A 57,671-nucleotide genomic window follows, 5' to 3' on the forward strand; every position below is an offset into this window, starting at 1 on the left:
GGGGTTGCCGGTGAAGTCCGCGAACAGCCGCAGCACCTCGGGGACGCCGCCCCCGCCGAGTAGCACCTCCGTGCACCGCCGGTGGACGTCCTCGGCCCGCCGCAGCAGCGCGTAGTGCTCGTTGACGAGCTCGGTGTGGATCTCCTCGGTGACCGCCACGAACGGCACCTGCCGGTGCAGCTGCACCAGCGGCAGCCCGCAGGAGCGTGCCGTGTCGACCACGGCGGCCGGGAGGGCCGGCAGGCGCGAGCCGAGCTCGACGACGAGCGCGGCGATGTCCCGTTCGGCGAGGCGCCGTACGAAGGCCCGCTGTTCGGCGGGGCGGCCGCCGAGCCCCAGACCGGTGGTGAGCAGCAGTTCGCCGCCCTTGAGCAGGTCGGCGATGTTGGGGACCTCGCCCGCGTGCACCCAGCGCACCGGCCGGTGGAGCCGGTCGGCGGCGGCCATCACCTCGGGCAGGCCCCGGCGCAGGGCGGGCAGCTCCAGGGCACGGGCCACGGTGATGGTGTGCGGTTCCATGGCGGGAATTTATGCCACGACCGCACCGGGCACCCGCCCCTACCCTGTGCCGCATGACATCAGCCGCCGATTCCCGCTCCGAAACACCCGGCATACCCGGCAGCCCCCCGGGCACCCCGGACCTCGCCGCCGTCCAGCGCCACACCGTCCGCGTGCTGATGACGGCTCAGGTGGTCGCCGGGGTCGGCATGGGCTCGATGCTCTCCTCGGGCGGCCTGCTGGTGGAGAACCTCACAGGATCCCGCTCGGTAGCGGGCCTCGCCACGACGCTCACAACGCTGGGCGCCGCGCTCATGTCCGTGCCGCTGGCCGCCCTGTCCCGGGCCCGGGGCCGGCGGGCCGGGCTGGGCACGGGCTGGCTGGTGGCGGCGGCCGGGGCGGTGGTCGTACTGGCGGGGGCGGGGCTGCGCGCCCCGGTGCCGACGCTGCTGGGGATGCTGCTGATCGGCGCGGCGTCCGCCGCGAACCTCCAGTCCCGCTACGCGGCCACCGACCTCGCCGAGCCGGAGGCCCGGGCGGGGGCGCTCTCACTGGTCGTGTGGGCCACGACGGTGGGCAGCGTGCTGGGCCCCAACCTGAGCGGGCCGGGGGAGGCGGTGGCGCGCCCGCTGGGCCTGCCGGGTCCGGCGGGGACGTTCGTCTTCTCGGTGGGGGCGTTCGTCGCGGGCTGGGCGGTCATCCGCACGTGGCTGCCCACAGCGGCCGCGAAGGCCCCGCGGTCCGCGCAGACCGCTCCGCCCCGCTTCCGCACCCGGATGCGCGCCGCGGCCGGCCACGTCCTCGCCTCGCCCGCGGCCCTGACGGGTCTGGGGGCGCTGGTCGTCGGCCATGCCGTGATGGTGTCGGTGATGACGATGACGCCGGTCCACCTCGCCCATCACGGGGCCTCGCTGAGCGTGGTCGGCCTGACGATCAGCCTCCACATCCTGGGCATGTACGGGCTGTCCCCGCTGGTGGGCCGGGCGGCCGACCGGCTGGGCCGGATACCGGTGATCCTCGCCGGTCAGGCGGTCTTCGCGGCGGCCACGGTGCTGGCGGGGACGGCGGGCGGCAGGCAGTGGCCGGTGACGGCCGGGCTGTTCCTGCTGGGAGTGGGTTGGTCGTGCGCCACGGTCGCCGGGTCGGCGCTGCTGAGCGAGTCGGTGGCGGCGGAGCACCGCTCGGAGACGCAGGGGCTGTCCGACATGCTGATGAATCTGGTGGGGGCGGCGGGGGCGGCGCTGTCCGGGGTGGTGCTGGCGGGTTACGGCTACGGCGGGCTCAACGCGGCCGCGGCCGCCCTCGTGCTCCCCGTGAGCGCGTTGGCGCTCTACTTCGCCCTGCGACGGCGGCGCTGAGCACTCCGCCGGGAGTGCGGTCCGGCCGCTGCGGGCCGGTGGGGGCTGGTCGCGCAGTTCCCCGCGCCCCTTACGGGGCGCGGGAACGCGCCGCTAGCCGCCGAACGCGCTGGACGCCGTCAGCCGCAGTGCCGTGTCGATGAGCGGCACGTGGCTGAAGGCCTGCGGGAAGTTCCCCACCTGCCGCTGCAGCCGGGGGTCCCACTCCTCGGCCAGCAGCCCCAGATCGTTCCGGAGGCCCAGCAGCTTCTCGAAGAGCTGGCGGGCCTCGTCCACCCGTCCGATCATCGCGAGGTCGTCCGCGAGCCAGAACGAGCAGGCGAGGAACGCGCCCTCGTCACCCTCCAGGCCGTCCACCCCCGCCTCGTGCCCGGCCGTGGGATACCGCAGCACGAATCCGTCCGGGGTGGACAGCTCCCGCTGGATCGCCTCGATGGTGCCGATGACGCGCTTGTCGTCGGGCGGCAGGAAGCCCATCTGGGGGATGAGCAGCAGGGAGGCGTCCAGCTCCTGGGAGCCGTAGGACTGGGTGAAGGTGTTGCGCTCCTTGTCGTAGCCCTTCTCGCAGACGTCGCGGTGGATGTCGTCGCGCAGCTCGCGCCACCGCTCCAGGGGGCCGTCGACGTCGCCGGACTCGATGAGCTTGATGGTCCGGTCGACGGCGACCCACGCCATGACCTTGGAGTGGACGAAGTGGCGGCGGGGGCCGCGGACCTCCCAGATGCCCTCGTCGGGCTCGTTCCAGTGGTCCTCCAGATAGCCGATGAGGCGCAGCTGGAGCACCGAGGCGTAGTCGTTGCGGGCGAGCCCGGTCATATGGGCGAGGTGGAGGGCCTCGGTGACCTCGCCGTAGACGTCGAGCTGGAGCTGGCCGGCGGCGCCGTTGCCCACCCGCACCGGGGTCGAGTTCTCATAGCCCGGCAGCCAGGACAGCTCCGCCTCGCCGAGCTCGCGCTCGCCGGCGATGCCGTACATGATCTGGAGGTTCTCGGGGTCGCCGGCGACGGCGCGCAGCAGCCACTCGCGCCAGGCGCGGGCCTCCTCGCGGTAGCCGGTGCGCAGCAGCGACGACAGGGTGATCGCGGCGTCCCGCAGCCAGGTGTAGCGGTAGTCCCAGTTGCGGACGCCGCCGATCTCCTCGGGCAGGGAGGTCGTGGGGGCGGCGACGATGCCGCCGGTGGGGGCGTACGTCAGTGCCTTCAGGGTGATCAGCGAGCGGACCACGGCGTCCCGGTAGGGGCCGTGGTACGTACAGTGGCCGACCCACTCCCGCCAGAAATCCTCCGTGGCCGCGAGCGAGCCCTCCGGGTCGGGCAGGGCGGGCGGCTCGCCGTGCGAGGGCTGCCAGCTGATGGTGAAGGCGATGCGCTCGCCGGGGGAGACGGTGAAGTCGGAGTAGGTGGTCAGGTCCTTGCCGAAGGTGTCGGCGGTGGTGTCCAGCCAGACGGAGTCGGGGCCCGCGACGGCCACCGTGCGGTCGCCCCGCTTGTGCACCCAGGGCACCACGCGCCCGTAGGAGAAGCGCATTCGCAGGGCGGAGCGCATCGGCACCCGGCCGCTGACGCCCTCGACGATGCGGATCAGCTGCGGCGCGCCGTCGCGCGGCGGCATGAAGTCGATCACGCGGACGGTACCGCGCGGGGTGTCCCACTCGGACTCGAGCACGAGGGAGTCCCCCCGGTACCGGCGGCGGTCGGCGGACGGTGGCGCGGCCCCCGAGGGGTGGGCCGGGCCGATCCGCCAGAATCCGTGTTCCTCCGTGCCGAGCAGCCCGGCGAAGGCCGCGTGCGAATCGAAGCGGGGCAGGCACAGCCAGTCGGCCGTACCGTCCCGGCAGATCAGTGCGGCGGTCTGCATATCGCCGATGAGTGCGTAATCCTCGATACGCCCGGCCACGGTCATCTCCAGTCGAACGGCATCCAGGACCCCTGGGGGTCGAACGGCAACCAGGACCCCCTGGTGGGGTCCGTATGACGGTGAAGCGATCTTCGACGAGCTCTTGTTCCGGAGGTGAGAGCGCTGCCCAGCGGTAGCTGGGAGGGCGCCCGGGGTGGTGCCGCGCCGGCCGGCTCGCTGCGTGTGTCCGAGCAGGATACGACGCGGAGTTGGGACACGCGCGACGGTTCGCGGGGGAACATGTGCCGAATGGGTGGCCCGGTGCGCGCCGGGCGCGCGCCCCGTGACGGGCACCCGAGGCGTGCGGTGACACAGCGCCCACAGTGACGTCGCGCCCCGTCACGACGGGCGTCGTGCGATGTCGCCGGACGCGTCACCGGACGCGTCCGGGCCCGGGCGCTGATACCCTGGTACCCCGTGGACCGGCGGGCGAAAGACCCCCCACCCGCAGCGACGGCACCCCCGGAATCGACCGGGTGATCGCCGGTACGCACCTTCACCTCGCGACCACGGGAGCCCCCCTTTGGCAATTGCCGCTAAGCCCACGACGACCAAGCACCTCTTCGTCACCGGGGGTGTCGCCTCCTCGCTCGGCAAGGGCCTGACGGCCTCCAGCCTGGGCGCGCTGCTCAAGGCGCGGGGCCTGCGGGTGACGATGCAGAAGCTCGACCCGTACCTGAACGTCGACCCGGGCACGATGAACCCGTTCCAGCACGGCGAGGTGTTCGTCACCAACGACGGCGCCGAGACCGACCTGGACATCGGCCACTACGAGCGCTTCCTCGACGTCGACCTGGACGGCTCGGCCAATGTGACCACCGGCCAGGTGTACTCCACGGTGATCGCCAAGGAGCGCCGCGGCGAGTACCTGGGTGACACGGTCCAGGTGATCCCCCACATCACCAACGAGATCAAGCACCGCATCCGCCGCATGGCGACCGACGACGTCGACGTCGTCATCACCGAGGTCGGCGGCACGGTCGGCGACATCGAGTCGCTGCCGTTCCTGGAGACCGTCCGTCAGGTGCGCCACGAGGTCGGCCGGGACAACGTCTTCGTCGTCCATATCTCGCTGCTGCCCTACATCGGCCCCTCCGGCGAGCTGAAGACCAAGCCCACCCAGCACTCGGTGGCCGCGCTGCGCAACATCGGCATCCAGCCCGACGCGATCGTGCTGCGCGCCGACCGCGAGGTGCCCACCGCGATCAAGCGCAAGATCTCGCTGATGTGCGACGTGGACGAGGCCGCGGTGGTCGCCGCGATCGACGCCCCGTCGATCTACGACATCCCCAAGGTGCTCCACACCGAGGGCCTGGACGCGTATGTCGTGCGCAAGCTGGACCTGCCCTTCCGCGATGTGAACTGGACCCAGTGGGAGGACCTGCTGGACCGCGTCCACAACCCCTCCCACGAGGTGACCGTCGCGCTGGTCGGCAAGTACATCGACCTGCCCGACGCCTACCTGTCGGTGACCGAGGCCATCCGCGCGGGCGGTTTCGCCAACCGCGCCAAGGTCAAGATCAAGTGGGTCACCTCGGACGACTGCAAGACCACCGAGGGCGCCGCCCGCCAGCTCTCCGACGTGGACGCGATCTGCGTCCCCGGCGGCTTCGGCGACCGCGGTGTCAACGGCAAGGTCGGCGCGATCACCTACGCCCGCGAGAACAAGATCCCGCTGCTGGGCCTCTGCCTGGGTCTCCAGTGCGTGGTCATCGAGGCCGCCCGCAACCTGGCCGGCATCGAGAGCGCCAACTCCACCGAGTTCGACCCGGCCACCGCCCACCCGGTCATCTCCACGATGGCCGAGCAGATGGACATCGTCGCCGGTGAGGGCGACATGGGCGGCACGATGCGCCTGGGTATGTACCCGGCCAAGCTCGCCGAGGGCTCCATCGTCCGCGAGGTCTACGGCGACGCCGCCTACGTGGAGGAGCGCCACCGCCACCGCTACGAGGTGAACAACGCCTACCGTGCGGAGCTCGAGAAGAAGGCCGGCATCCTCTTCTCCGGCACCTCCCCGGACAACAAGCTCGTCGAGTACGTCGAGTACCCGCGCGAGGTCCACCCCTACCTGGTGGCCACCCAGGCCCACCCGGAGCTGCGCTCCCGCCCGACCCGCCCCCACCCGCTCTTCGCGGGCCTGGTGAAGGCGGCGGTCGAGCGCCAGCAGCAGGGCTGATCGGTCCGGTCTGTACGGTTGACCGGGGTGAGCGCCTCCACACGGAGGCGCTCACCCCGGTTCCCGTATTTCTGGAGGACGTAACCCATGGCGCACGAGGCCGTCGACGAGCCCATCAAGGACACCGCCGAGGAATGGCGGGTCACCGCCAGCGAGACGCCGTTCACCGGCAACAAGACCAGTGTCCGCACGGACACGGTCGTCATGCCCGACGGCTCCCCGGCCAAGCGCGACTACCAGGTGCACCCCGGCTCGGTCGCCGTCCTCGCCCTCGACGATCAGGACCGGGTGCTCGTCCTCAACCAGTACCGCCACCCCGTCCGGCAGCGGCTGTGGGAGATCCCGGCCGGCCTGCTGGACGTCCCCGGGGAGAACCCGCTGCACGCCGCGCAGCGCGAGCTCTACGAGGAGGCCCACGTCAAGGCCGAGGACTGGCGGGTGCTGACCGACGTCTACACCACGCCGGGCGGCTGCGACGAGGCCGTACGGATCTTCCTGGCGCGCGGGATCTCCGCCGTCGAGGGCGAGCGCTTCGCCGTCGAGCACGAGGAGCTCGACATGCAGATCGCGCGGATTCCGCTGGCCCTGCTGGCGCGCGGCATCCTCAAGGGCGAGCTCCACAACAACTGCCTGGTCGTCGGCGTCCTGTCGGTCATGGCCGCGCTCGCGGGCGACGGCCTGGAGGCGCTGCGCCCGGCCGACGCCCCCTGGCCGGCCCGCCCCTTCGAGGCCTGACGGTCTGACGGCCCGTCGGGCCGCGCGGTCCGACCATCAGGCAACCCGAATAGGTGATCTTCAACAACGCGGTACCGCGTTACCCGGAGTGCGGTGGGTGGTGAACTAGGCTCGACGCGTCCCCCACCGCGGCCGCGGCGGGGGTTGAGCGTGCAGCAGGTTCCCGTGCGCGCGGGTCGGGGATCCCCCACCGCGGGCAGGGGAAGGGAGTGGACCCGTGGCGGAGCGGACGGTGGAGACCGGCGGACCGGCGGTGGTCCCGCCCGAGCGGCGGCCGCCCGGCCCCGCACCCGTGGTGAGCCCCCGTCAGCGGGCCACCCGTACGACGTCCTTCACACCCCAGCGCACCGAGCTGTTCGTCGGCCGGCAGCGCGAGCTCAAGGAGCTGCGCGCCGACATCGTGCGCGCGGGCCTCGACACCCTCTCCGGCCGCAAGAAGCCGCGCGGCCGGGTGCTGCTCATCGCCGGACGGCCCGGTTCCGGCCGTACCGCGCTCGCCGAGGAGCTCGCCCGGCAGCTCGCCGTGGATTACCCGGACGGAGTACTGCGCGCCCGGCTGACGGGCGCCGACGGGGCCCCCGTACCCACCGAGCGGACCGCGCGCGCCCTGCTGGCCGAGCTCGGCGCGCCCGTACCGGCCGGTGCCCAGGAGGACGAGCTCACCCAGGCCCTGCGCGACGCCCTCCACGGGCGGCGGGTGCTGCTCGTCCTGGACGACGCGGCGGGCGCCGAACAGGTGGACCCGCTGCTGCCCGACGAGCCCGAGTGCCTGATCGTGGCCGTCTCCCGGGGCCCGCTCACCGGAGTGCCGGACGTCCGGCCCTGCGCGCTGGGCGGCCTGGACACCCCGGCGGCCGTCGAACTGCTGGAGTGGTTCGCCGGCCCCACCCGGATCACCTGCGACCCGGTGGCCGCGAAGACGGTCGTCGAGGAGTGCGGCGGCCAGCCCGCCGCGCTGGTGCTGGTCGGCGGCTGGCTCGCCGCCCAGCCCAAGACGACGGTCGTCGACGCGGCCAAGCGGCTGCGCGAGCTGCCGCCCGCCGACGGCCACGAGAAGGGCGGCCGGCTGCTGGCCCGAGCCTTCTGGCTGGCCTACGAGGCCCTGCCCGCGCCCGCCGCCCGGCTGCTGCACCTGCTCGCGCTGGCCCCCGCCGGGCTGGCCGACGCCCACACCGCCTCCGCGCTCGCGGGCACCTCCCTGGCCACCGCCCAGTCCGTGCTGGAGGACCTGACCGCCCGGGGCCTGCTGCGCCCCGAGACCCCCGGGGAGGGCCCGGACGGGCTGCCCCCGCAGTACCGGGTGCCGAGCTGCCTGGCGCCCCTGCTCGGCACGCTGCTGCACGCCCAGGAGCGCCCCGGCGAGGTCGAGCTGGCCCGGGCGCGGATGCTGGAGCGGACCGTCCGCCAGCTGCACTCCTGCCGCGCCACCACGGAGCGGAACGATCCGGCGGTCCGTCGCAGGATCGAGCAGCTGCCCCGGCCGCTGCGCTTCCCCTCCCGGCGCGCCGCCGAGGAGTGGCTGCTGGCCCGGCTGCCCGCGCTGCTCGCGGCGGCCCGGCTGGCGGTGGAGGACGGCCGGCTGGACACCCTCGCCCGGCGGCTGGTCTCCGCGCTCACCCGGGCCCTGACGGCCCATCTGGGGCCGGAGGCGGCGGCGCCCGAGCTCTACGGGCTCCACCAGCTCGTCCTCGACGTGGCCCGGCGCTGCGAGATGCCGCTGGAGAAGGCCGCGGCGCTGCTGAACCTCGGCGACCTGGACGCCCGGGCCGGCCGTACGCCGGAGGCGCTGGACCGCTACCGCCAGGCCCTCGCGGCGGCGCGCGAGGCCGGGGACCCGTACGCCACCAGCCGGGCGCTGGAGTCCATCGGGGCGGCGCACCAGGAGCTGGGCGACTTCCAGCGGGCCGCCGACTGGTACCGGCGCGGCCTGGAGCTGCGGCTGACGCGGGGGGAACTGGCCGACGAGGCGCGGCTGTACGGGCGGCTGGGCACGGTCCACGGCTACGCGGGGCTGTGGCCGGAGGCGCTGCGGGACTGGCGCGCGGCGGCCGCCGCCCACCGCAGGCTGCGCGATCACGCCGGGCACGCCCGGGCGCTGGGCGAGGCCGCGTGGGCGCAGGAGCACACGGGCCGGCCGCGCGATGCGGCGCGCACGGCGCTGGAGGCGGTGGAGTCCGCGCAGGCGGCCGGGGACGTCCGGCTGGAGGCGGGGCTGCGGCTGCGGCTGGCGGAGACCCTGGAGCGGCTGGGCGACGCGGCGGGGGCGCTGCGGCACCGGGGCTGCGCGGAGCGGCTGCTGGAGGGGCTGGGCGCGCCCGGTTCCCCGGGTGGTCCGGGGGTCTCGGGAGAGGTCTCGGCGGAAGAGGAGGAAGGACCGGGGGTCCAGTAGGGGGTACCGCAGGGTAACGGATCTTCTACCTAAGAAATCAGTGGCGCATCGCGCAAAGATTGATGCATTGCAAGGCTAGACAACGCGCAATCCTTCAATAGACTGGCTGGGCCGCGTTCGACGCGGTCTGCTCTGGTGTGCCCGGCATATCCGGATTAGCCTGTCATTCTCTGATTCAAGGACCGTGATCGACGTGAAGGTCGGCATCCCCCGCGAGGTCAAGAACAACGAATTCCGCGTGGCCATCACCCCCGCGGGCGTGCTCGAGCTGGTGCGCAACGGCCACCAGGTCTTCGTCGAGAAGGGGGCCGGTGTCGGCTCCTCGATCCCCGACGCCGAGTACGTCGAGGCCGGCGCGGCCATCCTGGACTCGGCCGACGAGGTCTGGGCCACGGCCGACCTGCTGCTGAAGGTCAAGGAGCCCATCGCCGAGGAGTACCACCGCCTCCGCAAGGGCCAGACCCTCTTCACCTACCTCCACCTGGCCGCCTCGCGCGAGTGCACGGACGCCCTGCTCCAGTCCGGCACCACCGCCATCGCCTACGAGACGGTCGAGCTCGCCAACCGCGCGCTGCCGCTGCTCGCCCCGATGTCCGAGGTCGCGGGCCGGCTGGCCCCGCAGGTCGGCGCCTACCACCTGATGCGCTCGGTCGGCGGCCGCGGTGTGCTGCCGGGCGGCGTCCCGGGCACCCACGCCGGCAAGGCCGTCGTCATCGGCGGCGGCGTCTCCGGCTGGAACGCCGCGCAGATCGCCGTCGGCATGGGCTTCCACGTCACCCTGCTCGACCGGGACATCAACAAGCTCCGCGAGGCCGACAAGGTCTTCGGCACCAAGGTGCAGACGGTCGTCTCCAACGCCTACGAGCTGGAGAAGGCCGTCGTCGAGGCCGACCTCGTCATCGGCGCGGTCCTCATCCCGGGCGCCAAGGCCCCCAAGCTGGTCACCAACGAGCTCGTCGCCAAGATGAAGCCCGGAAGTGTACTTGTCGACATTGCGATCGACCAGGGCGGCTGCTTCGAGGACTCCCGTCCCACCACCCACGCGGAGCCGACCTTCCAGGTCCACGACTCCGTCTTCTACTGCGTCGCCAACATGCCGGGCGCGGTGCCCAACACCTCGACCTACGCGCTCACCAACGCCACGATGCCCTACATCGTGGAGCTGGCGAACCGCGGCTGGCAGGAGGCGCTGCGCCGCGACGCCGCGCTCGCCAAGGGTCTCAACACCCATGAGGGTCAGGTCGTTTACGGCCCGGTCGCCGAGGCGCACGGACTGCCGCACGTCGAACTGAACACCCTGCTCGGCTGACCCGTCAGCAGCCGTTCGGAGACGAGCACATACCCGGCCGGGCCTTGCGCAGCAAGGCCCGGCCGGGGCGTTTCGCCATGGTTTGACCCGCCCGTGATTCTTCCGGGTTATCCGCCGAACACCCTTGACAGAAGGGTGTTCGATTGCCGACACATCGTGCCGTCTCCGGCGGATTGTGTTGCTGTGGACCGCCGACACGCCATAGAGTCGCCAACCGTCGGCATGGTGCCACGCTGACGTATCTAGATGTTTCCTGGTCACCAAGGAGGTAGGACGACTTGTGAATGAGTCGACATTTGCTCCCGGGGGTGGTCACCCAGGAATCCCTGCGCAGGGGCCGAGGCCCGTGGGACTCCACGCTGTCGGCTCCGTCGCTGTCCACACCTACTCAGCACTCGCAGCGCACCAGGACATCCAGAGCATGACGACAGCCCACCAGAGCATGGACGGTCACCACATGAACGCCATGGCCGGCGACGGGGCGGAGTCCACCCGTCTCGCCGACTACGAGAAGGTGCCCGAGGGGCACTTCTACGACCCCGACGCGGAGTACGAGCCCGACCCCGAGTACGCGGCCACTCTCGCCCCGGACGCGGCCCGTCAGCGCCGTGAGCGCATCGGCCCGACCGGGCGCCCCCTGCCGTACTTCCCCATCCCCGGACCGCTGGCGGACCACGGCCCGGCGAAGATCATCGCCATGTGCAACCAGAAGGGCGGGGTCGGCAAGACCACCTCGACCATCAACCTGGGTGCCGCGCTGGCGGAGTACGGCCGCCGGGTGCTCCTCGTCGACTTCGACCCGCAGGGCGCGCTCTCCGTCGGCCTCGGCGTCAACCCGATGGAGCTGGACCTGACGGTCTACAACCTGCTCATGGAGCGGGGCATGCAGGCCGACGAGGTCCTGCTGAAGACGGCGGTCCCCAATATGGACCTGCTGCCCAGCAATATCGATTTGTCAGCGGCCGAGGTCCAGCTGGTCAGCGAGGTGGCCCGCGAGTCCACCCTCCAGCGGGCCCTGAAGCCCCTGATGGCCGACTACGACTACATCGTGATCGACTGTCAGCCCTCGCTGGGCCTGCTCACCGTCAACGCCCTGACGGCGGCTCACAAGGTGATCGTCCCCCTGGAGTGCGAGTTCTTCGCGCTGCGCGGTGTCGCCCTGCTCACCGAGACCATCGAGAAGGTCCAGGAGCGGCTCAACCCGGATCTGGAGCTCGACGGCATCCTCGCCACGATGTACGACTCGCGCACCGTGCACAGCCGCGAGGTCCTCGCGCGGGTGGTCGAGGCGTTCGACGACCACGTCTACCACACGGTCATCGGCCGTACGGTCCGCTTCCCCGAGACCACGGTCGCGGGCGAGCCCATCACCACCTACGCGTCCAACTCCGTGGGCGCCGCCGCGTACCGCCAGCTGGCCAGGGAGGTGCTCGCCCGTTGTCACGCCGAGTGAGCCTGCCCGGCGCCGACGAACTGTTCCGCACCACCGGCGGGATGGGGCTCCAGTCCTCCAGCCCGCGCCGCAAGGCGAACGGCGAGGCGCCGCCGAGGGTGCCGGGTCCGGGTGACGCGCCCGACGGCGAGCGGCCGGGCAAGACGGCCGGCGCCGTCCCCGAGGGCCGTACCGCGGCCGTCCCCGCCGCCACGGGCCAGGAGCCGGAGGCCGAGCGGCGCACCGCCGCCCCCCAGGCCCCGGCGGCCCGCGTGGCCGAGCCCGTCGCCCCCGCCCAGCCCAAGCGCCGCGGCCGCGCGTCCGGACGCCGCCCCAGCGGCCGGGAGCGGCACGACGAGAAGATCACGGTCTATGTCTCCGCCGAGGAGCTCATGGACCTCGAACACGCCCGGCTGGTGCTGCGCGGCGAGCACGGGCTCGCCGTCGACCGGGGCAGGATCGTCCGGGAGGCCGTCGCGGTCGTCCTGGCCGACCTGGAGCAGCGCGGCGACGCGAGCATCCTCGTACGGCGTCTGCGCGGCCGCTGAGCGGTTTCGCTGCGCTAGCCTCGCTGATCCCCGGCCTTTACGGCCCGTTCCGCCCCACCCTGGAAAACCGATGCCCGCAGCCGCCGCCCCCTCCCCGGCCCGCCGCGCCCTGGGCCACGGCCCGGGCAACCGGCCCGAGCCTGCCGAGTACGCGACCTCCGGGGCCGGCCCCCTCGCGGCCGAGGCCGCCGCCGACGCGTCCCCGGGGCCGCAGGGCCCTGCGGCGGAGCCGGCCCCGGAACCGCCCGCCGGAGCGGATGCCGCCGCGTCGCCGACCCCCGCCGGAGGCGACCGGTTCACCGTTCGGCTGGCGAATTTCGAAGGCCCCTTCGATCTGCTGCTCCAGCTGATCGCCAAGCACAAGCTCGACGTCACCGAGGTGGCCCTCTCCAAGGTCACCGACGAGTTCATGGCGCACATCCGCGCCATGGGCCCCGACTTCGACCTGGACCAGACCACCGAGTTCCTGGTCGTCGCCGCGACGCTCCTCGACCTCAAGGCGGCCCGGCTGCTGCCCGCCGCCGAGGTCGAGGACGAGGCGGACCTCGCCCTCCTGGAGGCCCGCGACCTGCTCTTCGCCCGGCTGCTCCAGTACCGGGCGTACAAGCGGATCGCGGAGATCTTCAGCGGCCGGCTGGCCCACGAGGGCCGCCGCCACCCCCGTACGGTCGGCCTGGAGCCGCACCACGCGGAGCTGCTGCCCGAGGTCGTCCTCGGCATCGGCCCCGAGCGGCTGGCCGAGCTGGCCGCCAAGGCCATGGCGCCCAAGCCCCCGCCGCAGGTCTACGTCGACCACATCCACGCGCCCCTGGTCAGCGTCCGGGAGCAGGCCGAGGTCGTCGTGGGCCGGCTCAGGGCGACGGGCGAGGCGACCTTCGCACAGCTCACCGCCGACGCCGCGGACACCCTGACGGTCGTGGCGCGCTTCCTGGCCCTGCTGGAGCTCTACCGCGAGAAGGCCGTCGCCCTGGACCAGGGCGAGGCGCTGGGGGCCCTGACGGTCCGCTGGACGGGCGGCACGGACGACGCCGCCCCGCTGGTGACCGACGAGTTCGACCGTGAGCCGGAGACCGAGCCGGAGACCGATCCGGAGGAGAACGCACAGTGACCGAGACGACGCACCCCGGGCAGCCGGGCCGGGAGGAGATCGCCCGGCTCGCCCTGAAGCCCGCGCTGGAGGCCGTCCTGATGGTCGTCGACGAGCCGGCCACCGACGAGCACCTCGCGAAGGTCCTCGACCGGCCCCGCCGCGAGATCGCCGACGCGCTGCGCGAGCTGGCCGACGAGTACACGATCCAGGGGCGCGGCTTCGAGCTGCGCCAGGTGGCGGGCGGCTGGCGCTTCTTCACCCGCCCCGAGTACGCCGACGCCGTCGAGGCCTTCGTCCTCGACGGCCAGCAGGCCCGGCTCACCCAGGCCGCGCTGGAGACTCTGGCCGTGGTCGCGTACCGTCAGCCGGTCAGCCGTTCACGGGTCTCGGCCGTACGCGGAGTGAACTGCGACGGCGTCATGCGCACCCTCCTCCAGCGCGGTCTGGTGGAGGAGGCGGGGACGGAACCCGAAACAGGTGCGATCCTGTACAGGACGACGAATTACTTTCTGGAGCGCATGGGCCTGCGAGGCCTGGACGAGCTCCCGGAGCTCGCCCCCTTCCTCCCCGAGGCGGAAGCGATCGAGGGCGACACTCAGGAAGGTGTGCCGTCGTTCGATCCGGACGCACCGGACACCGACGACGACAAGACGGAATTTTGATGCGAAGCAGCGGCAGGAACAGCGGAAGCGGCAACCGGGACGACCGGGGCGGCCGGGCAGGGTCCCCCCGTCCGGGGTCCGGTGGCGGGCGCGCGGGCGGCGGTCGTTCCGGCGGCGGGCGCCCCGAGAGCGGCGGCCGCTCCGGCGGCGGTAGCTACGGCGGCGGTCGCTCCGGTGGTGGCGGCTACAGCGGCGGCGGCCGCTCCGAGGGTGGTCGCTCCGGTGGTGGCCGCTCCGAAGGCGGGCGTTACGACGGCGGTCGCGCCGGGGACCGGCGTGACGACCGCCGGGACGACCGGCAGCAGGAGCGCCCCCGCCGTCCGCGCCCCGAGGAGCGCCGCTACGACGTGGGCCCGGACGCCGAGCGCACCCGGGGCGGTGCCACCAGCGGCCGTCAGAGCGGTCCCACGAGCGGTCGTGGCGCGTCGGCCCGCGGCGGCGCCAAGGGCGGCCCCCGCAAGAGCTCCACGGCCGGTGCCGGCGGGCGCAGCAGCGGCCCCGCCCGTGGCCACGGCTATGCCCCGGCCCGCTCGCGCGAGCTCGACGCCAAGATCGAGGAGCGCAACCGGGAGCGGCACAACAAGCCGCAGGTGAAGACCCCCAAGACCTTCCCCGGCGCCGAGCAGGAGGGTGAGCGCCTCCAGAAGGTGCTGGCCCGTGCCGGCATGGGCTCGCGCCGCGCCTGCGAAGAGCTGATCGAGATGGCGCGCGTCGAGGTCAACGGCGAGATCGTCACCGAGCAGGGCATGCGCGTGGACCCGGAGAAGGACGAGATCAAGGTCGACGGCCTGACGGTCGCCACCCAGTCGTACCTCTTCTTCGCGCTGAACAAGCCGGCCGGTGTCGTCTCCACCATGGAGGACCCCGACGGCCGCCAGTGCCTCGGCGACTACGTCACCAACCGCGACACCCGGCTCTTCCACGTCGGCCGGCTCGACACGGAGACCGAGGGCATCATCCTGCTCACCAACCACGGTGAGCTCGCCCACCGTCTGACGCACCCCCGCTACGGCGTGCAGAAGACGTACCTGGCCGCCATCACGGGCCCGCTGCCGCGCGACATCGGCAAGCAGCTCAAGAGCGGCATCCAGCTGGAGGACGGCTGGGCCCGCGCGGACAACTTCCGCGTCATCCAGCAGACCGGCAAGAACTACCTCGTCGAGGTCACCCTCCACGAGGGCCGGAAGCACATCGTCCGCCGCATGCTCGCCGAGGCGGGCTTCCCGGTCGAGAAGCTCGTCCGCACCTCGTTCGGCCCGATCGCCCTGGGCGACCAGAAGTCGGGCTGGCTGCGCCGCCTGACCAACACGGAGGTCGGCATGCTGATGGGCGAGGTCGACCTGTAGCAGTCGGCAGTCGAACGCCGGATGGGCTGGACATATGTCCGGCCCATCCGGCGTTTCAGGAGGCCGTCGCGCGGCGGACGCGGACGAGGAAGTCCTCCACCCGCGCCGTATCCGGCTCCTCCGGAAGCGGCGTCCCCCGCAGCGCCTCCTCGCACTCCTCGAACAGCCGTGCCGCCCACGCCTCGATCCGGTCCCACGGCACCTCACCGCGCCGCACGGCCAGCAGCCCCTCCCGGCCCGCGCCGACGTCGAGCGACAGCGCCCCCGTACGCAGCAGATCGCGGCACGAGGTGAGCAGCCGCAGCATGTGCATGACGTGCTTCCAGCGCGGCGCCTCCTGGCGGAACCGCCGGTACTGGGCCCTGGCATAGCCGACGTGGCTCTGGTGGGCCCGGCGCGAGAGGAACGCCCCGCGCAGCTCCAGCAGCTCGCGCCCCGTCGCGTCCATGTGCTCGACCAGCGGGGAGTGGAGGATTTCGAGGGCGTTGGGATTGGCCCGCAGCGCCAGCTCGCAGAAGCGTTCCAGCTCCCAGGAGAAGCGCTCCTCCTCCGGGCCCTCCACATGCGTCGGGGGCTTGTCGAAGCCCCAGAAGAGCGTCGTCGGCGCCACGAACACGCCGCGCCGGTCGGTGTCGCTGGCCTCGGTGGCCAGGCCGAAGGCCCGGGAACCCATGACGCAGGAGTAGACGGTGTGCTCGGTCACCAGGGCGTGGTGGGCCGGGGGAGGCGTGGCGCGCATGGGGGTGATTGTCGTCGGCGGGCGACCGCGCGTCACCCGGGTTTCAGGAGGTCAGGACCATACCGCCAGCCCCGTCGCCCGCCCCTTCTCGTCACGCTGGATCTCCATCATCCCCTCGACCGCGTCGCGGGTGATCCGGCCGAAGACATGCGGGAAAAGGGTGCCGGGGGCCACGCCGGGCGGCGGGGCGGGCGCGGCGGCCTCCCAGCGGACCATCACGTCCAGCTTGTGCTCGTCGATCAGCAGCACCATCAGCGGCCCCGGCACATCGCTGTAGAAGGCCGTCGCCACGGCGAGGGTGGTCTCCTCGTCGGGGGAGCAGTGGACGAAGCCCTCCTCGGAGAGGGAGGCGGGGGAGTAGGGGCGGTCGGGCACGGCCAGCCAGTCGTCCAGGGGCACCACGTGATAGATCATGGACATCGTTCTACCCGACCCGGCCCCGGCCGTCCCGTACGGCGGGCTGACGGCATCGTCCGGATCAGAGCCGTCCGGATCACGACCGTCCCGATCATGCGGCCCGGCCGCCCCACTAGGCTGGGGGCGTGAGAACCGCCCTCGTCATCGGAACCGGACTGATCGGCACGTCCGCCGCCCTCGCCCTCGCGGGCCGCGGTGTCCGGGTGCACCTGATGGACCACGACCCCGCCCAGGCCCGTACGGCCGCGGCGCGCGGCGCCGGCACGGACCAGGCGCCCGACGGGCCCGTGGACCTGGCCATCGTGGCCGTACCCCCCGCGCATGTCGCGGCGACCCTCGCCGAGGCGATCCGGGGCGGTCTCGCCCGCGGCTATCTCGACGTCGCCAGCGTCAAGGGCGGTCCCCGCCGTGAGCTGGAGGCGCTCGGCTGCGACCTCAGCGGCTATCTGGGCACCCACCCGATGGCCGGCCGGGAGCGCTCCGGGCCCATGGCGGCCACCGCCGACCTCTTCGAGGGCCGGCCCTGGGTGCTCACCCCGACCCCCGGGACCGACACCGAGGTCCTCAACCTCGCCCTCGAACTGGTCGCCCTGTGCCGGGCGGTGCCCGTCGTGATGGACGCCGACGCCCACGACCGGGCCGTCGCGCTGGTCTCCCACACCCCGCAGCTGATCTCCAGCATGGTCGCCGCCCGGCTGCGGAACGCCGACGAGACGGCCGTGCGCCTGTGCGGCCAGGGCATCCTCGACGTCACCCGGATCGCCGCCTCCGACCCCCGGATGTGGCTGGACATCCTCTCCGCGAACCCCGGCCCGGTGGCCGAGGTCCTCGCGGGCGTCGCCGCCGACCTCGACGAGACCGTACGGGCGCTGCGCGCCCTGGAGTCCGCCGACGAGGACAAGCGCCAGGGCGGCGCGGCCGGCATCGAGGACGTACTGCGGCGCGGCAACGACGGCCGGGCCCGGGTGCCGGGCAAGCACGGCGCGGCCCCGGCCACCTACGAGACGGTGATCGTCCTCATCGGCGACCAGCCGGGCGAGCTGGCCCGGATCTTCGCGGACGCGGGCCGCGCGGGCGTCAACATCGAGGACGTCCGGATCGAGCACGCCACGGGCCAGCAGTCGGGTCTGATCCAGCTGATGGTCGAGCCCACCGCCGCGGCGGGCCTGGTCGCGACCCTGCGCGACCGGGGCTGGGCGGTCCGCCAGTAGGGCCCGTACGGCCCCGGGGCCGTACGGCGGCGCGGGCCGGTCCGGCGAGCCAGTAACCTTGAGTGAGCCATCAAGGCGATCCGCCAGGAAACGCCCCGTGTACGAGGAAGGTGCACTTCACCGTGGAAACCGCCGCCCGGACCGCTCCGGCAGCAGTCGTCGTCGGCATCGACGGCCCCTCCGGCACGGGCAAGTCCAGCACGTCCAAGGCCGTCGCGGCCAAGCTGGGCCTGCGCTATCTGGACACCGGCGCCCAGTACCGGGCGATCACCTGGTGGATGCTGAGCAACGGCATCGATGTGAACGACCCGGCCGCCGTGGCGGACGCCGCGGGCAAGCCGGAGATCGTCTCCGGCACCGACCCGTCCGCGCCCACGATCACGGTCGACGGCGCGGACGCCTCGGCGCCCATCCGCACCCGGGAGGTCACCTCGGCCGTCAGCGCGGTCAGCGCCGTGCCGGAGGTGCGCACCCGGATGACCGAGCTCCAGCGCGCCATCGCCGCCGAGGCGCCGTACGGCATCGTCGTCGAGGGCCGGGACATCGGCACCACCGTGCTCCCGGACGCCGACCTCAAGATCTTCCTCACCGCCTCCCCGGAGGCGCGTGCCGCCCGCCGCAGCGGTGAGCTCAAGGGCAAGGAGGCCGGCGACCTGGCCGCCACCCAGGCAGCTCTGATCAAGCGGGACGCGGCCGACTCCGGCCGGAAGACCTCCCCGCTGGCCAAGGCCTCCGACGCCGTCGAGGTGGACACCACCGAGCTGACGCTGGAGCAGGTCATCGAGTGCGTGGTCACCCTGGTGGAGGAGAAGCGGTCGGCGTGACCTCCTCCTCCGGTGCCGCCGTCGGGCGGCGGATCGGCATCGGCCTGATGTACGGGCTGTGGAAGCCCCGGGTGCTGGGCGCCTGGCGGATGCCCGCCGACGGGCCCTGCATACTGGCCGTCAACCACACCCACAACATCGACGGCCCGATGGTCATGGGCACCGCCCCCCGGCCCGTGCACTTCCTGATCAAGAAGGAAGCGTTCGTGGGCCCGCTCGGCCCCTTCCTCCACGGCATCGGCCAGCTGGAGGTCGACCGCTCGGGCACCGACCGCACGGCCATCACCGGCGCGCTGAAGGTCCTGGAGGACGGCGGCGTGCTGGGCATCTTCCCCGAGGGCTCCCGGGGCGAGGGCGACTTCGCCTCGCTCCGCGCGGGCCTGGCCTACTTCGCCGTACGGTCGGGGGCGCCGATCGTGCCAGTGGCCGTCCTGGGCAGCGGCGAGCGCAAGAGCCGGGCCGTCCGGGGAGTGCCGCCGCTGCGCAGCCGCGTCGACGTGGTCTTCGGAGACCCGTTCGAGGCCGGTGACGGCAGCGGCAGGCGCACGCGCAAGGCGCTGGACGAGGCGACCACGCGCATCCAGGAGCGCCTGGGCGCGCATCTGGCGGACGCCAAGCGGCTGACCGGCCGCTGACCGAGACTTGAAGTAGCGGGCCGTAAGGGTCCGCCGACGATAGAGAAGAACGAGGAACGGACTTCATGGACGACCAGATCCACACCGGCGACGAGCACGGTGAGCTTGGCGACGCCGAGTACGCGGAGTTCATGGAGCTCGCGACGCAGGAGGGCTTCGACGTCGACGAGGTCGAGGGCGCGCTCGGCGAGGCCGGCCACGGCCCGCTGCCCGTGCTCGCCGTCGTCGGCCGCCCCAACGTCGGCAAGTCGACGCTGGTGAACCGCATCATCGGCCGCCGCGAGGCCGTGGTCGAGGACCGCCCCGGCGTCACCCGTGACCGCGTCACCTACGAGGCCGAGTGGGCCGGCCGCCGCTTCAAGGTCGTCGACACCGGCGGCTGGGAGCAGGACGTGCTCGGCATCGACGCATCCGTCGCCGCCCAGGCGGAGTACGCGATCGAGGCCGCCGACGCCGTGGTCTTCGTCGTGGACGCCACCGTCGGCGCCACCGACACCGACGAGGCCGTCGTCAAGCTGCTGCGCCGCGCGGGCAAGCCCGTCGTGCTGTGCGCCAACAAGGTCGACGGCCCCTCCTCCGAGGCCGACGCCGCCATGCTGTGGTCGCTGGGCCTGGGCGAGCCGATGCCCGTCTCCGCGCTGCACGGCCGTGGCACCGGCGACATGCTGGACGAGGTCCTCAAGGCGCTGCCCGAGGCCCCGGCCCAGACCTTCGGCGCCGCGCTCGGCGGTCCGCGCCGTATCGCGCTGATCGGCCGTCCGAACGTCGGCAAGTCCTCCCTGCTGAACAAGGTCGCGGGTGAGGAGCGGGTCGTCGTCAACGAGCTGGCCGGCACCACCCGTGACCCGGTCGACGAGCTGATCGAGCTGGGCGGCACCACCTGGAAGTTCGTGGACACCGCGGGCATCCGCAAGCGCGTCCACCTCCAGGAGGGCGCCGACTACTACGCCTCCCTGCGCACCGCGGCCGCGGTGGAGAAGGCAGAGGTCGCGGTCATCCTCATCGACGCCAGCGAGACCATCAGCGTCCAGGACCAGCGCATCATCACCATGGCCGTCGAGGCCGGCCGTGCCATGGTCATCGCGTTCAACAAGTGGGACAACCTCGACGAGGAGCGCCGCTACTACCTGGAGCGGGAGATCGAGACCGAGCTCCAGCAGATCGCCTGGGCGCCCCGGGTCAATGTCTCGGCGCGTACCGGCCGGCACATGGAGAAGCTCGTCCCGGCGATCGAGACCGCGCTGGCGGGCTGGGAGACCCGGATCCCCACCGGCCGGCTGAACGCCTTCCTCGGTGAGCTCGTCGCGGCCCACCCGCACCCGATCCGGGGCGGCAAGCAGCCGCGCATCCTCTTCGGTACGCAGGCAGGCACCAAGCCGCCGCGTTTCGTGCTCTTCGCCTCCGGCTTCCTGGAGGCCGGTTACCGCCGCTTCGTCGAGCGCCGACTGCGTGAGGAGTTCGGTTTCGAGGGCACGCCGATCCACATGTCGGTGCGTGTCCGTGAGAAGCGCGGCAAGAAGAAGTAACGCGGGGCACGCCGGGGCGGCTCGGGGCCCGGGGGAGTCCTAGAAGCCCCGGCCGCGGCCGTCCCGCTGTCCCGGAGGCAGCGCGGGCAGCTGACCGCCGCGCTGTCGTCCGTAGTACGAATCCCAGACCGCGTTGTACCCCGAGGGACCGGGGTACGTGGCCGGGCTGGTGAGCTGACCCACGTAGCCATAGGTGCCGCGGTGGCCGAAGGCCTTGAAGGTCAGCTCCTCCTCACCGGAGCGGTCACCGGGCAGGGCCCGGAAGGCCCGCCGGTATTCGGAGCAGAGGGCGTCGAAGATCGGGGTGACCGAGGCGGGGTGACTCTCCGCAGAGGCGTCGCGGGGTGGCCGCATGCCGGGGATGTGGTTCGGGTACGAGGTCCGGGCGGGTTCGTATGAGTACACATCCCTGCCAACGACCTCAAGGCCCGTCGGATGCGGTTCACGCGGCGAATGGATGGCGGGGAGCATCCTGCCCGGGTGGACAACGGGATAAAAGTCCCGGTTCGCCGGGGGGTGCGACTCCGGCTCGTCCGCCTCGTACCCGTTCACGCGCCCCTCGTTCATGTGCCCGCGAGCGGCATGGCCGCCCCCACCAGCCGCCCGGTCGCGGCGGCCCGGTCCAGCGCCTCCCGCAGCAGGTCCTCCCGGGGCTGGGAGCCGATCGTCCCCACCGGGGCGCAGTAGACCAGCACCCGGCGCGTCTTGTTGACGGCGGCCCGCCAGCCGTCGGCGACCTGCATCGCCTGGTGCGCCTGCCACCACGCCTGGGGCGCGGCACCGCCGGCCGGCGGCTGGAGGACCGCGTGCAGCCGGCCCATGGCGAGCAGCACCGACCAGCCCGGGAGCACCGCCGGGGCCCGGCCGACATCGGTGACCGGGGCGAAGCCCTGCTCGGTGAGGAGTTCCAGGAACACATCCACCGGTCCGTCGGTGCCCGGGCGGGCGATCGGCCCCAGCGGCTCGACCACCAGCGCCGGCAGCACCTCGCCGCCGACCAGCACCAGCCCGCTCGTCACCCCCAGCTCCGCCTGGAGCGGCACCTCGCGCCGGATGCCCGTGGGCCCGGGCTCGCCGCCCTCGGCCCTGATCGAGGCGACCGCGCCTTGCAACTGCGCCTCGGAGACCGGGACGACCTGGGAAGGGATGCAGCTGGCGTGGGCGAAGGCCAGCACGGCCGTCTCCTCGCCGACGAACAGCACGGTGCTGGTGGGCACCTGGCCGGTGTGGCCGGGGGTGCGGCAGGAGGTGCAGTCGTACACATCCGGGGCGTTCTCGCCGCCGAGCAGTCGCTCCGCCTCTTCGTCGCCGATCTCGGCACGTACCTCGTCGCTGACAGCGAGCATGCGCGGCACGGGGGCTCCTCGAAACCTGGTAGGTCGGTTGTTCTCGTCGCAGGGCGCCGATGAACCGGGTGGTTCCCGGCTCGTAAGGAGACAACGGATGATCCATGGCATGGGTCACGCTCCGGAATAGTTCCCGGGCGCCGCTACCGATGGGGCAACGCTTGAAGCACGACTTGGCGATCAAGGCCAACCCCGTGCCCCTTCCCGCGGTCTAACCTCTCGGTAGAGGCGGGCCCGGGACGGATCCGCGGCATACGGCGGCATGGGGACGAATGCGCATCTCATTCCTGATCCACAACGCGTACGGGATCGGCGGCACGATCCGGACCACCCACACCCTCGCCGGCACCCTTGCCGAGCAGCACGATGTGGAGATCGTCTCCGTCTTCCGGCACCGGGAGGAGCCCGTCCTCGCCCCCGGCGGCAAGGTGCGGCTGCGGCACCTGGTGGACCTGCGCAGAGGAGGCCCCGGCTACGAGGGCGACGACCCGGACCACCGGCGCCCCGCCGTCGTCTTCCCCGCCGCCGAGGGACGCCACGGGCAGTACAGCCTCCTGACGGACCGCCGGATCGCCGAGCACCTGCGCCGTCTGGACTGCGACGTGGTCGTCGGCACCCGGCCCGGCCTCAATGTGCACATCGCCCGGCAGGCCCGGCGCGGCCCGGTGCGCGTCGGGCAGGAGCACCTGACGCTCGGCACCCACTCCGGGCAGCTCAAGCGGGTGCTGCGGGCGCACTATCCGCGCCTCGACGCCGTCACCACCGTCACCGAGGCGGACGCGCGCGCCTACCGGCGGCTGATGCGGCTGCCCGGCGTGCGCGTCGAGGCGTTGCCCAACGGGGTGCCCGCCCCGGGGGTCGCACCCGCCGACGGCAGCGGCAAATGGGTGGTCGCGGCCGGGCGGCTGGCCCCCGCCAAGCGCTACGACGTCCTCGTCCGCGCCTTCGCCCTGGTCGTGGCCGAGCGCCCCGACTGGCGGCTGCGGATCTACGGCGCCGGTGCCGAGCGGGCCACGCTGCGGACACTGATCGACAAGCTCGGTCTCTACAACCACGTCTACCTCATGGGCCCCGCCAGCCCCCTGGAGCCCGAGTGGGTCAAGGGGTCCATCGGCGCGGTCACCTCCAGCCTGGAGTCCTTCGGCATGACGATTGTCGAGGCGATGCGCTGCGGGCTGCCGGTGGTGGCCACCGACTGCCCGCACGGCCCCCGCGAGATCATCACCGATGGCACCGACGGCCTGCTGGTGCCCGTCGGGCGGACCGAGGCCATCGCCGCCGGGCTGCTGCGGCTGATCAACGACGACGAGCTGCGCCGGCGCATGGGCGCGGCGGCGCTGGCGAGCTCGGTGCGCTTCGACCCGGCGGCCGTCGCCGCCCGCTACGAGACCCTCTTCGCCGGCCTGCGCACGCGCGGCGGCCTCCGCGGCGGGCTGCACCGCACCCGGGGCGCCCTGCTCAGCACGGCCTTCCAGGCCAAGGACCGGGGCCGCTCCGCCCTGCGGAAGGTACGAGCCGCATGACGCCGACCCAGCCCACCGTGCCCGAGCGGGCCGGGGACCGCCCCTCCACGGCGGCCGCCCCGCAGGCCCCGACCACCACTCCCGAGGAGAGCGTCATCGTGTCTGCCCCTCCCCTGGCCGCAGGCGCGGGGAACCCCAGCGCCGACTGCATCGCGGACTCCGCGGGCGGGCTCACCTTCGACCTCGACACCCCCGGCCGGGCCGCCGACACCCACTGGTCTGCCGCGCTCGTGCTGCGCCTCCGGGGCCGCGAGGAGGACGGGGAGGAGGTCCGGCTGCCGCTCACCGCCAACGGCGACGGCCGGCTGCGGGCCGTGCTGCCCAGCACCGTCGCCCTGCCCGAGGGGCGCTGGGACGTCCATCTGGCCTGCGGCGAGGACACCCCGCGACGGCTGCTGCCCGGCCTCGCCGATCTGCGCTCCCTGGTCGACCGCCGGCCCGGCCCCAGCACCTCCCCGCTGGCCGTGCGCATCCCCTACGCCACCGAGCACGGCAACCTCTCGCTGCGCAGCTGGCAGCGCGCCCCGCACGCGGAGGCCGGGGACGTGCTCGTCGACCCCGAGGGCATAACCGTCCGGGGCACGCTCTACCGGGTGGAGGACCCCGGGGCCTGGCTGGCGGGCGCGGTCGTGGAGGCCCGCCGCCGGCGGGCGGACCTGACCGTCACGGCCCCGCTCACCGCCGCCGAGGGACAGGACTTCACCTTCACCCTCCCCTTCGCCGGGCTGTGCGCGCCGTGGCGCGGCGGCCCCGAGGTGTGGGACCTGTGGCTGCGCGGACCGGAGGGGACCCCGGTCCGCCTGGCCCGCATCCTGGACGACGTCGTCGACAAGAAGCACGTCTTCGTCTACCCGGCGCGGGACGTGACCGCCCCGTATGCCCCTGCCCAGGCGGGCCCGTACTACACCGCCGACAACGACCTTTCGGTGCGGATCGGCGAGTGCCCGCCGGGGGCCGGCCGGTAGCCGGCCGGGCTCAGCCGGCGGACTCGGCCGCGGCGTGCGGCCGTTCCCGCCCGATGCCCTCCGGGTGGTGGAGGTCGAAGGCCGGGGACTCGGAGCGGATGCGCGGGATGCGGGTGAAGTTGTGCCGGGGCGGCGGGCAGGAGGTCGCCCACTCCAGTGAGCGCCCGAACCCCCAGGGGTCGTCCACCTCGACCTTCTTCCCGTACCTGGCGGTCTTCCAGATGTTGTAGAAGAACGGCAGGTTGGACAGGCCCAGCAGGAACGCCCCGATCGAGGAGACGGTGTTGAGCGCGGTGAAGCCGTCGGCCGCCAGGTAGTCGGCGTAGCGGCGGGGCATCCCCTCGGCCCCCAGCCAGTGCTGGACGAGGAAGGTGAGGTGGAAGCCGGTGAAGAGGGTCCAGAAGTGGAGCTTCCCCAGCCGCTCCTCCAGCATCTTCCCGGTGAGTTTCGGCCACCAGAAGTAGAAGCCGGCGAACGTCGCGAAGACCACCGTCCCGAAGACCACGTAGTGGAAGTGCGCCACGACGAAGTAGGTGTCGGTGACGTGGAAGTCCAGCGGCGGCGAGGCGAGGATCACCCCGGTCAGACCGCCGAAGAGGAAGCTGACCAGGAAGCCCACCGCCCACAGCATGGGCGTCTCGAAGGACAGCGAGCCCTGCCACATCGTGCCGATCCAGTTGAAGAACTTCACCCCGGTCGGCACCGCGATCAGGAACGACATGAACGAGAAGAAGGGCAGCAGCACCGCGCCGGTGGCGAACATGTGGTGCGCCCAGACCACCAACGACAGGGCCGTGATGGTCATGGTGGCGCCGATCAGCATCGTGTAGCCGAAGATCGGCTTGCGGGAGAACACCGGGATGATCTCGGTGATGATGCCGAAGAACGGCAGCGCGATGATGTACACCTCGGGGTGGCCGAAGAACCAGAACAGGTGCTGCCACAGCAGCGCCCCGCCCCACTGGGGCTCGAAGACCAGGGCCCCGAACCGCCGGTCCGCCTCCAGGGAGAGCAGCGCCGCCGCCAGCACGGGGAAGGCGAGCAGGACGAGGATCGAGGTGAAGAGCACGTTCCAGGTGAAGACCGGCATCCGGAACATCGTCATCCCGGGGGCGCGCATCCCGATGATCGTGGTCAGGAAGTTCACCGCGCCGAGGATGGTGCCGAAGCCCGCCAGGGCCAGCCCCATGATCCACATATCGGCGCCCATGCCGGGTGAGCGGGCCTCGCTGTTGAGCGGGGCGTAGCCGGTCCAGCCGAAGGAGGCGCCGCCCTCGGGCATCAGCAGGCTGGAGACCACGATCAGTCCGCCGAAGAGGTAGAGCCAGTAGGCGAACATGTTCAGCCGGGGGAACGCCACGTCGGGCGAGCCGATCTGAAGCGGCATGATCGCGTTGGCGAAGCCCGCGAAGGCCGGGGTGGCGAACAGCAGCAGCATGATCGTGCCATGCGCGGTGAACACCTCGTTGAACTGCTCGTTGCTCATCAGCTGGAGCCCGGGGCGGGCCAGCTCGGCGCGCATCAGCATGGCGAGCAGCCCGCCGATGAGGAAGAAGCCGAACGATGTGATCAGGTAGAGGTTCCCGATCTTCTTGTGGTCGGTGGTCGTCAGCCAGTCCACGATGATCCGGCCGGGGCTGCGGTCCCCGGCCGGTCCGGCCGCGGCGGCCTGCGCGGTGTCGGTCCCCATCCGTGCCCCCTCGCCTGTGGTGCTCTCGGATACGCGAGTGTCCTCGCGGGCACCCGCCATGATGCTCCGGCAGCGCGTCGCGCGCGAGGGCGCCTCGCCGCCGGGACGTTCCGGAACATGGAATTCCGAAGGCTCCGGCGCCGATAGAGCCGGACCCCCGGTAATTCCGTTGGATCAATGCCGGGCAGGGGGCGTGGGGCGGGAATTCTCCGGGGCTCCGGGGGAGTTGCGCCAGGGGCGTCCGGGAAGGTGTGGTGAATTCCCCGGCGAGTTTTTGTGGAGGCATTGGGAGGGAAAAGGAACACCCCGTGGGGGTGAGGGAATTCGGCCCAAACCCTCTCGGTGGCACTGTGACAGAAGTGTGACCAGTGGCGGACCGGGGGGAGGTGGGAGGCTGGGCGGCGGCCCGCCCGGCCGCCTACGGTGGCTGCCATGGCAACCCTCCCCGGACTCCCCGCCGACCCCGACGACGACCCCGCCGCCTACGTCGGCCTCGCAGCCGACGCCGCCGCCGCCCGGGCCCGCGCCCGCGGCTGGACGGACGTACGGACGCTGCCGCCCGGCACGATCGTCACCATGGAGTACCGCGCCGGCCGGCTGAACCTGGAGGTCGAGCACGGCACCGTACGACGCTGCTGGAAGGGCTGACGGCCGGGCAACGACTCGACGCGCGAAGGCGGCCCCGGAGGATCTCCGGGGCCGCCTTCGCGGTGTTCCGTGACCGGCCTCTGCCTGCGGGCTCAGGCCCGGCCGCGCCCGGCCGACGGGCCGAAGGAGGTGCCGCGCGGCATCCGGTCGGCGTGCGGCGGCCGACGGCTGCCGGCCGGGGTGACCGGGCTCCGCTCGGAGCGGGCCGTGTGGGGCCGGGGCAGCAGATGCGTTCTGCCGTCGGCGACCCGGGCGGCCGTCCCGCCGCCCGAGCGGCTGCCGGCGCCCACGGGCTCGCGGACCGGCAGCTCGTCGTCGGCCGGGGCGCGGGGCGCGCCCAGCGGCATGGACGCCGCGACCGGTACGGAGACGGGCGCGGTGAGCAGCCGGCCGCTGCGCAGCCGCAGCCACACGCCCAGCAGCCAGGCCTCGGCACGGGCCATCAGCGGCTCGAACCAGGGCAGGGCCAGCAGCACCAGCAGACCGGCGGTCCAGCCCAGGGTGACGTCGCTCATCCAGTGCGTGCCCAGGTAGACCGTGGTCATCCCGACGCCGAGCGCCAGCATCGCGGCGACCACCGAGGAGATCCGCCGGGTGCGCGGCGTGGTGGCCAGATAGGCGAGGACGCCCCAGGTCACCACCGCGTTCGCGGTGTGCCCCGAGGGGAATATGTCGCCGCCCGCGAACATCTCGTTCGAGCCGACGACGGTGGCGTAGTGCGGACCGAGCCGGCCCATGCCGATCTTGGCGGCGCCCACGGTCGCGTTGAGCAGCAGCAGCGACGTGCCCAGCACCAGCAGCGGGCGCAGGGTCTTCTGCTTGTACGTACACCAGCCGAGCCACGCCGCGACGGCCACGGCGGTCGGGCCGCGCTGGCCCAGGACCACGAAGTAGTCGAGGAAGGTGTGGATCTCCGGCCACTGCTTGTAGGGCCGGAAGAGCATGACCTGCCAGTCGAAGCGCACCGGCCAGGACGTGGTGAGCACGCCGACCACGATGGCCACGTAGACCACGGAGGTCGCCACGAAGATGCCCAGGCGGGTCCGGGTCATCCGCGGCCGCACGGGTTGGGAGCGCTCCTCCGCAGGGACGAGCTCGTCGTTGGTACGCACTCAATCGACGTTACATTGCGTGACAGGAGGGTTCGGCCGATCGAGGCTCTTTGTGATGACGATGTGATGTGGAATGCGTCTCAATCGTGGCTCACCGCATGTTTGAAACGGCCGAATAAGAATCGGTTAAAGAAACGCGGGACGGCTTTGGTCAAAGCCTGGCGAGGTATTAATTCCTTTTCGTGGGACCGTGTTTATCGGTATGTGGCCGAGGGGTTCCACGCCGTTTCCCGGCGCCCCGCCGGGGCGTACGGGAATTACGATCATGGCGGGCCGGAGCCGTGCAGCCAGAACGCGCCATAGGCCGCCGACGCAAGCGCGACAGCCGTCATCACCGTCACCGCGCGTACCGTGCGTAGCCGGGCCAGGGCCACCGCCAGGGGCAGCAGCAGCGGAAAGGCCGGCAGCATCAGCCGTGGCTTGGACCCGAAGTACCCCTTGGCCGTGAGCGCCAGTAGCAGCACCGTCCCCGTATAGACGAGCAACGGCAGCGGCTGTCCCTGACGCACTCCGGCCAGATACAGCCGGATCACCAGGGCCACACCGAGCAGCAGCGCCACCCCAGCCGGCCAGGCGGGCCCCGTCAGCCGCTCCCGGATGAACGAGCCGAAGGCCAGCCCACCGTCGAAACCATTGCCCCAGCCGCCCTGGACATCGAGATAACCGGTGACGGAACCGGTGCGCGCCCCCACCCAGGCGACATACGCCAGCCAGCCCAGGGGCGCGAGCACCACTCCTGGCAGCACCCGGGCGAACGGCGGTGCCCCGCCCCGGCGGCGCGCCCGCACCAGGGCCGCCGCCGCGGTCAGCCAGACCGCCGCCACCACGGCCGCCCCCACCGGTCGGGTCAGCCCGGCCAGCGCCGCCAGCGCACCCGCCCACGCCCACCGGCCGGTCAGCACGCAGTACAGCCCCCACGCCGCCAGCGCCGTGAACAGCGACTCCGAGTACGCCATCGACTGCACGACACCCACCGGGAGCGCCGCCCACAGCACCACCAGCGCCACCCCGGCCCGCCGCCCGTAGGCGAGCGAGCCCACCGCGAAGATCCCCCACGCGGCGGCGAGCGAGGCGACCGCCGAGACCACCAGGCCCGCGTCCGGCGCCGACAGCGGCAGGACCGCCGACAGCGACCGCTCCAGCCAGGGCAGCAGCGGGAAGAACGCCAGATCGGAATGGACCTTCCCGCCCGGCAGCTGAAGCGTGTAGCCGTACCCCTGCTCGGCTATGCGGGCGTACCAGACGGAGTCCCAGCGCGCCGACAGCAGATGACGCGCCTCCTTGCCGTCCGCCAGCCCCCACAGCGCCAGCGCCACCACCCCCAGCACCCGCACCGCCGCGTACAGCAGCAGCGCGGGCGCCGCCCGGCGCAGCGCGGCACGGACCCGCGCGGGCCGCCCGCCGATGGCGGCGTCGGCGCGGGCACCGGCACCGACCTCGGCGGATATGCCGGAGGGGGCCGCGCCGGCGGAGGCCGGAGAGGTGGAGGAAGCGCGAACGGTCACCGATCGATTGTCCCAGCCCCGCGACGTGAGAGGGGCCACGTGGGTTCCGCCGGGACTCGCGTACGCTGTCGACTCACTCGCCCCCTGGTACCGCCGGGGCCCATCAGTCCCCAACCGGTTTCCCCGGCCCCATGGCCGCGAGCGCATGACACGGAGGTGTGTGGATGTCCGGGACGACCACCGCCGGCCCCCGACGGCCGGTCGGCGTTCCCCGGCAGCGGCTCCGGCCGCGCCGCGCGGAAGGGCCGGGTGCCGCCTCGTCGAGCCGGTGGACCGTGCTCGTCGTCCTCTGCGTCAGCCTGCTCCTGGTCGCCGTCGACGCCACCGTGCTGCACGTCGCGGTCCCGGCCGTCACGGAGGACCTCCACCCGGGCGCGATACAGCTGCTGTGGATCGTCGACGTCTACCCCCTCGTCTGCGCCTCGCTGCTCATCCTCTTCGGCACCCTCGGCGACCGGGTCGGCCGCCGCCGGGTACTGCTCCTCGGCTACACCCTCTTCGGCGTGGCCTCCGCGCTCGCCGCCATCGCGCCCACACCGGAGATCCTGATCGCCGCCCGGGCGCTGCTCGGCGCCGGCGGCGCGATGATCATGCCGGCGACGCTCTCGATCCTCCGCCAGGTCTTCCCCGACCGCCGGGAACGCGCCCTGGCCATCGGCGTCTGGAGCGCGGTGGCGGCGGTGGGCGCGGCCGTCGGGCCGCTGCTCGGCGGCTTCCTGCTGGAGCACTTCTGGTGGGGCTCCGTCTTCCTCATCAACATCCCGCTCATGGCCGTCAGTCTCCCCGTCGGCCGCTGGCTGCTGCCCGAGTCGACCGGCGACCACGACGGCCCGTGGGACGTCCTCGGCGCGCTGATGGCGGCGTTCGGCCTGTTCGGCGTCGTCTACGGGGTCAAGCGGGTGGGCGGCGCGGAGGCGCTCTCACTGGGCACGGTCGTCCCGGCGGCGCTGGGTGCCGCGCTCCTCGTCGTCTTCGTACGGCGGCAGCGGCGGCGGGAGCATCCGCTCGTCGACCTGACGATGTTCACCCGGCCCGCCTTCGGCACCTCCGTCGGCTGCATCGTCCTGGCCATGCTGGCCCTGGTCGGGCTGGAGCTGGTCGCCGCGCAGTACCTCCAGCTCGTCCTCGGCCTCACCCCCCTGGAGACGGGCCTGCGCCTGCTGCCCCTCACGCTCGCCGCGATGGCGGCGGGCCTCGCGGGCTCGCGGGTGCTCCAGCGGTTCGGGCCGCGCGCCATGGTCTCGGCCGGTTTCGTGCTCACGGCGATGGCGGTGCTCTCGCTGACCGTGATGGGCCGGGAAGACCGCCCGTACGCGCTGGTCGCCGGGTTCGTCCTGCTCGGCTTCGGCCTGGAGACCACGCTCTTCGGCGCATACGAGTCGATGCTGAGCGAGGCCCCCGCGGAGTCGGCGGGCGGCGCGGCCGCGATCGGCGAGACGTCGTACCAGCTGGGCGCGGGCATCGGCATCGCGCTGCTCGGCAGCGTCATGAACGCGGCGTACGCGCCGGGCGTGGACGGGGTCCCCGGCGTCCCGAGCGCGGCGGGCCGGGCCGCGAGCCACTCGCTGGGCGAGGCGTACGAGGTGGCCGACCGCCTCGACGGCCCGGCGGGCACGGCCCTGCGCGCGGCGGCGCGGGACGCGTTCGTGCACGGCCTGCATGTGACGCTGGCGGTGAGCGCGGGGCTCTTGGCACTGGGTGCGGTGGCGGCACTGAGGCTGCCGCGGGGGCTGGACGCGGCGGAGGGCTGACGGCGGTGCCGGAACCGCCTCGGCCGGGTCTGGACGGCGGGGGTTACCCACCCGTAGCGTTCTGGGCAAGCGATGATCACCCTGAACCGAGCCGGAGGCTGACCCGTGTTCGACCCCCATGATCCGCTCGGCATCGACGACCTGCTCACCGACGACGACCGTGCCGTCCGGGACACCATCCGCCGCTGGACGCGCGACCGAGTGCTGCCGCACATCGCGCAGTGGTACGAGAGCGGCGAGGTCCCCGTGCGCGAACTCGCCCGGGAGCTGGGCGCCATGGGTGCCCTGGGCATGCAGCTCACCGGCTACGGCTGCGCGGGCGCGAGCGCCGTCCAGTACGGGCTGGCCTGCCTGGAGGTGGAGGCGGCCGACTCCGGCATCCGTTCCCTCGTCTCCGTGCAGGGTTCCCTCGCGATGTACGCCATCCACCGCTTCGGCTCCGAGGAGCAGAAGCTGCGCTGGCTGCCCGGGATGGCGGCCGGCGAGATCATCGGCTGTTTCGGGCTGACCGAGCCCGACCACGGCTCGGACCCGGGCGGGATGCGGACGTACGCCAAGCGCGACGCCGGCGGCGACTGGGTGCTGACGGGCCGGAAGATGTGGATCACCAATGGCTCGGTGGCCGGGGTCGCGGTCGTCTGGGCCCGGACGGACGAGGGCATCAGGGGATTCGTCGTCCCCACCGACAGCCCCGGCTTCTCCGCCCCGGAGATCAAGCACAAGTGGTCGCTGCGCGCCTCCGTCACCAGTGAGCTGGTCCTGGACGAGGTGCGGCTGCCCGCCGACGCAGTGCTGCCGGGGGCGAAGGGGCTGGGCGGCCCGCTCGGCTGTCTGAACCACGCCCGGTACGGCATCGTGTGGGGCGCGATGGGCGCCGCGCGCACCTGTTTCGAGACGGCGCTGGACTACTCGCGCACGCGCGAGCAGTTCGGCAGGCCCATCGGCGGCTTCCAGCTCACCCAGGCCAAGCTGGCCGACATGGCGCTGGAGCTCCACAAGGGCGTACTGCTGGCCCATCATCTGGGACGGCGGATGGACGCGGGGCGGCTGCGGCCGGAGCAGGTGAGCTTCGGGAAGCTGAACAACGTGCGGGAGGCGATCGAGATCTGCCGCACCGCCCGCACGATCCTGGGCGCCAACGGGATCTCGCTCGAGTACCCCGTGATGCGCCACGCGACGAATCTGGAGTCGGTGCTGACTTACGAGGGCACCGTGGAGATGCACCAGCTGGTGCTGGGCAAGGCGCTCACCGGCCTCGACGCGTTCCGGTGAGCACCTGTCCCAGCGTCAGCTCTGGTTGCTGTGCTGTCCCGGGGGCAACCCCCGGACCCCCGGCCGCTGCCCCCACGTCCCGCATCAGCTCTGATTGAAGAAGCCACCCTGCCCGCGGCCGCCCTCCCCGCTGACGACCTTGTAGTCGGCGGGGGTGAGCAGGAACACCCTGTTGGCCACGCGCTCGATCGAGCCCCGGAGGCCGAAGGTCAACCCGGCCGCGAAGTCCACCACCCGCTTGGCGTCGCTGGGCTCCATGCCCGTGAGGTTGACGATGACCGGTACGCCCTCCCGGAACAGCTCGCCGATGCCCCGGGCGTCCCGGAAGCCGTCCGGGGTGACCGTGGCGATACGGGTGCCCTGCTCCTGTGCGACCTCGTCGGCCACGCGGACCTTGGGGTTGGTCACCCAGGAGTCGCCGGGCTCGGTCCCCTCGTCCGAGTCCTCTTCGTAGCCCCCGTAGTAGCGCTCGTCATCGCTGTCGTCGACGAGGCCAAGCCACGCACTCGCCTTGCGCACCGATCCCATGGACGCCTCCTCTCACACGCGGTGTGTTCCGCCCGCTCCTCTATGGTCGTCCATGATGCGGATGATGTGCCAAGTGGATGGCGGCCATGCGGGGATTTCGTGACGCATCTGGTGCAAAGTGGGTGGCGGTGCGTCAGAAACTCCTATGAGCCGACCTTAGGCGCCGGACCTGGGCATATGCGGCATGGACCGGAGTGGACGGCCTCCGGCCCAGCTCGATTGTCCCCGCTGACTAGGATGCCCGGGCACATCGACACCACACACGGGGACACGTTTTGTTCGGGATCATCAAGCCCTGCCGTCACAGACTCTCAGAACGCATGCGAGCGGAGTGGATGGCACATCTCTGCGGCCTTTGTCTGGCGTTGAGAGGCGATCACGGGCAATTCGCCCGAATAGCAACCAATTATGACGGTCTCGTCATATCGGTGCTGGTCGAGGCGCAGTCCACGGGGACCGGGGAGTCCGGCTCCTGGCGGCGCACGGCCGGGCCCTGTCCGTTGCGCGGGATGCGCTCCGCGTCCGTGGCCCAGGGGGAGGGCGCCCGGCTGGCCGCCACGGTCTCGCTCGTCCTGGCCTCGGCGAAGATGCGCGACCATGTCGCCGACGGTGACGGGCTGTTGGCGCGCCGTCCGGTCGCGGCGGCCGCACGGGGCATCGCCGCCCGGTGGGAAGGGGCGGGTGCCCGTACGGGGGCGGAACTCGGCTTCGACACGGCCGTTCTGGTCGACGCGGTCGAACGGCAGGCGGGCATCGAGGCGCTGGCCGGTCCGGGCACCCCGCTGCTGGAGGTCACCGAGCCCACCGAGACGGCCACCGCCATGGCCTTCGGGTATACGGCCGTGCTCGCGGGACGGCCCGGCAACAGCCCGGCCCTGGAGGAGGCGGGCCGGCTCTTCGGGCGGCTCGCCCATCTCCTCGACGCCGTCGAGGACCTGGAGGAGGACGCCCGCACCGGGTCCTGGAACCCCATCGCCGCCACCGGCACCGGCCTCGACGAGGCACGGCGGCTGTGCGACGACGCGGTACGCGGGGTGCGGCTGGCGCTGCGCGACGTGGAGTTCGGGAGCAAGTCCCAGGGCAAGCTGGCGCACCTCCTGCTGGCGCACGAGCTGGAACGGTCCGTGGACCGGGCGTTCGCGACCGGCGGCTGCGCGACCCACGGACACGAGCACTCCCATGGACACACCGCGCCCGAGGGCGCGTTCGGGGCGCCGCCCATGATGCCGCCGACCGCCCCGCCGGAGCCGCCGAGGGGCGGCCGCCGGCGGCGCGGGCTGATCGCCGGCTGCGCGGTCTGGACCGGCATGTTCTGCACCGGTCAGGTCTGCTGCAAGGACCCCTACCGGGACCCCTGGGACGGTCGGCCGCGTGAGGGCTGGTGCGCCAAGTGCTGTGACAACTGCGATTGCGGTGATTGTGGCGACTGCAGTAGCTGCTGCGATTGCTGTGACTGTTGCAGCAAGTGCAGCGATGGTTGCGACTGCTGTGACGGCTGCGACTGTGGCTGTGACTGCTGAGCCACACGGCGCAAGGGTCCGGTGCGTGGACGTGCGAGGGGAGGGTGCGGCTCAACTGCCGCGCTGGTGAAGGCAGCGGGCGCCGGGGCGCGCGGGCGCCACGGCGCGCGTCGTGTCTCGGCGGTACGACGGCGCGCGGTCAGCGCGGACAGGAGGCGGACCACACCCGGCCGAAGTCGATGTGGTCGCGGGTGACGAGCCGCTGCCGAGGACGCATGACATAAGTGGAACAGCCATCCGGTTGTCCCGTCAACCGAGTTGAGACGGGCTGTCCACACTGCGGACGCCATTCTGGACAAGGTTGACAGCGGACCGAGGCCCCGGCTTAGCCTCGACGTCCGGTCGTGCTGAGGGGCGCGGCCGGGTGAAGGCAGCACCATCCCGTGTTCGATCACCGCATCCACGGAGCCTTCGCATGCCCGCGCACCCGCGCCCGTCCTCCCTCCCCACCCATGACCGGGGCCCCGTCCCCTCCCTCGTCGTCGTCGGCGCGGGCCCGCGCGGCACCGGTCTCGTCGAGCGCATCGCCGCCAACGCCCCCGAACTCCTCGGGGGCGCCCGCCTCGACCTCCACCTCGTCGACCCGTACCCGCCGGGCGGCGGCCGGATCTGGCGGCACGACCAGTCCCCGCTGCTGTGGATGAACTCCATGGCCGAGGACGTCACGATGTACACCGACGACTCCGTCGAGTGCGTGGGCCCGGTGCGCCACGGCCCCTCGCTCGCCGAGTGGGCGGCCCGCGTCCGCGACGGTGCGGAAACGATCCACCTCGATCCCGGAACGGCCGCCGAGGCCCGGGCGCTGACGCCCCGGAGCTTCGCCGGCCGACGACTCCAGAGCGCCTATCTGTCCTGGGTGTACGACCGCGCCGTCGCCACCCTGCCGGCCGGGATCACCGTCCACGAGCACCGCCGCCGCGCCGTACGGCTCTCCGGGCCCCGCGACGGCCGGCAGCGGGTGTGGCTGGAGGGCCGGAACCGGCCGCTCCTCGCCGACGCCGTCGTCCTCGCCCTCGGCCACCTCGACGCCGGCCCCGGCCCGGAACAGCGGGCCCTCGCCTCCTTCGCCACGGACCACGGACTGACCTATCTGCCGCCCGAGTTCACCGCCGACAGCGACCTGGCCGCCCTGCGCCCCGGCGAGCCCGTCCTCGTACGCGGCCTCGGCCTCGCCTTCATCGACCTCATGGCCCTGCTGACCGAGGGCAGAGGAGGACGCTTCACCGCCGACGACAGGGGTGCGCTCACCTACCACCCCTCCGGGCGCGAGCCCGTGCTCCACGTCGGGTCCCGGCGCGGCGTCCCGTACCGCGCCAAGCTCGGCTACCGCCTGCACGGCGAACACCCACCGCTGCCCCGCTTCCTGGGCCCCGCCGAGATCGAGGAGCTGCGCGCCCGCCCCGGCCCGCTCGACTACCACCGCGACATCCTGCCGCTGGTGGAGAAGGAACTCGGCTTCGCCCACTACCACCGGCTGTTCGCCGCCCACCCGGCCCGGACGGCCGTCGACTGGCACGTCTTCGAGGAGAAGTACGCTGTCTGCGCCCCCGGCAGCGCCGAACTCGACGCGCTGGTCTCCTCGTCCGTGCCCGACCCGGCCGACCGGCTCGACCTGGCGATGCTCGACCGCCCGCTCGCCGGACTGCGCTTCCCCGACGGGGAGGCGCTCCAGGAGGGCCTGCGCGCCCACATCGAGGCCGACCTCGCCCGGCGCCACAACCCCTGCCACAGCCCGGACCTCGCCGTCTTCCTCGGACTGCTCTCCGTCTACGGGCAGCTCGCCGGGCTCGGCGACATCGGCACCGAGTGGCACGGCTTCTTCAGCTATCTCGCCTCCGGGCCGCCCGGCCCCCGGCTGCGGCAACTGCTCGCGCTCTCCCGCGCGGGCGTCGTCCGCTTCCTCGGGGCGGACACGGCCTTCGGGACGGACGCGGAGCGCGGGGTGTTCCGGGCGCGGAGCGTGAGCGCGCCCGGCCTCGCCGTCGAGGCGCGGGCGCTGGTGGAGGCCCGGCTGCCGGAGCCGTCCGTCGACCGGTCGCGCGACCCGCTGCTGCGGGAGCTGCGGGGAGAGGTGCGGAGCACCCCCGCCGGGCTGCTCGCGGTCAGTCCCGAGGACGGGCGGGTCCTCGGGACCGACGGGGCGCCGCACCGGCGGCGGTTCGCTCTCGGTCCGCATACGGACGCGCGGTTGTCCGGGGCGTTCGCGCGGCCCGGAACGAACGCGCCGGCGTTCCGGCAGAACGACGCTGCCGCGCGGGCCTTGTTACGGCTTCTGCGCTGAGGCCGGTTCGTGTCCTGCGGGCCGGTTGTGCCCACCCGTGCCGCCCCTGCGGCACGACTGCCCACAACCTCTTGGAGGGAATCCCCTATGCCTGAACCCACTCGTCCGCTTCATCTCGCCGTCGCGCTCGACCGGCCCGGTACCTACGCCGCCGAGCCGTACGCCGAGGCCGCCCGGCTCGCCGAGCGGGGGCGGTTCGACTTCGTCACGCTCGGCGACTCGTTCGGCCCGCCCGGGCGGGGGCGGGGGCGGCTCGACGCGCTCGCCGTGCTCGCCCGGGTCGCGCCCGCCACGGAGCGGATCGGGCTCGTGCCCACCGTCACCACCACGCACACCGAGCCGTTCCACGTCTCCTCCGCCCTGGCCACCCTCGACTGGGCGAGCCGGGGCCGCGCCGGCTGGACCGTCGGGGTGTCCACGGACGACCGCGAGGCGGCCGTCTTCGGGCGGCGTGACGCGCCGGACGCCTGGGCCGCCTGGCGGGAGGCCGAGGCGGTCGCCGACGTCGTCGCCCGGCTGTGGGACAGCTGGGAGGACGACGCCGAGATACGGGACGTCCCCACCGGGCGCTTCGTCGACCGCGACAAGCTCCACCACGTCGACTTCGAGGGCCCCGGCTTCAGCGTGCGCGGCCCCTCCATCGTGCCCCGGCCCCCACAGGGCCGGCCCGTGATCGCCGTCGACGCCACCGCACCGGCCGCCCAGGCCACCGCCGCCCGCCACGCGGACGTCGCCTACGTCCGCGTCGGGAACCTCGACGACCCCCGGGCCGGGCACACCGTCCGCGCCGCTCGCGGCGAGTTACGCCAGCGCGCCCGGGCCCACGACCGCGACCCCGGCGGCCGCGCCGGCCGGCTCGTCGTGCTCGCCTCGCTGCCGGTCGCGCTGCACGCGGCCGCCGACGCGGTCGCGCTCGCCGACCTCGTCGACCGCTGGTACACCGACGGCGTCGCCGACGGCTTCCACTTCCGGCCCCGGGACCCCGACCGGGACCTCGCGCTGCTCGTCGACGGCACCGTGCCCGTACTCCAGCACCGGGGCCTGCTGCGCGGCTTCTATCCCGGCTCCACCCTCCGCGAGCACCTGTGTCTGGCCCGCCCCGCCAACCGCTACGCCACCGTCAGGGAGACCGCATGACCGCGCGCAGCAAGCCGATGCACCTCGCCGCGCACTTCCCCGGCGTCAACAACACCACCGTCTGGGCGGATCCGAGGGCGGGCAGCCAGATCGACTTCGCCTCCTTCGAGCACCTCGCGCGCGTCGCCGAGCGCGGGCTCTTCGACTTCTTCTTCCTCGCCGAGGGGCTGCGGCTGCGCGAGCACAAGGGGCGGCTGCACGACCTGGACGTCGTCGGCCGGCCCGAGTCGATCACCGTGCTGAACGCGCTGGCCGCCGTCACCGAACGGCTGGGCCTCGCCGCCACCGTCAACGCCACCTTCAACGAGCCCTACGAGCTCGCCCGGCGCCTCGCCTCCCTCGACCACCTCAGCGGCGGGCGCGCGGCCTGGAACGTCGTCACCTCCTCCGACGCCTTCACCGGCGAGAACTTCCGGCGCGGCGGCTACCTCGACCGCGCCGACCGCTACACCCGGGCCGCCGAGTTCGTCGCCACGGCCAGGGAGCTCTGGGACTCCTGGACCCCTGACGGCACCCCGCGTCCCTTCGCCCACCACGGGCGGCACTTCTCCGTCGCCGGGACCTTCGACGTGCCCCGGAGCCCGCAGGGCCACCCCGTGGTGATCCAGGCGGGGGACTCCGAGGACGGCCGGGAGTTCGCCGCGTCCGCCGCCGACGTCGTCTTCACCCGGCACGGCACCCTGGAGGCGGGCCGCGCCTTCTACACGGACGTCAAACGGCGGCTGGCGGCGTACGGGCGGCGGCCCGAGGACCTGAAGATCATGCCCGGGGTGACCTTCGTGCTGGGCGACACCGCCGCCGAGGCGCAGGAGAGAGCGGACCTCATCCGCGAGCAGCAGGTCTCCCCGCAGACCGCGATCCTCACCCTGGAACAGATCTGGGGCCGGGACCTGTCCGGCTACGACCCCGACGGCCCGCTGCCCGGCGTCGACCCCGACCCGGAGGGACGGCTGACCCAGGGCCGGGTGCCGCTGGGCGATCCGTTCGCCGTCGCCGCGAAGTGGCGCGCCCTGGCGGAGGCCAAGGGCCTGTCCATCCGGCAGACCGTGATCGAGGCGACCGGGCGGCAGTCCTTCATCGGCACCCCGCGTCAAGTCGCGGCGCGGATGGACGAGTTCGTCACCGAGGAGGCCGCGGACGGCTTCATCCTCGTCCCCCATCTCACCCCCGGCGGGCTCGACGACTTCGTCGAGCGGGTCGTCCCCCTGCTCCAGGAACGTGGCGCGTTCCGTGAGGAGTACACGGGGTCGACACTCCGGGAACACCTCGGGCTTCCGCTGCCCGTATGGAAAGGTTGACGGCCATGAGCACGAGTGACGCGCGACAGCGGTGGAAAGAGTGGCGCGAGGAGCGTGCCGAGGTGGTCTCGACCCCTTACGGCCCGCTCGCCCTGACCGGGACGTACTGGCTCTCCGGGCTTTCGGAGGGGCGAATCCCGGACACTCCCGGGCACTGGACCGAGGCCCCGGGCGGCTCGGGCGTCCTGCTGACCGCGACCGCCGGCGACGGGCTCGCCCTGGACGGGCGGCCGTTCGAGGGCGGGACGGTGCTCACCGCCGACGCCGGACCGGGCGCGGCCCGGGTCGCCCACGGGGAGCGGAAGCTGGTGGTCATACGGCGCGAAGGGCTGTGGGCGGTCCGGGTGTTCGACCCGGCTTCCCCGGGCCGCCGGGCGTTCGCCGGGATCGACGCCTTCGAGTACGACGGGAGCTGGGTGCTGCCCGGGGTGTTCCGCCCGTACGACCGTGACCGGACGGTCGCGGTGGAGAACGCCGACGGGCGAACGCGCGGCCTGGGCGTCGCCGGTGAACTGGCCTTCGTCAAGGGCGGGGAGGAGCACGCGCTACGGGTCTCGGCGGAGGCCGACGGCTCGCTGTGGGCCGTCTTCGCCGACGGCACCAGCGACGTCTCCAGCTATCGCTTCCGTTTTCTCAAGCCCGGGGCCCCGGACGCCCAGGGGCGGCTGACCGTCGACTTCAACCGGGCGCTGCTGCCGCCGTGCGCCTTCGCCGACCACTTCATCTGCCCCTTCCCGCCGCCGGGCAACCGGCTGCCCTTCGACGTCCCGGCGGGGGAGCGGAACCTCCTCACGCGTTGATGCGTCACAGCGTCTGTTCAGGAGCCGTAGCCGGGTAGGACCGGGCAATGGCCCCGGCGGCCGGAGAGCCGCCGGGGCGCTTTGTGGCGCGCGGGGGCGCGTCCGAAAGGAGCCCTTGCGCCATGCCGTCCATGGCCCGAATACTCCCGAGCAGCGCTTGTCAGGGGCACGGCGAAAGCGGAATCCGGTGTGCCTTTTGGCTGCGCCTCACGGGTCCGCGCCCACCACGTGGATCCCCGACCCCCCCTCGGGAGGAAGAACGTGAGGATCAAGCGCACCACCCCCCGCAGCGGTACCGCCGGACACATCAGGGTCCTGGCCGTGACGACCGGACTCCTGGCCGCTTCCGCCCTCGTCACAGGCGTCGCCCGGGCCGAGCCCGGCGCCGTGGCCGCCCCCTCGACCGCCCGGCTGGCCTCGTTAAGCGCGGCCGTGGAGTCCGCCGACGTCCCCGGCACCGCGTGGGTCGTCGACCGGGCCGCCGGATCCGTCGTGGTCACCGCCGACTCCACGGTTTCCGACGAGGCCATAGCCGGCATCAGACGCTCGGCCGGGGACGACGCCGACGCGATACGCGTCGAACGCACCCCGGGCACCTTCCGGAAGCTGCTCGCCGGCGGCGACGCGATCTACGCGCCGACCTGGCGCTGCTCGGTCGGCTTCAACGTACGCAAGGGCAACACCTACTACTTCCTGACCGCCGGCCACTGCACCCAGGGCAAGCCGCAGTACTACACCAACTCCAGCCACACCACGAGCATCGGCCCCACCACCGGCACCAGCTTCCCGGGCAACGACTACGGCATCGTCCAGTACACCAACGGCACGATCCCGCACCCCAGCGCGGTCGACCTCTACAACGGCGGATCGCAGCGCATCACCACCGCCGGCAACGCCACCGTCGGACAGCGCGTCCAGCGCAGCGGCTCCACGACCGGGGTGCACGGCGGCACCGTCACCGGCCTGAACGCCACGGTCAACTACGGCAACGGCCAGGTCGTCCGCGGCCTGATCAAGACCGATGTCTGCGCGGAGCCGGGCGACAGCGGCGGCGCGCTCTTCGCCGGCTCCACCGCCCTCGGCCTCACCTCCGGCGGCAGCGGCAACTGCTCCTCCGGCGGTACGACCTTCTTCCAGCCGGTCACCAAGGCGCTCGGCGCCTACGGGGTGAGCGTCTTCTGACCCGCCGGGCGCCCGCGCGGGCGCCCCTCCATACGCCTGACCGCGAGCGCGCTCCGCCCTTCCCCACGCCTGCGGCCGGCAGCACAGGAGCCCCCGGCCCCCTGGGCCGGGGGCTCGACCACGCCCGGGCGCGGGCATACCGTGGATATGTATCTCCCGACGGTAACGGCAGGGGGTCGTGATGCTCGAAGACCTCGTGGCGGCGGCAGTGGCCGCCGGGTCGGCCGGGGCGGTGTACGCGGCCGCGGCGTCCCGGGTGGTCAAGCAGTACGAGCGCGGCATCGTGCTGCGACTGGGCCGGCTGCTCCCGGAAGTCCGGCAACCGGGATACACCATGATCATTCCGGGCGTCGACCGGCTGCGCAAGGTGAACATGCAGATCGTCACGATGCCCATCCCTGCACAGGAGGGCATCACCCGCGACAATGTCACCGTCCGGGTGGACGCGGTCGTCTATTTCAAGGTCGTCAACCCCGCGGAAGCCGTGATCGCGGTCGAGGACTACCGCTTCGCCGTCTCGCAGATGGCCCAGACCTCGCTGCGCTCGATCATCGGCAAGAGCGACCTGGACGATCTGCTCTCCAACAGGGAGAAGCTCAACCAGGGGCTGGAGCTGATGCTCGACAGCCCGGCCATCGGCTGGGGCGTGCAGATCGACCGGGTCGAGATCAAGGACGTCTCCCTGCCGGAGACGATGAAGCGCTCGATGTCGCGCCAGGCGGAGGCCGAGCGCGAGCGCCGGGCCCGGGTGATCAACGCGGACGCGGAACTGCTGGCGTCGAAGAAGCTCGCGGAGGCGGCGGGCACGATGGCCGCGCAGCCCGCGGCCCTGCAACTCCGGCTGCTCCAGACGATCGTGGCGGTGGCGGCGGAGAAGAACTCGACGCTGGTGCTGCCGTTCCCGGTGGAGCTGCTGCGGTTCCTGGAGCGGGCGGGGGCGCCCGCCGCTTCGGCTTCGGAGGACCTGGAGGGTCCGCTTGCCCAGCCGGCTGCGCCGGAGGTTTCGGGTGTGCCGGATGTGCCGGAGATGCCGCCTGGTGCTCCGGAATCCGGTGAGGGGGAGGCGGGTATCGGACAGGTGTAGCCCCGGACCCCTTCTTGTCCTCAGGCGCCGGACGGGCTGAACAGCCCGTCCGGCGCCTGAGGACAAGAAGGGGCGCGCGCATGGAAATTCGCGCTTCTGAAATTCGCCCTTGTGCACTCCCTCGCCCGGTGGGGACACTCGACGGACCAACTTGGCATGGACGCGACCTCCTCCGGGGGGTGCGGCTGTGTCGTTCGTCCTCCGAGCCCGGTCCGCATCCCGACCCTGGGCTCAACCCCCCACTGGAGGTGCCGAGTTGAAGAACCGTCGGGTGTCCGTCCGCGCCGTCCTGGCCGGGGTGGCGGCCGCCGCCCTCGCCGTGGTGACGCTCGTACCGCAGCAGGCCCAGGCCTCGCCGGGTCCGGTCGTCCCCACCGCCCTCGCGGGGCTCACCGCGCTGACGGCCGCGGGGTCGTACTACGACGAGGGATCCGGGCGGCTCGTGGTCAACGTCCTCGGACGGGACGCCGAGGAGATCGTCCGGGCGGCGGGCGCGCTGCCCCGGCAGGCCCGGTTCTCCCAGGCGCGGCTGGACGCGACCCGGCAGATGCTGAACGACCGGGCGGCGATCCCCGGCACCGCGTGGGTGACGGATCCCAGAGTCAACCGGGTCGTGGTGACGGCCGACAACACGGTCACGGGGGACAGGCTCACCCGGCTGAACGCGGTCACCTCGAAACTCGGCGACACCGTGACCGTACGGAGAATCAGCACCAGGCTCACCCGGATGATCGCCGGCGGTGACGCGATCTGGGGTGGGTCCGCCCGCTGTTCGCTGGGCTTCAACGTCGTCAAGGGCGGGCAGCCCTATCTGCTGACCGCCGGGCACTGCGGCAATGTCGTGGCGAACTGGGCGGCGCAGCGGGGCGGGCCGGTGATCGCCACCACCGAGACGTCCGTCTTCCCCGGCCATGACTACTCCCTCGCGAAATACGTGCCCGGTGTCGAGCACTCCAGCGCGGTCACCCTCGGCGGCGGTCTGACGCAGTCCATCACCCGTGCCGCGCCCGCGTACAACGGCGAGTCCGTGCGGCGCAGCGGCTCCACCACCGGGGTGCGCGGCGGGCGGGTCACGGGCCTCGACGCGACCGTCAACTATCAGGAGGGCCAGGTCACCGGGCTGATCGAGACCACGGTGTGCGCCGAGCCCGGTGACAGCGGCGGGCCCCTCTACGACGGTGACGCGGCGGTCGGCCTGACCTCGGGCGGCAGCGGGGACTGCAAGCTCCCGGGTGCGAAGACGTACTACCAGCCGGTGCCGGAAGCACTGGCTGCCACCGGGGCGGCCATCGGCTGACCCCGCCACGGACCGCGGCCCCCGGACACACCTCCACGGTGTCCGGGGGCCGCTTCGCGCGAGGACGCGTTCCGGTCGGGTCCGGCTCAGAACTCGAAGACCGAGCCCTTGCCCGACTTCAGTTCGCACGGGTTGGCGAACGTGTGCTCGAAGCTGACCCTACGGCCGTCCCAGACGCCTTCCGCGGTGACGGTGGAGGGGTTCCACTCCCGCGTACACGCGACGCCTTCCTTGATCTTCACGATCTTGTCGAAGTCACCGTCGTTGAGGCGCAGTTGGGCACAGGCACCGCGGGTGTCCGGGTGGGTGCCGCCGGCCTTCGGCGTACAGGTGAGCGTCACCGCGCGCTGAACGCCCGAGGTCGCCGCCGAGTCGCCCTGGCCGATGGTGAGTACGAGCGCTGAGGGCGCGTACAGACTCTGCGTCTGCGCCGCGGGTATGGGCGAGGGCGAGGCGGTCGCCGTTGTGCCCGCTCCCGCCAGGCCGCCCAGCGCGAGCGCCGCTCCCAGCGCGATTCCCCCAGTGATGTACCGCATTCCGAACACTCCCTTGTTCGTCGGTGCAGATAACGGACGGCAGTCTGGCCCAACTCGCGCATGAACGCACCTCGAACGAGCACTTTCAGTCGTCGAGCGAAAACCCTGTGTAGCGGTTCCGGGTGGCCGGATCCTGCGCGAGGTGGGTCTCCCTGGTGGCGCCACGGGAGTGCTGGATGGAGAAGCGAGTCCGGATTGGCGGGATATGGAGGGATTTAATGTTTCAGGAATGTTGACCAGCGAGGATGCCTTGTTTTCATTGACATAATGCCGGGAGAGCCTTTGAAGGCTCGAATTTCTACCCCTCGAACCATTGGATCCAATGTCTTTCGGGTCGCTCCGGGAGGCCCTCGCGGCCCGGCCGAAAAGAGGCTCGCCCGGTGACCGCGCGGCGGCCGCGCCGACTCTGGAGCGTCGCAGCAATGGCCGAAGACCACTCAGACCGACCGTTCGGTCTGTCGGTTCTCACGGCCCTCGCGCTCCTCGCGGAGCGGGCCGTCAGTCGGTCGGGACCTCGCGCCCGCGCCGGAGCGTGGCGGAGAGCAGGGTGACCGCCGTGCCCGCCACGGCCCACGCGGAGAGCACCAGCAGCGGGCCGGTCAGCGCGTTGCCCCGGAAGTAGGCCAGGGAGCGGGCCGACCAGGTGCCCGCGCCCGGTGGGAGGGCCGGGCCGATGGCCCGCCAGAAGGGCGGCAGCAGGGGGTAGGGGTAGGCCCCGCCCGCGCTGGGGTTGCCCAGGACCACGACGATGCCGATCGCCAGCCCGATGCCGACGATGCCCACCAGCCCTTGGAGGGCCAGCGTCAGGGACCCGACGGCGAAGACGACCAGCGCGCCCAGCCCCCACAGGCCGAGGATCCCGCCCGGCAGCGCGCCCAGGACCGGGCCCGCGATCACCGTGCCGAGCAGGCCCGCGGCCAGCGCGTAGAGCGCGAGCGCGGCCAGCCGGATGACGGCCCGGTGGAGGTTCGCGGGGCGGGCGCCCGCGCTGATGGCGAGGATCGCGGCGCACAGATAGCCGCCCACGCACCAGCCCACGACCAGGTAGAACGCGCTGAGGCCGCGGGCGTCGCCGGCGGCGGCCGGGGCGGTGTCGACGACCCGCAGGGCACGGCCCTCGGCCCGTTCGGCGCGGGTGAGGACCGCTTCGGCGGCCTGGGCGAGCGAGGCGCCCGCGCCCCCGGCGACGAGCAGGGTGTCGGTGGTGCCGCGCGGCTGGACGAGCAGGGCCGCGTCCAGGTCCCGTGCGCCGATCTCCGCACGGGCCCGCGCCTCGTCGGGGACCGTGCGCGGGTCCAGGGGGTGGCCGGGGAGCGCGTCGAGCTTCTTCACCAGCTGGTCGCCGAGCGGCCCGGGCGCGACCACGCCGACCGCGATGTCCTTGGGCTTCGGGCTGTGGAAGGCGCCGACATAGGAGGCGACGAACGCGAGCTGGAGCACCAGCGCGCCGATCACCAGGACCGCCGCCCGGCCCGTCACGGCATCCCGGACCTCCTGGACGAAGCGGGCGCCGCCGCCGGGGGTGCTGGCCATGCCCCGAGCCTGCGGGCTCCGGGCGGTGGGCGCAGGCGGTGAGGGCCGGCCGGGTGACACCCCCCAGCGCGTTCGTACGAATGTTCGAGAGTTGGTTTATGGTGGAGAGCGGGAGGGGCGAAAAGAATCGGCCAAGGGGGAGGGTGATCGCGAGCGGCAGGGAGGTGCGATGGCGGCGTTCCGGGCGACCTCCGGGTTCACACACCTGCGCGTCGCGTCCGGCTTCTCGGCGCGCTACGGGGCGGCGCACCCCGAGCGGCTGGCCGAACGGGCCGCCGAGCGCGGCATGGACGCCCTCGCCCTCACCGACCGCGACAGCCTCGCCGGCGCCGTCCGGTTCGCCAAGGCCGCGGCCGGAGCCGGGGTGCGCCCGCTGTTCGGCGTGGACCTGGCCGTCTCCGCGCCGCCGCCCGCCGACGGTCCCACCGTGCGCCACCGCGCCCCCGACCGCGGCGGCGCCTTCGTCGACGAGTCCGCGCCCCGCGCGGTCTTCCTCGCCCGCGACGGCGCGCCCGCCTGGGCCGCGCTCTGCGGGCTGGTCTCCGCCGCCCACGCCGGAGGCACCGGGCCCGGCACCGGCCGCCCCGGGCTGTCGTGGCCGGACCTGGCCGCTGCCGCCGCCGGCCTCGGCGGCGCCCTGACCGCCCCGCTGACCGTCCTGCTCGGACCGGACTCCGAGATCGGCCGCGCGCTCGCCGCCGGACGCCCCGACCGCGCCGCACGACTGCTGCGGCCCTGGCGCGAAATGTTCGGTGACGGGCTGCGGCTGGAGGCCGTCTGGCACAGCCGCACCGGCACCGGCCCCGGCTCGCTGCGGCTCGCCGCCCGTACCGTCGGCTTCGCCGCCGACCAGGGCGTACGCGCCGTCCTCAGCAACGCCGTCCGCTACGCCGACCCCGGCCAGGGGCCCGTCGCCGACGTCCTGGACTCCGCCCGCCGGCTGGTGCCCGTCGACCGCCGCCGGCCCGAGACCCTCGACAGCGGCGAACGCTGGCTCAAGGACCCGGCCGCCATGACGGCCGCCGCCACGCGGATCGCGGAGGCCGCCGGCCTCCGCCGGGACGCCGCGCGCCGGCTGCTCGCCACGACCGAGGACACCGCGGCCGAGTGCCTCGTCGACCCCGAGGACCACCTGGGCCTGGGCTCCGTCCACTTCCCCGAGCCCCACCTCGTCGGCGTCGGCCCCCGCACCGCCGCCCGGGTGCTGCGCTCCCGCTGCGCCGCCGCCATGGTGCTGCGTGGACACGACCGCGACCGCCGCTACTGGGACCGGCTGGAGGACGAGCTGCGCGTCGTCGACCGGCGCGGCCTCGCCTCGTACTTCCTCACCGTCGCCCAGGTCGTCGACGACACCCGCGCCCTCGGCATCCGGGTCACGGCCCGGGGCTCCGGCGCAGGCTCCCTCGTCAACCACCTGCTCGGCATCGCCCACGCCGACCCCGTCGCCCACGGCCTGCTGATGGAGCGCTTCCTGTCCACGCGGCGGACCGCGCTTCCCGACATCGACATCGACGTCGAGTCCGCCCGCCGCCTGGAGGTCTACCGCGCGATCTTCGACCGCTTCGGCGCGGAGCGCGTCGCCACCGTCGCCATGCCCGAGACCTACCGCGTCCGGCACGCCGTACGGGACGTGGGCACCGCCCTCGGCATGGCACCGGCCGTCGTCGACCGGCTCGCCAAGTCCTTCCCGCACATCCGCGCCCGGGACGCCCGCGCCGCGCTCGCCGAACTGCCCGAGCTGCGCGAGGTCGCCGCCGGGCCCCACGGGCCCGGGAACACCCGGCTGTGGGAGCTGGTCGAGGCGCTGGACGCGCTGCCGCGCGGCGTCGCCATGCACCCGTGCGGAGTGCTGCTCTCGGACGCCTCGCTGCGCGCCCGCACCCCCGTCGTGCCCACCAGCGGCGAGGGGTTCGCGATGTCGCAGTTCGACAAGGACGACGTGGAGGACCTGGGCCTGCTCAAACTCGACGTACTGGGCGTGCGGATGCAGTCCGCCATGGCCCACGCCGTCGGGGAGCTCGAACGGGCCACCGGGCGCCGCCTCGACCTCGACGACCCCGCCCAGGTGCCGCCCGGCGACCGGAAGACATACGAGCTGATCCGCTCCACCGAGACCCTCGGCTGCTTCCAGATCGAGTCCCCCGGCCAGCGGGACCTCGTCGGCAGGCTCCAGCCGGAGAACTTCCACGACCTCGTCGTCGACATCTCGCTCTTCCGCCCCGGCCCGGTCGCCGCCGACATGGTCCGGCCCTTCATCGAGGCCCGCCACGGCCGCGCCCCCGCGCGCTACCCCCACCCGGACCTGAAGGAGGCGCTGGCCGAGACCCATGGCGTGGTCGTCTTCCACGAACAGGTCATCGAGATCCTGCGGATCATGACCGGCTGCGGCCGTGACGAGGCCGACGAGACGCGCCGCGCGCTGTCCGACCCGGCGCTGCTCGGCCGGATACGGGCCTGGTTCGCGGAGCGGGCGGCCGCGCGCGGCTACGCGCCGGACGCCGTCCGCCGCACCTGGGAGATCGTCGAGGCGTTCGGCAGCTACGGCTTCTGCAAGGCGCACGCCGTCGCCTTCGCCGTGCCGACCTACCAGTCGGCCTGGCTCAAGGCCCACCACCCGGCGGCCTTCTACGCCGGGCTGCTCACCCACGACCCCGGGATGTACCCCAAGCGGCTGCTGCTCGCCGACGCGCGGCGGCGCGGGGTGCCGATCCTGCCGCTGGACGTCAACCGGTCGGGAACGGCCTATTCGATCGAACTGGTGTCCGATGGGGTCTTCGGGGTGCGGCTCTCGCTCTCCGACGTGCAGGGCATCGGCGAGGCCGAGGCCCGCCGGATCGCCGACGGGCGCCCGTACACCTCGCTCCAGGACCTGTGGCAGCGCGCCCGCCCGAGGCGGCCCGTGGCCGAACGGCTGGCGCGGGTCGGGGCGCTGGACGCCTTCGGCGCCAACCGCCGGGACCTGCTGCTGCACATCGCCGAGCTCCACCGCGGGCGGCGACGGGTGCCCGCCGCCCAGCCCACGCTGATCGACAGCGCCCGGACCGAGCCCGCCGGCCTGCCCGACCTGGACGCGGCCGAACGGCTCGGCGCCGAGCTGTCCGTGCTCGGCATGGACGCCTCCCGACATCTGATGACCGATCACCGGGCCTTCCTGGCCGAGCTGAGCGCCATCCCGGCCCGCCGGCTGCGCGACGCCCGCCACGGCGAGACCGTCCTGGTCGCGGGCGCCAAGGCCGCCACGCAGACACCTCCGGTGCGGTCGGGGCGGCGGGTCGTCTTCACGACCCTCGACGACGGCACGGGCCTGGTCGACTGCGCCTTCTTCGACGACAGCCACGCGGCGTGCGCGCACGTCGTCTTCCACTCCTGGCTGCTGCTCGTCCGGGGCGTCGTCCAGCGGCGCGGGCCGCGCAGCCTGAGCGTGGTGGGGGCGGCGGCGTGGGACCTGGCGGAGCTGGCGGGGTTGCGGGCGGAGGGCGGGCTGGGGGCGGTCGCGGCCGTTCTCGCGGCAGCGGTTCCGGGTGCGGATGCGCCGGTTTCCCGGCGGATCCGGCTGTCGACGGGGTACGGGTTGCACCCGTGGGCGGATTTGCAGCCTGCGGGTGAAGGGGCTGCCACGGGGCGGAAGTTGTGGCATGCGAGTCCGGGGAGCGCGGGGCGATGACCGAGCGTTGGCTTTCCCCGGTCCCGCCCCTTCCCGGAACCGGGGGCTCCGCCCCCGGACCCCCGCCAGGTTGTGGGCAATCGTTCCGCAGGGCGGAACGGGTGGGCACAACCGGACCACCGGGCCGCACCGACCCGACAACCGTCCTGTACGTGCACTTCCACTCGCGCGAAGGCGCCCTCACGGAGGAGACCTACGACGGCCTCCTCGCCCTCCTCGCCGAGGTGACCCCCGTTGTGGAGGCACTGCCTCCCGACGCCGCGCTCATGGACATCCGCGGAGCATGCCGCTACTTCGGGCGAGATCCGGCCGAGCTGGCCACGCTGCTGCGGGTGCGCGCGCTGGCGCGGTACGGAGCCGACTGCACCGTCGGCATCGCGGGCAACCCCACGCTCGCGCGGATGGTCGCGCGGGACGGGCCGCCCGGCGCGGTCCGCGCTCTCTCCGGCGGACCGGACGCCGTCGCCGCCTTCATGGCCCGCAAGCCGGTCGCCGCGCTGCCCGGTGTGGGGCCCGCCACCGCCCGTGCCCTCTGCGCGTACGGGCTCGACAGCGTCGGCCGGGTCGCCGAGGCGCCGCTCACCACCCTGGAGCGGATCCTCGGCGCGGCCGCCGGGCGGCGGGTCCACGAGCGGGCGTGCGGTATCGACCCGACACCCGTGACCCCGGACGCCCGGGCGCGGTCGATGGGGGCGGAGCACCGCTTCGCCACCGACGAGCTGGACCCCGGCCACCGGCGCCGCGCGCTGCTCGCGCTCGCCGACGGGCTGGGCGCCCGGCTGCGGGGGAGCGGCCAGGTCGCCCAGGGGCTGAAGCTCACCGTCCGCTACGCGGACGGCTCGTCGAGCACCCGCGCCAAGTCCTTCGCCGAACCGACCGCGCACTCACCCGACCTGATCGCCGCGGCGTACGCGCTGCACACCGCGCTCGCCCTCCAGCGGGCCAGGGTGCGGTCCGTGGCGCTGCGCGCGGAGCGACTGCGCGACGGCCGTGCCGCCGCGCACCAGTTGTCGTTCGACCCCGCCGACGAGAAGGCGCGGCGCGTCGAGGCCGTGGTCGACCGGGCGCGGGCGCTGTTCGGCCCGGGGGTGGTGGGCCCCGCCGCGGCCCTGGACGTGGCGTAACCCGGAGTCCGCCGTGATTTGACCAAGTCATCGCGATCTTTGTGATTTTGCTTGACGCAAGCAAAGATCGCCCGCAATCTACCCGCAAGTAAGTTAACGACTTTTTCACGCGCCCGTAACAGCTGTTGCCGGCGCTGTTCGGCGTACCCACCCCCCATTTCGCGAGGAGTTCGGATGAAGCAGCGTCGCAGCATCTGGAGATCCGTCAGATCCCTGCTGCCCGCCCTCGGACTGGCCGTGGCCGCGGTCGCGACACCCACCGTCGCGTCCGCCGCCACGGCCTCCGCGTCCCCGGCGGCCGCCTCCACCGTCAGCAGCGGCTGGAACGACGACTCGTGCAGGCCCTCCGCCGCCCACCCGCGCCCCGTCGTCCTCGTCCACGGCACCCTGGAGAACGGCACCAACAACTGGTGGTCCTTCGCGCCCTATCTGACCGCGCGCGGATACTGCGTCTTCTCCTTCGACTACGGCAAGATCCCCGGCATCCCCGGTATGTACGGCCTGGGCCCGGCCGAGAAGTCCGCCGGGGAGCTGGCGCGGTACGTCGACAAGGTGCTGGCGACGACCGGCGCGTCCAAGGTCGACATCGTCGGCCACTCGCAGGGCGGGATGCTGCCCCGCTACTACCTGAAGTTCCTGGGCGGCGCCCCCAAGGTCAACGCCCTCGTCGGCATCGCGCCCAACAACCACGGCACCACCCTGTCCGGGATCGCCAAGCTCCTGGACGTCGTCCCGGGCGCCCGGAAGATCATCACCGGTACCGCCCCCGGCCTGACCGACCAGGTCGTCGGCTCGGACTTCATGAAGAAGCTCAACGAGGGCGGCGACACCGTCCCCGGTGTCCGCTACACCGTCATCGCGACCCGCTACGACGAGGTCGTCACCCCCTACCGGTCCGGGTTCCTCGACGGTCCCGGCGTCCGCAACGTGCTGGTGCAGGACCTCTGCCCGGTCGACATCTCCATGCACCTGACGCTCGGCACCATCGACCGCGTCGCCTTCCACGAGGCCACCAACGCCCTCGACCCGGAGCACGCAACCCCGGCGACCTGCGCGTCGATGATCGGCTGACGGGAAATATTCGCTCGCTTCACACCTCGTCGCGGGAGAGGCTGCGGCCGACCGATCAGGCGAGGCGTGAAGCGGGTGGATGCTGTGAACGAGACGTACAGCGAGACGCACAACGAGACGTACACCGTGGGCGACGAGGTGACCGTCGCCCTGGTGAAGGCGGGCCGGACCAAGGTGCGTTACCCCGCCACCGTCGTATACGAGGACGGCGTGCGCGTCGTCGTCCGGGCGGCCTGGGCGGGGGCGTCGGACCGGGACTTCGGCTTCGTCCGCTTCGAGGCGGGCGACGTGTTCACCGAGCACTACTGGCGCGACCGCTGGTACTCCGTCAAGGAGGTGCGGAGCGCGGCCGGCTCGCTCAAGGGCTGGTACTGCGACATCGCCCGTCCCGCCGTCACCGGGGCCGGGGGTCCGGTCGTCGAGGACCTGGACCTCGACCTGTGGGTCGCGGCGGACGGCTCGGCCGTTCTCCGGCTGGACGAGGACGAGTTCGCCGCGAGCGGCCTGGAGGCGCGAGACCCGGCCGCCGCCGACGCCGCGCGGCGGGCGCTCGACGCCCTGGAGGAACTGGCCCGCGCGGGATCGCTCACAGACCTGCTGGGGGGTGTCGTGGCAGGGTGAGGCCATGACCGAGCACAGCAGACCCGCCCCCGTCCCCGCCCTCGACCTCATCCTGGCCGTCGTCGACCCCGGCAGCTGGCGCAGTTGGGACCGGCCCGTCCCGCTGTCCACGCCGGACGCCGACTACCGCGCCGACCTCCTGGCCGCGCGGGAGCGGACCGGGCTCGACGAGTCCGTCGTCACCGGCGAGGGGCTGGTGCGCGGTCGCCGAGTGGCGCTGGTGGCCTGTGAGTTCCGCTTCCTCGGCGGGTCGATCGGCGTCGACGCGGGGGAGCGGCTGGTCCGGGCCGTGGAGCGGGCGACGGCGGAGGGGCTGCCGCTGCTGGCGGCGCCGGCCTCGGGCGGCACCCGGATGCAGGAGGGCACGATCGCCTTCCTCCAGATGGTGAAGGTCGCCGCCGCGATCACCGACCACAAGGCCGCCGGGCTGCCCTATCTCGTCTATCTGCGGCACCCCACGACCGGTGGGGTGCTGGCCTCCTGGGGCTCGCTCGGCCATCTCACCGCCGCCGAACCGGGCGCCCTCATCGGCTTCCTGGGCCCGCGCGTCCACGAGGCGCTGTACGGCGAGGAGTTCCCACCGGGCGTCCAGGTCGCCGAGAACCTGCTGGCGAACGGGCTGGTGGACGCGGTGCTCCCGGCCGGGAGCCTGTCGGAGGTCGCGGCGCGGGCGTTGTCGGTGCTGTGCGACGGGACCGCCGGCACCACACCGGAGGGTGCTGTTCCGGAGCCGACCGCCCCGGCCGTCGTGCCTTCCGCCGAGGAGTCCATCCGCGCTTCCCGCCGCCCCGGGCGGCCCGGTGTACGGGAGTTCCTGCGGGCGGCCGCCACCGACGTCACCCTGCTCAGCGGCACGGGCGCGGGGGAGCGGGACCCGGGGCTGCTGCTGGCGCTGGCCCGCGTCGACGGGACCCCGTGCGTGGTCCTCGGCCACGACCGGGGCAGCCACCCCGAGCGGAACACGGGGCAGGCGCTCGGGCCGGCCGGGCTGCGGGCCGCCCGGCGGGGCATGCGGATCGCGGCGGAGCTGGACCTTCCACTGCTGACGGTGGTGGACACCGCGGGGGCCGCGCTCTCCCGCGAGGCGGAGGAGGGCGGGCTCGCCGGGGAGATCGCCCGCTGCCTCGCCGACCTGGTGAACCTGCCCGCGCCGACGCTGTGCCTGCTGCTGGGCCAGGGGGCCGGCGGCGCGGCCCTCGCCCTGCTGCCGGCGGACCGGGTGGTGGCGGCCCGGCACGCCTGGCTCTCCCCGCTGCCGCCCGAGGGCGCCTCGGCGATCCTCTACCGGACCACGGACCGGGCGTACGAGATCGCCGGGCGGCAGGGCGTGCGCTCCGCCGACCTCTTGGCGAACGGGATCGTGGACCGCATCGTAGAGGAGGAAACAGAGGGGGAGGCCTCCGGGGACGGGGACTTCCTCGTGACTCTCGGCCGGGTGATCGGAGCGGAGATGGCTGCTCTCACGGCGCGTGATCAGCAGGAACGGCGTACGGCACGTCGTTCGCGCTACCGGCGCCTCGGTGCGCCGGGCGGCGTCGCCCCGTAAGGAGGCCGGTCGTCGAGGGCGTACACCCAGGGGGAATTGACAAGCTTAGGTTTGCCTAACCTAATGTCCTCTCCGTGAAGGAGATCGGCACCGGCCGTCCGCCGGCGGCACGCGAGGCCCTCCGCTTCCCGGAGGGCCCCCGTCCTCCCGCCCGCCCCGCCCCGACGAAAGGTGCCACCGTGCGGCTGCACCTGCTCGCGCTCAACCCGACCGACTCCGTCACCGAGGGATTCCTGCCCGCCGCCGCCCGGCTGGGCCTGACCGTCACCCTCCTGACCGACCGGCCCGACGCCCACCGGCACGCCTACGCGCGTCACACGGCCCGGGGCGGCGAGGCGCTGCCCCCGCTCGACGTCGTCCCCTGCGACGTACGCGACTTCCGCGAGGTCATAGGCGCCGCCTGTGGCCTCGGTAGGCCCGACGCCGTCTTCACCAACAGCGACCACCTCCAGACCCAGGCCGCCCTGGCCGCCGACTACCTCGGCCTGCCCGGCAAGGACTGGCGCGCCGCGTTCACCGCCAAGAACAAGGCCCAGCTGCGCCGGGCGCTGGCCGCGAGCGGCCTGGACACCGTCCGCTCCGCCGAACTCCCCCCGGACGCCGACCCGGTCGCCCTGGCCGGGGCGGCGGAAGTGCCCTACCCCTGTGTGCTCAAACCCCGCGAGGGCGTGGCCAGCGAGGACGTCGTCCTCGCCCGCGACGCCCGCGAACTCGCCGACCGCTGCCGGGAGATCCGGGCGCACCGCCCCGGCGAGGCGCTCGTCGTCGAGGAGTACCTGCCCGGGCCGCTGCACACCCTGGAGACCCTCGGCGACGGCACCGCCCTCCACGCCTACGCCGCCTTCCGCACCACGCTCTCCCCCCTGCCCCACTTCGTCGAGGAACGCCTCGACCTCCTCCCCGCCCCGCCCCGCCCCCACAGCGACCAGGTCCTCGCCCAGCTGACGGCCCTCGGCATCGGATTCGGCGTCTGCCACACCGAATACGTCGCCCAGAGCGACCGCGCCCGCATCATCGAGGTCAACTACCGCGCCATCGGCGACCGGTGCGACCTCGCCCTCGCCCAGGCCCTGGACTTCCCCCTCTTCGAACACGTCCTGCGCACCCACCTCGGCGAGCCGCTCCCCGCCGAACTCGGTGCGCGCGCCGACGGCCGGGTACGTATCGAGTATGTGTGCGCCGAACGCGGAGGCACCCTCACGGCCGCGCCCGGGGCGAGCGACACCGAGCGGAACGGCGTACGGCTGGTCTACCGGCCGCTGCGCGAGCCCGGCGAGAAACACCCGCATTACCGAACGAACCGCGACTACCTGGGTGTATTGCGGGCGACCGGTACCGACCAGGACCGGATCGACCGCACCGTCGCGGAATTCCTGGCCGCCCGGCGATGGGAGATCGGCTGATGAGCGCGCCTTTGACCGCCGGTGCGTCCGCGCCCGCGGCCCCGCCCGTCCCCGCGCCCGACGCGCTGGAGGACGAGCTCCTGACCCGGGTGCTCAGCGCCCTGCTGCGCGAGGACGCCTACCGGCTGCGCTCCGGCGCCGTCCCCGAGACCCGCCCCGACGGGGACTGGCTCCGCCTGCCTGTCGCGGGGGAGCCGCTGCTGCTTCCGGTCGGCCCCGACGGCTTCCAGTGCGAGGTCCGGGCCCGTGAGCCCCTCCTGCTCACCCCCGGCGGCCCGGTGCGGGGCCTGCGCCCCGCCCTCGCCCGGCTGCGCGGGGCCGCCGCCCCCGAGGACCGGGCGGGCTTCGACGCGTTCCTCGCCGAGTGCGACGAGGCGCTGGCCGCGATGCGGCTGCACGGCCGGGTCCGTCAGGACGTCCTCGCCCGGCTGACCGCCGCCCACGGGCCCGCCCCCGCCGGCTGGACCGGACCGCGCGGCTCCCTCGCCTTCGACACCCTGGCCGCCTTCCGCGAGCACCCCGTCTACCCCACCGGGCACGCCCGCGCCGGCCTCACCGAGACCGAATTACGCGCGTACGCCCCCGAGTTCCACCCTTCCTTCGCGCTGCGCTGGCTCGCCCTGCCGCGCGGGGCCGTCACCGGCGACCGGTCCGCGCTGCCCCCCTGGTGGCCCACCCCCGCCGCGCTCGGCCTGCCCCGACTGGACGCCACCCACCTGGCGCTGCCCGTCCACCCCCTCACCGCCGGCGCCCCGCTCGCCGCCGCCCTCGCCGCCACCGGTCTGACGGGCACCGCCCGGCTCGCCGAGCGGCCCTGGCTGGAGGCGACCCCGACGCTGTCCACCCGGACCGTCGCCGTCACCGGCGACCCCGCGACCCACCTCAAACTCCCGCTCGTCACCGCCACCCTGGGCCGGCGCAACCGGCGCACCATCACACCCGGCAGCCTCGTCGACGGCGCGGCCGGCCAGCGGCTGCTGGAGGCGATCATCGCCGCCGAGCCGCGCTTCGCAGGCGCCGTGCTGCTCGCCGACGAACGCACCCACCTCGCGGCCGGCCATGAACTCCTGACCGCCATGGTCCGCCGCCACCCGGCCGGGCTCCACCGCTCCCACGTGGTCACCGTCGCCGGGCTGCTCGCCCCCGCCCCCGACGGGCGGCCGGTCGCCGACATCCTGGCCGAGCGCTACTACGGCGGCTCGCTCCCCGCCCTGATCGACGCCTATCTGACGCTCCTCCTGGACTGGCACACCACCCTCTTCTCCTACGGCACGGCCCTGGAGTCCCACCAGCAGAACACCTCCCTGGTCCTCGACGAGACCGGCGGACGCACCCGGATGCGGCTGCTGCTGAAGGACAACGACAGCCCCCGCGTCCACCCCGCACGGCTCGCCGCCCGCCTCGGCGGCCGCGCCGCCGGCCTGCTCGGCTTCGACGACCGGCGCATCCTCGTGGGCGGTGACGGACCCGTCGCCGACGTCTTCGCCACCATCACCGTCCACCTGTGCGCGGGCGCCCTCGCCTTCGAGCTCGCCCGCCTGGGCCGGGGGACACCACGGGAGTGGCTGCGGCTGCTGCGCGACCGGCTCACCGGGGCACTGGACCGGCTCGCACCCGGACCCGCCGCCGTGCTGCGCTCCCGGATCCTCGACGCCGACCGGCTGCCCGTCAAAGCCATGATCACCGCCGGGACCCTGCTCACCAAGGAGCGCTCCGGAGCCGCCGACATCAACAAACACTACGTCGACGGCCCCAACTACCTGCGCGGAGCCGCCGGATGACCGCGCCGCCAAACATGCCTCCCTCCTCCGCTGGAGTCGCTGACATGTCCTCAGCCCCCTCTGCCTCCCCCCTCTCCTCCCGTCCTTCAGCGCGGAACGGAGTGCCCACCCCCGACGACGTCGTCGCCCACACCCTCCTGAACTGCCTGCTCCGCGAGGTCTCCGGCCCCGAGCACCGGACCGCCGTCACCGACGGGCACCTGCTGCTGCGACTGCCCCGCACCGGCATCCTGCTCCGGGTCCGGCTCCGCCGCGTCTCCCTGATCGGCGCCCACCGCTTCACCGGACCGGTCGCGGAGCAGCGCGCGGACGGCTGGGCCGAACTGCCCTGGCGGACCCTCGCCGAGCGCGTCCACCGCGAGCTCTCCCTGCGCACCGGCGTCCGCAACGACGAGTTCCTCGACCAGGTCGCCGCCGGTCACGCCGGCGTCACCGCCGCCCTGGCCGCCTGGCGGGCCGCCCCCGACGCTCCCGCCGACCGCTATCTGGACTCCGAGCAGTCGCTCCTCTTCGGCCACCGCTTCCACCCCACCCCCAAGGCCCGCACCGGCACCCCCGAGGACTGGGCCCGCTACGCCCCCGAGGCCCGCGCCCGTTTCCCCCTGCGCCACCTGGCCGTGCGCCGGGAGCACGTCCGCGAGGACTGCCTGCCGGGCGGC

General features: G+C 73.2%; 47 protein-coding genes (1 of these 47 running past the window's edge). 35 read left to right on the forward strand and 12 right to left on the reverse strand.

Annotation, left to right across the window (positions count from 1 at the left end; all coding sequences use genetic code 11):
- Positions 1-519, reverse strand: a 519-nt coding sequence (locus tag RM609_RS19115) for a PucR family transcriptional regulator ligand-binding domain-containing protein (RefSeq protein ID WP_311612452.1), incomplete at its 3' end; no start/stop codon positions are given.
- 53 nt (positions 520-572) lie between these two features.
- Between RM609_RS19115 and RM609_RS19120 the strand changes: the two genes are divergently transcribed.
- On the forward strand, positions 573-1,856 hold the full coding sequence (locus RM609_RS19120) for an MFS transporter (RefSeq protein ID WP_311612453.1): 1,284 nt from the start codon (positions 573-575) through the stop codon (positions 1,854-1,856).
- 93 nt (positions 1,857-1,949) lie between these two features.
- Here RM609_RS19120 and RM609_RS19125 read toward each other — a convergent pair whose 3' ends face one another.
- Complete coding sequence (locus RM609_RS19125) at positions 1,950-3,752, reverse strand: glycoside hydrolase family 15 protein (RefSeq protein ID WP_311612455.1); 1,803 nt, start codon at positions 3,750-3,752, stop codon at positions 1,950-1,952.
- A gap of 523 nt (positions 3,753-4,275) precedes the next feature.
- On the opposite strand from RM609_RS19125, the gene pyrG reads away from it, so the two are divergent.
- The 9 genes from pyrG (at position 4,276) to RM609_RS19170 (ending at position 15,442) form a co-directional block, all read left to right on the forward strand.
- Positions 4,276-5,931 carry a CTP synthase gene (gene pyrG, locus RM609_RS19130; protein WP_311612456.1) on the forward strand — a complete coding sequence of 552 codons (1,656 nt, stop codon included), beginning with the start codon at positions 4,276-4,278 and terminating at the stop codon, positions 5,929-5,931.
- An 87-nt stretch (positions 5,932-6,018) separates the two neighbouring features.
- The gene (locus RM609_RS19135) at positions 6,019-6,666 is read left to right on the forward strand and encodes an NUDIX domain-containing protein (RefSeq protein ID WP_311612457.1); all 648 of its coding nucleotides are present in this window, start codon (positions 6,019-6,021) and stop codon (positions 6,664-6,666) included.
- A 217-nt stretch (positions 6,667-6,883) separates the two neighbouring features.
- Complete coding sequence (locus RM609_RS19140; protein ID WP_438828478.1) at positions 6,884-9,055, forward strand: tetratricopeptide repeat protein; 2,172 nt, start codon at positions 6,884-6,886, stop codon at positions 9,053-9,055.
- A 193-nt stretch (positions 9,056-9,248) separates the two neighbouring features.
- On the forward strand, positions 9,249-10,364 hold the full coding sequence (ald, locus tag RM609_RS19145) for an alanine dehydrogenase (RefSeq protein ID WP_311612708.1): 1,116 nt from the start codon (positions 9,249-9,251) through the stop codon (positions 10,362-10,364).
- Positions 10,365-10,686: 322 nt separating this feature from the next.
- Positions 10,687-11,817, forward strand: coding sequence for a ParA family protein (locus RM609_RS19150; protein WP_311612709.1), 1,131 nt, complete (start codon positions 10,687-10,689; stop codon positions 11,815-11,817).
- Entirely contained in the window at positions 11,802-12,344 is a 543-nt protein-coding gene (locus RM609_RS19155; RefSeq protein ID WP_311612458.1) for a hypothetical protein, read from the forward strand. Before RM609_RS19150 ends, RM609_RS19155 begins: the two co-directional genes overlap by 16 nt.
- 70 nt (positions 12,345-12,414) lie before the next feature.
- Complete coding sequence (locus tag RM609_RS19160; protein ID WP_311612459.1) at positions 12,415-13,452, forward strand: segregation and condensation protein A; 1,038 nt, start codon at positions 12,415-12,417, stop codon at positions 13,450-13,452.
- The gene (scpB, locus tag RM609_RS19165) at positions 13,449-14,096 is read left to right on the forward strand and encodes an SMC-Scp complex subunit ScpB (RefSeq protein ID WP_311612461.1); all 648 of its coding nucleotides are present in this window, start codon (positions 13,449-13,451) and stop codon (positions 14,094-14,096) included. The genes RM609_RS19160 and scpB overlap by 4 nt, the downstream gene beginning before the upstream one ends.
- Positions 14,096-15,442, forward strand: a complete 1,347-nt coding sequence (locus RM609_RS19170) for a pseudouridine synthase (protein ID WP_311612462.1) — start codon at positions 14,096-14,098, stop codon at positions 15,440-15,442. The genes scpB and RM609_RS19170 overlap by 1 nt, the downstream gene beginning before the upstream one ends.
- A gap of 55 nt (positions 15,443-15,497) precedes the next feature.
- Here the strand turns inward: RM609_RS19170 and RM609_RS19175 are convergent, their stop codons facing one another.
- Both RM609_RS19175 and RM609_RS19180 read right to left on the reverse strand, forming a co-directional pair.
- The gene (locus RM609_RS19175; RefSeq protein WP_311612464.1) at positions 15,498-16,181 is read right to left on the reverse strand and encodes a nucleotidyltransferase domain-containing protein; all 684 of its coding nucleotides are present in this window, start codon (positions 16,179-16,181) and stop codon (positions 15,498-15,500) included.
- Between the two features lie 51 nt (positions 16,182-16,232).
- A complete protein-coding gene (locus RM609_RS19180; RefSeq protein ID WP_311612466.1) occupies positions 16,233-16,595 on the reverse strand; it encodes a DUF952 domain-containing protein in 363 nt (120 codons plus the stop codon).
- Between the two features lie 128 nt (positions 16,596-16,723).
- Between RM609_RS19180 and RM609_RS19185 the strand changes: the two genes are divergently transcribed.
- The 4 genes from RM609_RS19185 (at position 16,724) to der (ending at position 20,794) form a co-directional block, all read left to right on the forward strand.
- Positions 16,724-17,809 (forward strand): prephenate dehydrogenase, encoded by a 1,086-nt coding sequence (locus tag RM609_RS19185; protein WP_311612468.1) that lies wholly within the window; start codon positions 16,724-16,726, stop codon positions 17,807-17,809.
- Between the two features lie 122 nt (positions 17,810-17,931).
- Positions 17,932-18,633 (forward strand): (d)CMP kinase, encoded by a 702-nt coding sequence (gene cmk / locus RM609_RS19190; protein WP_438828479.1) that lies wholly within the window; start codon positions 17,932-17,934, stop codon positions 18,631-18,633.
- A 47-nt stretch (positions 18,634-18,680) separates the two neighbouring features.
- Complete coding sequence (locus RM609_RS19195; protein ID WP_311612711.1) at positions 18,681-19,268, forward strand: lysophospholipid acyltransferase family protein; 588 nt, start codon at positions 18,681-18,683, stop codon at positions 19,266-19,268.
- Between the two features lie 65 nt (positions 19,269-19,333).
- Positions 19,334-20,794, forward strand: coding sequence for a ribosome biogenesis GTPase Der (gene der, locus RM609_RS19200; protein ID WP_311612471.1), 1,461 nt, complete (start codon positions 19,334-19,336; stop codon positions 20,792-20,794).
- 39 nt (positions 20,795-20,833) lie between these two features.
- Here der and RM609_RS19205 read toward each other — a convergent pair whose 3' ends face one another.
- Positions 20,834-21,148 carry a hypothetical protein gene (locus RM609_RS19205; protein WP_311612473.1) on the reverse strand — a complete coding sequence of 105 codons (315 nt, stop codon included), beginning with the start codon at positions 21,146-21,148 and terminating at the stop codon, positions 20,834-20,836.
- Between the two features lie 209 nt (positions 21,149-21,357).
- The gene (locus tag RM609_RS19210; protein WP_438828480.1) at positions 21,358-22,149 is read right to left on the reverse strand and encodes a DUF8842 C-terminal domain-containing protein; all 792 of its coding nucleotides are present in this window, start codon (positions 22,147-22,149) and stop codon (positions 21,358-21,360) included.
- Positions 22,150-22,412: 263 nt separating this feature from the next.
- Between RM609_RS19210 and RM609_RS19215 the strand changes: the two genes are divergently transcribed.
- Positions 22,413-23,663 (forward strand): glycosyltransferase family 4 protein, encoded by a 1,251-nt coding sequence (locus tag RM609_RS19215; RefSeq protein ID WP_311612475.1) that lies wholly within the window; start codon positions 22,413-22,415, stop codon positions 23,661-23,663.
- Complete coding sequence (locus RM609_RS19220; RefSeq protein ID WP_311612477.1) at positions 23,660-24,628, forward strand: hypothetical protein; 969 nt, start codon at positions 23,660-23,662, stop codon at positions 24,626-24,628. The genes RM609_RS19215 and RM609_RS19220 overlap by 4 nt, the downstream gene beginning before the upstream one ends.
- Positions 24,629-24,638: 10 nt before the next feature.
- Here RM609_RS19220 and ctaD read toward each other — a convergent pair whose 3' ends face one another.
- Positions 24,639-26,318: an aa3-type cytochrome oxidase subunit I gene (gene ctaD, locus RM609_RS19225; RefSeq protein WP_311612478.1), complete on the reverse strand. Its 1,680-nt coding sequence runs from the start codon at positions 26,316-26,318 to the stop codon at positions 24,639-24,641.
- Positions 26,319-26,750: 432 nt separating this feature from the next.
- Between ctaD and RM609_RS19230 the strand changes: the two genes are divergently transcribed.
- Positions 26,751-26,966: an I78 family peptidase inhibitor gene (locus RM609_RS19230; protein WP_311612479.1), complete on the forward strand. Its 216-nt coding sequence runs from the start codon at positions 26,751-26,753 to the stop codon at positions 26,964-26,966.
- A gap of 92 nt (positions 26,967-27,058) precedes the next feature.
- Here RM609_RS19230 and RM609_RS19235 read toward each other — a convergent pair whose 3' ends face one another.
- Both RM609_RS19235 and RM609_RS19240 read right to left on the reverse strand, forming a co-directional pair.
- Complete coding sequence (locus tag RM609_RS19235; protein WP_311612480.1) at positions 27,059-28,078, reverse strand: phosphatase PAP2 family protein; 1,020 nt, start codon at positions 28,076-28,078, stop codon at positions 27,059-27,061.
- A gap of 263 nt (positions 28,079-28,341) precedes the next feature.
- Positions 28,342-29,484, reverse strand: coding sequence for a putative hexosyltransferase (locus tag RM609_RS19240; RefSeq protein WP_311612713.1), 1,143 nt, complete (start codon positions 29,482-29,484; stop codon positions 28,342-28,344).
- 263 nt (positions 29,485-29,747) lie between these two features.
- Here RM609_RS19240 and RM609_RS19245 point away from each other — a divergent pair, with 263 nt between their 5' ends.
- Positions 29,748-31,334, forward strand: coding sequence for an MFS transporter (locus tag RM609_RS19245; protein WP_311612482.1), 1,587 nt, complete (start codon positions 29,748-29,750; stop codon positions 31,332-31,334).
- A gap of 105 nt (positions 31,335-31,439) precedes the next feature.
- Entirely contained in the window at positions 31,440-32,606 is a 1,167-nt protein-coding gene (locus RM609_RS19250) for an acyl-CoA dehydrogenase family protein (protein ID WP_311612484.1), read from the forward strand.
- An 84-nt stretch (positions 32,607-32,690) separates the two neighbouring features.
- Here the strand turns inward: RM609_RS19250 and RM609_RS19255 are convergent, their stop codons facing one another.
- Positions 32,691-33,134, reverse strand: coding sequence for a cell division protein SepF (locus RM609_RS19255; RefSeq protein ID WP_311612485.1), 444 nt, complete (start codon positions 33,132-33,134; stop codon positions 32,691-32,693).
- A 275-nt stretch (positions 33,135-33,409) separates the two neighbouring features.
- On the opposite strand from RM609_RS19255, the gene RM609_RS19260 reads away from it, so the two are divergent.
- From RM609_RS19260 to RM609_RS19295, 8 genes are all read left to right on the forward strand, one after another.
- Positions 33,410-34,654 (forward strand): DUF5685 family protein, encoded by a 1,245-nt coding sequence (locus RM609_RS19260; protein ID WP_311612486.1) that lies wholly within the window; start codon positions 33,410-33,412, stop codon positions 34,652-34,654.
- Between the two features lie 415 nt (positions 34,655-35,069).
- Positions 35,070-36,935, forward strand: coding sequence for an FAD/NAD(P)-binding protein (locus RM609_RS19265; protein ID WP_311612488.1), 1,866 nt, complete (start codon positions 35,070-35,072; stop codon positions 36,933-36,935).
- Between the two features lie 87 nt (positions 36,936-37,022).
- Positions 37,023-38,072 (forward strand): LLM class flavin-dependent oxidoreductase, encoded by a 1,050-nt coding sequence (locus RM609_RS19270; protein ID WP_311612489.1) that lies wholly within the window; start codon positions 37,023-37,025, stop codon positions 38,070-38,072.
- A gap of 17 nt (positions 38,073-38,089) precedes the next feature.
- Complete coding sequence (locus RM609_RS19275; RefSeq protein WP_438828486.1) at positions 38,090-39,370, forward strand: NtaA/DmoA family FMN-dependent monooxygenase; 1,281 nt, start codon at positions 38,090-38,092, stop codon at positions 39,368-39,370.
- Positions 39,371-39,375: 5 nt separating this feature from the next.
- Positions 39,376-40,170: a DUF1684 domain-containing protein gene (locus RM609_RS19280; protein ID WP_311612492.1), complete on the forward strand. Its 795-nt coding sequence runs from the start codon at positions 39,376-39,378 to the stop codon at positions 40,168-40,170.
- A 261-nt stretch (positions 40,171-40,431) separates the two neighbouring features.
- Positions 40,432-41,352 (forward strand): S1 family peptidase, encoded by a 921-nt coding sequence (locus RM609_RS19285; protein WP_311612494.1) that lies wholly within the window; start codon positions 40,432-40,434, stop codon positions 41,350-41,352.
- A 181-nt stretch (positions 41,353-41,533) separates the two neighbouring features.
- The gene (locus RM609_RS19290; RefSeq protein ID WP_311612496.1) at positions 41,534-42,436 is read left to right on the forward strand and encodes a slipin family protein; all 903 of its coding nucleotides are present in this window, start codon (positions 41,534-41,536) and stop codon (positions 42,434-42,436) included.
- 256 nt (positions 42,437-42,692) lie between these two features.
- Positions 42,693-43,733: a S1 family peptidase gene (locus tag RM609_RS19295; protein WP_311612497.1), complete on the forward strand. Its 1,041-nt coding sequence runs from the start codon at positions 42,693-42,695 to the stop codon at positions 43,731-43,733.
- A gap of 86 nt (positions 43,734-43,819) precedes the next feature.
- On the opposite strand, the gene RM609_RS19300 is transcribed toward RM609_RS19295, so the two are convergent.
- Together RM609_RS19300 and RM609_RS19305 are read right to left on the reverse strand one after the other, a co-directional pair.
- On the reverse strand, positions 43,820-44,269 hold the full coding sequence (locus tag RM609_RS19300; protein WP_311612498.1) for a subtilase-type protease inhibitor: 450 nt from the start codon (positions 44,267-44,269) through the stop codon (positions 43,820-43,822).
- Positions 44,270-44,767: 498 nt separating this feature from the next.
- On the reverse strand, positions 44,768-45,802 hold the full coding sequence (locus RM609_RS19305; RefSeq protein WP_311612499.1) for a YhgE/Pip domain-containing protein: 1,035 nt from the start codon (positions 45,800-45,802) through the stop codon (positions 44,768-44,770).
- Between the two features lie 169 nt (positions 45,803-45,971).
- Between RM609_RS19305 and RM609_RS19310 the strand changes: the two genes are divergently transcribed.
- From RM609_RS19310 to RM609_RS19345, 8 genes are all read left to right on the forward strand, one after another.
- Positions 45,972-49,466, forward strand: coding sequence for a DNA polymerase III subunit alpha (locus tag RM609_RS19310; RefSeq protein ID WP_311612501.1), 3,495 nt, complete (start codon positions 45,972-45,974; stop codon positions 49,464-49,466).
- A gap of 152 nt (positions 49,467-49,618) precedes the next feature.
- Positions 49,619-50,590, forward strand: a complete 972-nt coding sequence (locus RM609_RS19315) for a DNA polymerase Y family protein (protein WP_311612503.1) — start codon at positions 49,619-49,621, stop codon at positions 50,588-50,590.
- 174 nt (positions 50,591-50,764) lie between these two features.
- On the forward strand, positions 50,765-51,661 hold the full coding sequence (locus tag RM609_RS19320) for an esterase/lipase family protein (protein WP_311612505.1): 897 nt from the start codon (positions 50,765-50,767) through the stop codon (positions 51,659-51,661).
- A gap of 84 nt (positions 51,662-51,745) precedes the next feature.
- Complete coding sequence (locus RM609_RS19325) at positions 51,746-52,282, forward strand: ribonuclease FAU-1 family protein (protein WP_311612506.1); 537 nt, start codon at positions 51,746-51,748, stop codon at positions 52,280-52,282.
- Positions 52,283-52,286: 4 nt separating this feature from the next.
- On the forward strand, positions 52,287-53,828 hold the full coding sequence (locus tag RM609_RS19330) for a carboxyl transferase domain-containing protein (protein WP_311612507.1): 1,542 nt from the start codon (positions 52,287-52,289) through the stop codon (positions 53,826-53,828).
- Between the two features lie 179 nt (positions 53,829-54,007).
- Positions 54,008-55,231: an ATP-grasp domain-containing protein gene (locus tag RM609_RS19335; RefSeq protein ID WP_311612715.1), complete on the forward strand. Its 1,224-nt coding sequence runs from the start codon at positions 54,008-54,010 to the stop codon at positions 55,229-55,231.
- Entirely contained in the window at positions 55,231-57,012 is a 1,782-nt protein-coding gene (locus RM609_RS19340; protein ID WP_311612509.1) for an IucA/IucC family protein, read from the forward strand. Before RM609_RS19335 ends, RM609_RS19340 begins: the two co-directional genes overlap by 1 nt.
- A gap of 44 nt (positions 57,013-57,056) precedes the next feature.
- Positions 57,057-57,671, forward strand: the beginning of a protein-coding gene (locus tag RM609_RS19345) for an IucA/IucC family protein (RefSeq protein ID WP_311612511.1). Its footprint extends 1,116 nt past the window's final position; 615 of the gene's 1,731 nt are visible here — the first part of the coding sequence; the start codon lies at positions 57,057-57,059; the stop codon falls past the right edge of the window.

The sequence above is a fragment of the Streptomyces hesseae genome (assembly GCF_031845785.1).
Lineage (GTDB): Bacteria > Actinomycetota > Actinomycetes > Streptomycetales > Streptomycetaceae > Streptomyces > Streptomyces hesseae.

Excerpts from the sequence above, each read along its gene's own strand:
- RM609_RS19195 (WP_311612711.1), top strand. The coding sequence starts at position 18,681 with ATGTACGGGCTGTGGAAGCCCCGGGTGCTGGGCGCCTGGCGGATGCCC.
- RM609_RS19215 (WP_311612475.1), top strand. The coding sequence starts at position 22,413 with ATGCGCATCTCATTCCTGATCCACAACGCGTACGGGATCGGCGGCACG.
- ctaD (WP_311612478.1), bottom strand. The coding sequence starts at position 26,318 with ATGGGGACCGACACCGCGCAGGCCGCCGCGGCCGGACCGGCCGGGGAC.
- RM609_RS19205 (WP_311612473.1), bottom strand. The coding sequence starts at position 21,148 with ATGCGGCCACCCCGCGACGCCTCTGCGGAGAGTCACCCCGCCTCGGTC.
- RM609_RS19340 (WP_311612509.1), top strand. The coding sequence starts at position 55,231 with ATGAGCGCGCCTTTGACCGCCGGTGCGTCCGCGCCCGCGGCCCCGCCC.
- RM609_RS19135 (WP_311612457.1), top strand. The coding sequence starts at position 6,019 with ATGGCGCACGAGGCCGTCGACGAGCCCATCAAGGACACCGCCGAGGAA.
- RM609_RS19255 (WP_311612485.1), bottom strand. The coding sequence starts at position 33,134 with ATGGGATCGGTGCGCAAGGCGAGTGCGTGGCTTGGCCTCGTCGACGAC.
- RM609_RS19220 (WP_311612477.1), top strand. The coding sequence starts at position 23,660 with ATGACGCCGACCCAGCCCACCGTGCCCGAGCGGGCCGGGGACCGCCCC.
- RM609_RS19305 (WP_311612499.1), bottom strand. The coding sequence starts at position 45,802 with ATGGCCAGCACCCCCGGCGGCGGCGCCCGCTTCGTCCAGGAGGTCCGG.
- RM609_RS19320 (WP_311612505.1), top strand. The coding sequence starts at position 50,765 with ATGAAGCAGCGTCGCAGCATCTGGAGATCCGTCAGATCCCTGCTGCCC.
- der (WP_311612471.1), top strand. The coding sequence starts at position 19,334 with ATGGACGACCAGATCCACACCGGCGACGAGCACGGTGAGCTTGGCGAC.
- RM609_RS19120 (WP_311612453.1), top strand. The coding sequence starts at position 573 with ATGACATCAGCCGCCGATTCCCGCTCCGAAACACCCGGCATACCCGGC.
- RM609_RS19310 (WP_311612501.1), top strand. The coding sequence starts at position 45,972 with ATGGCGGCGTTCCGGGCGACCTCCGGGTTCACACACCTGCGCGTCGCG.
- RM609_RS19330 (WP_311612507.1), top strand. The coding sequence starts at position 52,287 with ATGACCGAGCACAGCAGACCCGCCCCCGTCCCCGCCCTCGACCTCATC.
- RM609_RS19270 (WP_311612489.1), top strand. The coding sequence starts at position 37,023 with ATGCCTGAACCCACTCGTCCGCTTCATCTCGCCGTCGCGCTCGACCGG.
- RM609_RS19245 (WP_311612482.1), top strand. The coding sequence starts at position 29,748 with ATGTCCGGGACGACCACCGCCGGCCCCCGACGGCCGGTCGGCGTTCCC.
- RM609_RS19300 (WP_311612498.1), bottom strand. The coding sequence starts at position 44,269 with ATGCGGTACATCACTGGGGGAATCGCGCTGGGAGCGGCGCTCGCGCTG.
- RM609_RS19290 (WP_311612496.1), top strand. The coding sequence starts at position 41,534 with ATGCTCGAAGACCTCGTGGCGGCGGCAGTGGCCGCCGGGTCGGCCGGG.
- RM609_RS19280 (WP_311612492.1), top strand. The coding sequence starts at position 39,376 with ATGAGCACGAGTGACGCGCGACAGCGGTGGAAAGAGTGGCGCGAGGAG.
- RM609_RS19265 (WP_311612488.1), top strand. The coding sequence starts at position 35,070 with ATGCCCGCGCACCCGCGCCCGTCCTCCCTCCCCACCCATGACCGGGGC.
- RM609_RS19170 (WP_311612462.1), top strand. The coding sequence starts at position 14,096 with ATGCGAAGCAGCGGCAGGAACAGCGGAAGCGGCAACCGGGACGACCGG.
- RM609_RS19175 (WP_311612464.1), bottom strand. The coding sequence starts at position 16,181 with ATGCGCGCCACGCCTCCCCCGGCCCACCACGCCCTGGTGACCGAGCAC.
- RM609_RS19230 (WP_311612479.1), top strand. The coding sequence starts at position 26,751 with ATGGCAACCCTCCCCGGACTCCCCGCCGACCCCGACGACGACCCCGCC.
- RM609_RS19160 (WP_311612459.1), top strand. The coding sequence starts at position 12,415 with ATGCCCGCAGCCGCCGCCCCCTCCCCGGCCCGCCGCGCCCTGGGCCAC.
- RM609_RS19180 (WP_311612466.1), bottom strand. The coding sequence starts at position 16,595 with ATGATCTATCACGTGGTGCCCCTGGACGACTGGCTGGCCGTGCCCGAC.
- RM609_RS19275 (WP_438828486.1), top strand. The coding sequence starts at position 38,090 with ATGCACCTCGCCGCGCACTTCCCCGGCGTCAACAACACCACCGTCTGG.